General features: G+C 63.3%; 53 protein-coding genes and 2 pseudogenes. 23 read left to right on the top strand and 32 right to left on the bottom strand.

Annotation, left to right across the window (positions count from 1 at the left end; all coding sequences use genetic code 11):
- Both FJ980_RS12925 and FJ980_RS12920 read left to right on the top strand, forming a co-directional pair.
- Positions 1 to 303: pseudogene (locus tag FJ980_RS12925) on the top strand (ABC transporter ATP-binding protein); the annotation flags it as partial.
- A gap of 9 nt (positions 304 to 312) precedes the next feature.
- Positions 313 to 624 carry a DUF6665 family protein gene (locus FJ980_RS12920; protein WP_140543256.1) on the top strand — a complete coding sequence of 104 codons (312 nt, stop codon included), beginning with the start codon at positions 313 to 315 and terminating at the stop codon, positions 622 to 624.
- Between the two features lie 4 nt (positions 625 to 628).
- Here the strand turns inward: FJ980_RS12920 and FJ980_RS12915 are convergent, their stop codons facing one another.
- The 3 genes from FJ980_RS12915 to FJ980_RS12905 are packed head-to-tail and all read right to left on the bottom strand — an operon-like array spanning position 629 to position 1,684.
- Positions 629 to 973: a cupin domain-containing protein gene (locus FJ980_RS12915; protein WP_140543255.1), complete on the bottom strand. Its 345-nt coding sequence runs from the start codon at positions 971 to 973 to the stop codon at positions 629 to 631.
- Positions 974 to 977: 4 nt separating this feature from the next.
- Entirely contained in the window at positions 978 to 1,394 is a 417-nt protein-coding gene (locus FJ980_RS12910) for a type II toxin-antitoxin system VapC family toxin (protein ID WP_140543254.1), read from the bottom strand.
- Complete coding sequence (locus tag FJ980_RS12905) at positions 1,394 to 1,684, bottom strand: type II toxin-antitoxin system Phd/YefM family antitoxin (protein ID WP_140543253.1); 291 nt, start codon at positions 1,682 to 1,684, stop codon at positions 1,394 to 1,396. The genes FJ980_RS12910 and FJ980_RS12905 overlap by 1 nt, the downstream gene beginning before the upstream one ends.
- A gap of 259 nt (positions 1,685 to 1,943) precedes the next feature.
- Between FJ980_RS12905 and petA the strand changes: the two genes are divergently transcribed.
- From petA to FJ980_RS12885, 4 genes are all read left to right on the top strand, one after another.
- Positions 1,944 to 2,504: a ubiquinol-cytochrome c reductase iron-sulfur subunit gene (petA, locus tag FJ980_RS12900; RefSeq protein WP_095766509.1), complete on the top strand. Its 561-nt coding sequence runs from the start codon at positions 1,944 to 1,946 to the stop codon at positions 2,502 to 2,504.
- A gap of 16 nt (positions 2,505 to 2,520) precedes the next feature.
- A complete protein-coding gene (locus tag FJ980_RS12895) occupies positions 2,521 to 3,822 on the top strand; it encodes a cytochrome b N-terminal domain-containing protein (protein ID WP_140543252.1) in 1,302 nt (433 codons plus the stop codon).
- A 21-nt stretch (positions 3,823 to 3,843) separates the two neighbouring features.
- Complete coding sequence (locus tag FJ980_RS12890; protein ID WP_095766511.1) at positions 3,844 to 4,701, top strand: cytochrome c1; 858 nt, start codon at positions 3,844 to 3,846, stop codon at positions 4,699 to 4,701.
- Between the two features lie 96 nt (positions 4,702 to 4,797).
- Positions 4,798 to 5,343: an adenine phosphoribosyltransferase gene (locus FJ980_RS12885; RefSeq protein WP_095766724.1), complete on the top strand. Its 546-nt coding sequence runs from the start codon at positions 4,798 to 4,800 to the stop codon at positions 5,341 to 5,343.
- A gap of 161 nt (positions 5,344 to 5,504) precedes the next feature.
- Here the strand turns inward: FJ980_RS12885 and FJ980_RS12875 are convergent, their stop codons facing one another.
- The 6 genes from FJ980_RS12875 to FJ980_RS12850 all read right to left on the bottom strand — a co-directional run bounded on the left by FJ980_RS12875 (position 5,505) and on the right by FJ980_RS12850 (position 10,325).
- Complete coding sequence (locus FJ980_RS12875) at positions 5,505 to 5,975, bottom strand: MaoC family dehydratase (protein ID WP_140543251.1); 471 nt, start codon at positions 5,973 to 5,975, stop codon at positions 5,505 to 5,507.
- Complete coding sequence (locus tag FJ980_RS12870) at positions 5,972 to 6,442, bottom strand: MaoC family dehydratase (protein WP_140543250.1); 471 nt, start codon at positions 6,440 to 6,442, stop codon at positions 5,972 to 5,974. The genes FJ980_RS12875 and FJ980_RS12870 overlap by 4 nt, the downstream gene beginning before the upstream one ends.
- Positions 6,443 to 6,554: 112 nt before the next feature.
- The gene (gene corA, locus FJ980_RS12865) at positions 6,555 to 7,529 is read right to left on the bottom strand and encodes a magnesium/cobalt transporter CorA (protein WP_140543249.1); all 975 of its coding nucleotides are present in this window, start codon (positions 7,527 to 7,529) and stop codon (positions 6,555 to 6,557) included.
- An 18-nt stretch (positions 7,530 to 7,547) separates the two neighbouring features.
- Positions 7,548 to 8,651 carry a redox-regulated ATPase YchF gene (gene ychF / locus FJ980_RS12860; RefSeq protein WP_140543248.1) on the bottom strand — a complete coding sequence of 368 codons (1,104 nt, stop codon included), beginning with the start codon at positions 8,649 to 8,651 and terminating at the stop codon, positions 7,548 to 7,550.
- Between the two features lie 198 nt (positions 8,652 to 8,849).
- Positions 8,850 to 9,572: an aminoacyl-tRNA hydrolase gene (pth, locus tag FJ980_RS12855; protein WP_140543247.1), complete on the bottom strand. Its 723-nt coding sequence runs from the start codon at positions 9,570 to 9,572 to the stop codon at positions 8,850 to 8,852.
- Between the two features lie 111 nt (positions 9,573 to 9,683).
- Positions 9,684 to 10,325, bottom strand: coding sequence for a 50S ribosomal protein L25/general stress protein Ctc (locus FJ980_RS12850; RefSeq protein ID WP_095766518.1), 642 nt, complete (start codon positions 10,323 to 10,325; stop codon positions 9,684 to 9,686).
- Positions 10,326 to 10,672: 347 nt separating this feature from the next.
- Between FJ980_RS12850 and FJ980_RS12845 the strand changes: the two genes are divergently transcribed.
- Complete coding sequence (locus tag FJ980_RS12845) at positions 10,673 to 11,308, top strand: glutathione S-transferase family protein (protein WP_140543246.1); 636 nt, start codon at positions 10,673 to 10,675, stop codon at positions 11,306 to 11,308.
- A 23-nt stretch (positions 11,309 to 11,331) separates the two neighbouring features.
- Here the strand turns inward: FJ980_RS12845 and FJ980_RS12840 are convergent, their stop codons facing one another.
- Positions 11,332 to 11,826, bottom strand: coding sequence for a cupin domain-containing protein (locus FJ980_RS12840; RefSeq protein WP_210241650.1), 495 nt, complete (start codon positions 11,824 to 11,826; stop codon positions 11,332 to 11,334).
- A gap of 96 nt (positions 11,827 to 11,922) precedes the next feature.
- Between FJ980_RS12840 and FJ980_RS12835 the strand changes: the two genes are divergently transcribed.
- Together FJ980_RS12835 and FJ980_RS12830 are read left to right on the top strand one after the other, a co-directional pair.
- A complete protein-coding gene (locus tag FJ980_RS12835) occupies positions 11,923 to 12,513 on the top strand; it encodes a TetR/AcrR family transcriptional regulator (protein ID WP_181181185.1) in 591 nt (196 codons plus the stop codon).
- A gap of 101 nt (positions 12,514 to 12,614) precedes the next feature.
- A pseudogene (locus FJ980_RS12830) lies at positions 12,615 to 12,841 on the top strand (ATP-binding cassette domain-containing protein); the annotation flags it as partial.
- 61 nt (positions 12,842 to 12,902) lie between these two features.
- Here FJ980_RS12830 and FJ980_RS12825 read toward each other — a convergent pair.
- The gene (locus FJ980_RS12825; RefSeq protein WP_140543244.1) at positions 12,903 to 13,346 is read right to left on the bottom strand and encodes a MarR family transcriptional regulator; all 444 of its coding nucleotides are present in this window, start codon (positions 13,344 to 13,346) and stop codon (positions 12,903 to 12,905) included.
- 143 nt (positions 13,347 to 13,489) lie between these two features.
- Here FJ980_RS12825 and FJ980_RS12820 point away from each other — a divergent pair, with 143 nt between their 5' ends.
- Both FJ980_RS12820 and FJ980_RS12815 read left to right on the top strand, forming a co-directional pair.
- A complete protein-coding gene (locus FJ980_RS12820) occupies positions 13,490 to 14,347 on the top strand; it encodes an alpha/beta hydrolase (RefSeq protein WP_140543243.1) in 858 nt (285 codons plus the stop codon).
- A gap of 267 nt (positions 14,348 to 14,614) precedes the next feature.
- The gene (locus tag FJ980_RS12815; RefSeq protein WP_140543242.1) at positions 14,615 to 15,901 is read left to right on the top strand and encodes a glycosyltransferase; all 1,287 of its coding nucleotides are present in this window, start codon (positions 14,615 to 14,617) and stop codon (positions 15,899 to 15,901) included.
- A gap of 148 nt (positions 15,902 to 16,049) precedes the next feature.
- Here the strand turns inward: FJ980_RS12815 and FJ980_RS12810 are convergent, their stop codons facing one another.
- Positions 16,050 to 17,276 (bottom strand): MFS transporter, encoded by a 1,227-nt coding sequence (locus FJ980_RS12810; protein WP_181181184.1) that lies wholly within the window; start codon positions 17,274 to 17,276, stop codon positions 16,050 to 16,052.
- A 163-nt stretch (positions 17,277 to 17,439) separates the two neighbouring features.
- On the opposite strand from FJ980_RS12810, the gene FJ980_RS12805 reads away from it, so the two are divergent.
- The 3 genes from FJ980_RS12805 (at position 17,440) to FJ980_RS12795 (ending at position 19,936) form a co-directional block, all read left to right on the top strand.
- Positions 17,440 to 18,309 carry a helix-turn-helix transcriptional regulator gene (locus tag FJ980_RS12805; RefSeq protein WP_140543240.1) on the top strand — a complete coding sequence of 290 codons (870 nt, stop codon included), beginning with the start codon at positions 17,440 to 17,442 and terminating at the stop codon, positions 18,307 to 18,309.
- 124 nt (positions 18,310 to 18,433) lie between these two features.
- Positions 18,434 to 19,003, top strand: coding sequence for a dihydrofolate reductase family protein (locus FJ980_RS12800; protein ID WP_140543239.1), 570 nt, complete (start codon positions 18,434 to 18,436; stop codon positions 19,001 to 19,003).
- A 126-nt stretch (positions 19,004 to 19,129) separates the two neighbouring features.
- A complete protein-coding gene (locus FJ980_RS12795) occupies positions 19,130 to 19,936 on the top strand; it encodes a hypothetical protein (RefSeq protein WP_140543238.1) in 807 nt (268 codons plus the stop codon).
- Between the two features lie 75 nt (positions 19,937 to 20,011).
- Here FJ980_RS12795 and FJ980_RS12790 read toward each other — a convergent pair whose 3' ends face one another.
- The 7 genes from FJ980_RS12790 to FJ980_RS12760 all read right to left on the bottom strand — a co-directional run bounded on the left by FJ980_RS12790 (position 20,012) and on the right by FJ980_RS12760 (position 26,109).
- The gene (locus FJ980_RS12790) at positions 20,012 to 20,947 is read right to left on the bottom strand and encodes a ribose-phosphate pyrophosphokinase (protein ID WP_095766529.1); all 936 of its coding nucleotides are present in this window, start codon (positions 20,945 to 20,947) and stop codon (positions 20,012 to 20,014) included.
- 189 nt (positions 20,948 to 21,136) lie between these two features.
- Positions 21,137 to 21,763, bottom strand: a complete 627-nt coding sequence (locus tag FJ980_RS12785; protein WP_140543237.1) for a hypothetical protein — start codon at positions 21,761 to 21,763, stop codon at positions 21,137 to 21,139.
- A 56-nt stretch (positions 21,764 to 21,819) separates the two neighbouring features.
- Positions 21,820 to 22,971, bottom strand: coding sequence for a Xaa-Pro peptidase family protein (locus tag FJ980_RS12780; protein WP_140543236.1), 1,152 nt, complete (start codon positions 22,969 to 22,971; stop codon positions 21,820 to 21,822).
- Complete coding sequence (pgeF, locus tag FJ980_RS12775) at positions 22,971 to 23,759, bottom strand: peptidoglycan editing factor PgeF (RefSeq protein WP_140543235.1); 789 nt, start codon at positions 23,757 to 23,759, stop codon at positions 22,971 to 22,973. Before pgeF ends, FJ980_RS12780 begins: the two co-directional genes overlap by 1 nt.
- Positions 23,760 to 23,846: 87 nt before the next feature.
- A complete protein-coding gene (locus tag FJ980_RS12770) occupies positions 23,847 to 24,914 on the bottom strand; it encodes a class I SAM-dependent methyltransferase (RefSeq protein ID WP_140543234.1) in 1,068 nt (355 codons plus the stop codon).
- Positions 24,911 to 25,765 carry a prolipoprotein diacylglyceryl transferase gene (gene lgt, locus FJ980_RS12765; RefSeq protein WP_140543233.1) on the bottom strand — a complete coding sequence of 285 codons (855 nt, stop codon included), beginning with the start codon at positions 25,763 to 25,765 and terminating at the stop codon, positions 24,911 to 24,913. The genes FJ980_RS12770 and lgt overlap by 4 nt, the downstream gene beginning before the upstream one ends.
- 104 nt (positions 25,766 to 25,869) lie before the next feature.
- Entirely contained in the window at positions 25,870 to 26,109 is a 240-nt protein-coding gene (locus FJ980_RS12760; protein ID WP_140543232.1) for a BrnA antitoxin family protein, read from the bottom strand.
- Positions 26,110 to 26,315: 206 nt separating this feature from the next.
- Between FJ980_RS12760 and FJ980_RS12755 the strand changes: the two genes are divergently transcribed.
- From FJ980_RS12755 to FJ980_RS12745, 3 genes are all read left to right on the top strand, one after another.
- Positions 26,316 to 26,618 carry an accessory factor UbiK family protein gene (locus FJ980_RS12755; RefSeq protein WP_140543231.1) on the top strand — a complete coding sequence of 101 codons (303 nt, stop codon included), beginning with the start codon at positions 26,316 to 26,318 and terminating at the stop codon, positions 26,616 to 26,618.
- Between the two features lie 313 nt (positions 26,619 to 26,931).
- Positions 26,932 to 27,432, top strand: a complete 501-nt coding sequence (locus FJ980_RS12750; RefSeq protein WP_112098904.1) for a YbjN domain-containing protein — start codon at positions 26,932 to 26,934, stop codon at positions 27,430 to 27,432.
- A gap of 18 nt (positions 27,433 to 27,450) precedes the next feature.
- Positions 27,451 to 27,810, top strand: coding sequence for a tRNA-binding protein (locus FJ980_RS12745; RefSeq protein ID WP_140543230.1), 360 nt, complete (start codon positions 27,451 to 27,453; stop codon positions 27,808 to 27,810).
- Here FJ980_RS12745 and FJ980_RS12740 read toward each other — a convergent pair.
- The 4 genes from FJ980_RS12740 to FJ980_RS12725 form a co-directional block, all read right to left on the bottom strand.
- Entirely contained in the window at positions 27,802 to 28,866 is a 1,065-nt protein-coding gene (locus FJ980_RS12740) for a glycosyltransferase family 1 protein (protein WP_246676405.1), read from the bottom strand. The two genes, FJ980_RS12745 and FJ980_RS12740, sit on opposite strands and share 9 nt — an antisense overlap.
- A gap of 243 nt (positions 28,867 to 29,109) precedes the next feature.
- On the bottom strand, positions 29,110 to 30,525 hold the full coding sequence (locus tag FJ980_RS12735; protein ID WP_140543229.1) for an ATP-binding protein: 1,416 nt from the start codon (positions 30,523 to 30,525) through the stop codon (positions 29,110 to 29,112).
- Between the two features lie 51 nt (positions 30,526 to 30,576).
- Complete coding sequence (locus tag FJ980_RS12730; protein WP_140543228.1) at positions 30,577 to 31,296, bottom strand: response regulator transcription factor; 720 nt, start codon at positions 31,294 to 31,296, stop codon at positions 30,577 to 30,579.
- On the bottom strand, positions 31,283 to 31,771 hold the full coding sequence (locus tag FJ980_RS12725; protein WP_246676404.1) for a MarR family transcriptional regulator: 489 nt from the start codon (positions 31,769 to 31,771) through the stop codon (positions 31,283 to 31,285). The genes FJ980_RS12730 and FJ980_RS12725 overlap by 14 nt, the downstream gene beginning before the upstream one ends.
- Before the next feature lie 298 nt (positions 31,772 to 32,069).
- On the opposite strand from FJ980_RS12725, the gene FJ980_RS12720 reads away from it, so the two are divergent.
- The 3 genes from FJ980_RS12720 (at position 32,070) to FJ980_RS12710 (ending at position 34,307) form a co-directional block, all read left to right on the top strand.
- Positions 32,070 to 32,963 (top strand): branched-chain amino acid aminotransferase, encoded by an 894-nt coding sequence (locus FJ980_RS12720; RefSeq protein WP_140543226.1) that lies wholly within the window; start codon positions 32,070 to 32,072, stop codon positions 32,961 to 32,963.
- Positions 32,964 to 33,109: 146 nt separating this feature from the next.
- The gene (locus FJ980_RS12715) at positions 33,110 to 33,418 is read left to right on the top strand and encodes a hypothetical protein (RefSeq protein WP_140543225.1); all 309 of its coding nucleotides are present in this window, start codon (positions 33,110 to 33,112) and stop codon (positions 33,416 to 33,418) included.
- Positions 33,419 to 33,665: 247 nt separating this feature from the next.
- A complete protein-coding gene (locus FJ980_RS12710; protein WP_140543224.1) occupies positions 33,666 to 34,307 on the top strand; it encodes an MBL fold metallo-hydrolase in 642 nt (213 codons plus the stop codon).
- 70 nt (positions 34,308 to 34,377) lie between these two features.
- Here FJ980_RS12710 and FJ980_RS12705 read toward each other — a convergent pair whose 3' ends face one another.
- The 3 genes from FJ980_RS12705 to FJ980_RS12695 form a co-directional block, all read right to left on the bottom strand.
- The gene (locus FJ980_RS12705) at positions 34,378 to 34,791 is read right to left on the bottom strand and encodes a BA14K family protein (RefSeq protein ID WP_140543223.1); all 414 of its coding nucleotides are present in this window, start codon (positions 34,789 to 34,791) and stop codon (positions 34,378 to 34,380) included.
- A gap of 250 nt (positions 34,792 to 35,041) precedes the next feature.
- Positions 35,042 to 35,254 (bottom strand): cold-shock protein, encoded by a 213-nt coding sequence (locus FJ980_RS12700; RefSeq protein ID WP_008877668.1) that lies wholly within the window; start codon positions 35,252 to 35,254, stop codon positions 35,042 to 35,044.
- 239 nt (positions 35,255 to 35,493) lie between these two features.
- A complete protein-coding gene (locus tag FJ980_RS12695) occupies positions 35,494 to 35,706 on the bottom strand; it encodes a cold-shock protein (protein ID WP_006202520.1) in 213 nt (70 codons plus the stop codon).
- 441 nt (positions 35,707 to 36,147) lie between these two features.
- Here FJ980_RS12695 and FJ980_RS12690 point away from each other — a divergent pair, with 441 nt between their 5' ends.
- Positions 36,148 to 36,549, top strand: a complete 402-nt coding sequence (locus tag FJ980_RS12690) for a Kazal-type serine protease inhibitor domain-containing protein (protein WP_140543222.1) — start codon at positions 36,148 to 36,150, stop codon at positions 36,547 to 36,549.
- Positions 36,550 to 36,741: 192 nt separating this feature from the next.
- On the top strand, positions 36,742 to 38,376 hold the full coding sequence (locus tag FJ980_RS12685; protein WP_140543221.1) for a tetratricopeptide repeat-containing sulfotransferase family protein: 1,635 nt from the start codon (positions 36,742 to 36,744) through the stop codon (positions 38,374 to 38,376).
- Between the two features lie 234 nt (positions 38,377 to 38,610).
- On the opposite strand, the gene FJ980_RS12680 is transcribed toward FJ980_RS12685, so the two are convergent.
- From FJ980_RS12680 to uvrB, 6 genes are all read right to left on the bottom strand, one after another.
- The gene (locus FJ980_RS12680; protein WP_140543220.1) at positions 38,611 to 38,964 is read right to left on the bottom strand and encodes a DUF1428 family protein; all 354 of its coding nucleotides are present in this window, start codon (positions 38,962 to 38,964) and stop codon (positions 38,611 to 38,613) included.
- 158 nt (positions 38,965 to 39,122) lie between these two features.
- Positions 39,123 to 39,539: a glyoxalase/bleomycin resistance/extradiol dioxygenase family protein gene (locus FJ980_RS12675; protein WP_140543219.1), complete on the bottom strand. Its 417-nt coding sequence runs from the start codon at positions 39,537 to 39,539 to the stop codon at positions 39,123 to 39,125.
- Between the two features lie 157 nt (positions 39,540 to 39,696).
- On the bottom strand, positions 39,697 to 39,879 hold the full coding sequence (locus FJ980_RS12670; protein WP_140543218.1) for a hypothetical protein: 183 nt from the start codon (positions 39,877 to 39,879) through the stop codon (positions 39,697 to 39,699).
- A 93-nt stretch (positions 39,880 to 39,972) separates the two neighbouring features.
- A complete protein-coding gene (locus FJ980_RS12665) occupies positions 39,973 to 40,362 on the bottom strand; it encodes a nuclear transport factor 2 family protein (protein WP_140543217.1) in 390 nt (129 codons plus the stop codon).
- 121 nt (positions 40,363 to 40,483) lie between these two features.
- The gene (locus FJ980_RS12660; protein WP_140543216.1) at positions 40,484 to 42,010 is read right to left on the bottom strand and encodes an ABC-F family ATP-binding cassette domain-containing protein; all 1,527 of its coding nucleotides are present in this window, start codon (positions 42,008 to 42,010) and stop codon (positions 40,484 to 40,486) included.
- Positions 42,011 to 42,440: 430 nt separating this feature from the next.
- A complete protein-coding gene (uvrB, locus tag FJ980_RS12655) occupies positions 42,441 to 45,551 on the bottom strand; it encodes an excinuclease ABC subunit UvrB (RefSeq protein WP_140543215.1) in 3,111 nt (1,036 codons plus the stop codon).
- 204 nt (positions 45,552 to 45,755) lie between these two features.
- Between uvrB and FJ980_RS12650 the strand changes: the two genes are divergently transcribed.
- Complete coding sequence (locus FJ980_RS12650; protein WP_140543214.1) at positions 45,756 to 46,004, top strand: hypothetical protein; 249 nt, start codon at positions 45,756 to 45,758, stop codon at positions 46,002 to 46,004.
- Positions 46,005 to 46,234 lie beyond the last annotated feature (230 nt).

The raw sequence follows: 46,234 nt of genomic DNA, 5'->3' as shown, positions 1-46,234 counted from the left end.
GCGCCGATCCTGATCCTCGACGAGGCGACCTCCGCGCTCGATTCCGACATAGAAGCGGCGATCCAGGAGAACCTGACCAGACTGATGGAGGAAAAGACCGTGATCGCCATCGCGCACCGGCTGTCGACGATCGCGGCGCTCGACCGGCTCGTGGTGCTGGACGGCGGCCGCATCGTCGAACAGGGCACGCATGACGAGCTGGTGGCGCTCGACGGGCTCTATGCGCGGCTCTGGAAGCGCCAGTCCGGCGGCTTCCTCTTCAACGAGGAAAGCGCGCTGGAAGAGACGCGGCCGGCGGAGTAGAACGGCATCATGTCTGTACGCATGCCCATGAATTTCGGACGGTCAGGCGCGCAGGAAAGCGCGCTCGATCTGCTCGGCCACGAAATCCTCGCCGAGAAGGCCGCAGCGCTCGGCCGCGCCGGCCGGCGTGTCGAGGAAAGCCTTGCCAGATTGCGCGAGAGCGGCGAGGGCGAGCACCGCAACAGGCTGCTCAAGGAAGCGGCCGCGGCCGTCCACGCCTACTTCATCCAGCGCGAGCTTTGCGGTCTGCGCAGGCATGACGCCGTGATCCGCGAATACGACATCCCGCGCGCGGTGCTGGTCAGGCTCGGCGCCGGCTAGCCAGCTATTCCAGCCATTCGGTGATGAACTGGCCGTTCTCGTGGATGTCGGTGCTTTCGAGCGGGCCGGGGCCGAGATTGGTGAATTTGTGCGGCGTGTCGGGCGGCACGATCAGGATCTGGCCGGCCGTGGCCTTGATCTCCTGGTCGCCGATCGTGAACAGGCCGGTGCCGGAACGGATGACGAAGATTTCCGCATAGGGATGCTTGTGCAGGCGCGGGCCGCCGCCGACCGTCTGCTGATAGTTGAAGATGAGGCAGGAATTGGCGCCGAACTGGCCGCATTGCAGCTCGCCCATCCAGAGGTCGGGGGCGTCGGCCCAGCTGTAGCGTTCAATGACATACGCCATGGCTCTACCCCTTCGGTATCCAGGGATTGAACAGCCTCACGCCGGTGTCTTCAAAATCCTTGGTATTGCGGGTCACGATCGTCATGTTGTTGACCAGCGCGGTGGCAGCGATATAGGAGTCGCGGTCAGGCTTGGGATCTGGGACGTGGAGCGGCGCGCAACGCAGCACTACGGCGAGATCCACCGGCAAGATGCGCTCCGCCATTTCGGCGACCAATCCGTCCACCCAGGCGCGCAGAATCACTCCTTTCTTCTCGTCTTTTCGCTCCGCTCTCAGGGCGCCGATCAGGGCCTCAAGAATACTGACGGCTGAAACATGAAACTCGCCTGGATTTCGGCTCTCGGCCCAGGCCCAAACGTTCGGGTCGCATCGGTCTTTCCGCCTCAGTTCGGAAATGACATTGGTATCGAGCAGATACATCAGTCCAACTCGGGCGGGCGCAGAGATAAGCCCTTGAGCTCCGGGATTTCGAAATCAAAATCGGCTTCCGGACGATCATCGGCAATCGCGTCTGCGAGGCTTCTATGTTTCTCCGGCTTGCCCAGGGCTCTCAGTTTCTCATATTCCTCCATCGACATCAGGACATGCGAGGACTTGCCGCGGTCGGTGATGATGACCGGCCCGTTCCTGGCTGCCCGCTTGGCGCGCGCCGTATCCTGGTTGAATTCACGGCTCGACATGAAGGTTGTCGTCTTGGTCGAGATGTTCATTTCAGCACCTCCATCCTGGAGATGTAGATATATTGCTACATCCGGCCGGTCCCGTCAAATTTCTGCCCATGCTGGACACCCGCGACAATCTGCCCTTGTGGTCTCACCCCGCTGGACAAAAACGGGCCGCACGCATAAACCGAACTCCAAATGCCGGAGGAATTCGCTAGCCTGTTCGCCATGCGCTGTCGGGCAGGTGCGATTGAGCGGGGACAAGGCTCGGCCTCCGGTTAGGAAGAGGCGAAAGGATCAGGCACCCGTGAGCGCAACCGACATCCACGATCCCAACCGTCGCGATTTTCTCTATGTAGCCACCGGCATGGCCGCCGTTGTCGGCGCTGGAGCCGTCGCGTGGCCGTTCATCGACCAGATGCGCCCCGATGCCTCGACCTTGGCGCTGGCCTCGGTGGAGGTCGATGTCTCCTCGCTGCAGCCCGGCAGCTCGCTGGTCGTCAAGTGGCGCGGCAAGCCCGTGGTGGTGCGCAACCGCACCGAAAAGGAAATGAAGGACGGCGCGGCCGTCAATCTCGCCGACCTCAAGGATCCGATCGCGCGCAACGCCAACCTGCCGTCCGACGCGCCGGCGACCGACGCCAACCGCACCACGCCCGGCAAGGAAGCCTGGATGGTGATGGTGCAGGTCTGCACGCATCTCGGCTGCATCCCGCTCGGCCAGGAAGGCGATTTCGGCGGCTGGTTCTGCCCGTGCCACGGTTCGCAATACGACACCGCCGGCCGCATCCGCAAAGGCCCGGCGCCGGAGAACATGGCGATCCCGGTATTCAAGTTCATTTCCGATACCAAGATCCTTATCGGTTGAGGCAGGGGACATTTCGATGAGCGAGGGACACTCGACCTATACGCCCAAGACCGGTATCGAGCGCTGGTTCGACGCCCGCATGCCGCTGCCGCGGCTGGTCCATGACAGCTTCGTCGCCTATCCGGTGCCGCGCAACCTCAACTACATGTGGACGTTCGGCGGTATCCTGTCGATCATGCTGGCCGCGCAGATCCTGACCGGCATCGTGCTGGCGATGCACTACACCTCCGACACCAATCTCGCCTTCGATTCGGTCGAGAAGATCATGCGCGACGTGAATTCGGGATGGCTCTTGCGCTATCTCCATTCCAATGGCGCCTCGTTCTTCTTCGTCGCCGTCTACATCCATATCTTCCGCGGCCTGTTCTACGGCTCGTACAAGGCGCCGCGCGAGCTCTTGTGGATCCTCGGCTGCATCATCTACCTTCTGATGATGGCCACCGGCTTCATGGGCTACGTGCTGCCTTGGGGCCAGATGAGCTTCTGGGGCGCTACCGTCATCACCGGCTTCTTCAGCGCCATTCCGCTGGTGGGGAACTGGATCCAGGAACTGCTGCTCGGCGGCTTCGCCGTCGACAATCCGACGCTGAACCGCTTCTTTGCGCTGCATTACCTGTTGCCGTTCATGATCGCCGGCGTCGTCGTGCTGCACATCTGGGCGCTGCATGTCGTGGGCCAGTCGAACCCGACCGGTATCGAGGTCAAGTCGAAGACCGACACCGTCGCCTTCACGCCCTACGCCACCATCAAGGACGCGTTCGGCATGATCGTGTTCCTGTTCGTCTTCGCCTATTTCGTCTTCTACCTGCCGAACTTTCTCGGCCACCCGGACAACTACACGGTCGCCAACCCGCTGAAAACGCCGGCCCACATCGTTCCGGAATGGTACTTCCTGCCGTTCTATGCGATCCTGCGCGCCATCACCTTCAACATCGGCCCGATCAACTCCAAGCTCGGCGGCGTGCTGTGCATGTTCGGCGCCATCGCCATGCTGTTCCTGGTGCCGTGGCTCGACACTTCCAAGGTGCGCTCGGCGGTCTATCGTCCATGGTACAAGCTGTTCTTCTGGCTGTTTGTAGCCGACGCCATCCTGCTCGGGTGGCTGGGCTCGCAGCCGGCGGAAGGCAGCTATGTGTTCATGGCGCAGATGGCGACGCTGTTCTACTTCGCCTTCTTCCTGGTCATCATGCCGGTGCTCGGCCTGATCGAGACGCCGCGCAGGCTGCCGAACTCGATCACCGAGGCCGTGCTTGAAAAGAAAAAGGGCGGCAGCGGACATCCGGCACGCGCTGCCGCCGCGCCGGAAACCACGGGCTGAGAATCTGAGGGGATTTTGGGTATGAAGAAGATTCTCACCTCGCTGGCGCTGCTTGGCCTGGTGGTCGCGGGCACCGCTGCCATCGCCGCCGAAGAGGAACACAACGCGGCCGCTCCGACACATTTCCCGATCAACGAACCGAAGGAAATGAGCTGGAGCTTCGCCGGTCCGTTCGGCACCTATGACAAGGCGCAGCTGCAGCGCGGCCTGAAGGTCTACAAGGAAGTTTGCTCGGCCTGCCACTCGATGAACCTGGTGGCCTTCCGCACGCTGGAAGGCCTCGGCTATTCGGAGGCGCAGATCAAGACTTTGGCCGCCGAATACACCATCCATGACGGCCCGAACGATGCCGGCGACATGTTCGATCGTCCCGGCAAGCCGTCGGATCACTTCCCGGCGCCGTTCCCGAACACAGAGGCCGCTGCTGCCGCCAATGGCGGCGCCGCGCCGCCCGACATGTCGCTGCTTGCCAAGGCGCGCGGCGTCGAGCGTGGCTTCCCGCGCTTCATCTTCGACATCTTCACCCAGTATGCGCAGGGCGGTCCCGACTACATCCACTCGCTGCTCACCGGCTACGACCAGACGCCGCCGGCCGGCATGGTGATCCCGGAAGGCACGCACTACAATCCGTACTTCCTGTCCGGCGTGTCGCTGAAGATGCCCAAGCCGCTCTCGGACGGCCAGGTGACCTATGACGACGGCTCGCCGCAGACCGTGGACCAGTATGCCCGCGACGTCTCGGCCTTCCTGATGTTCGCCGCCGAGCCGCACCTCGAGGATCGCAAGAAGACCGGCTTCCGTGTCATGATCTTTCTGCTGGTCTTCGGCGCATTGGTCTACATGACCAAGCGCAGGGTGTGGGCCGACGTCGCGCACTGAGGCGGCTTGCTCCAGAAAAATGCAAGGGCGCCGAATGGCGCCCTTTTCTTTTCAGCCGCTTGCCGGCAAAACTGTGCGGCAACGGATCAACCGCCCATGAAATCCTCCCTCGAAGACACGCTGCTTGCGGCCATCCGCACCATTCCGGATTACCCCAGGCCCGGCATCCTGTTTCGCGACATCACCACGCTGCTTGGCGACGCGCGCGCCTTCCGCCGCGCCATCGACGAGCTGGTCCATCCCTATGCCGGATTGAAGATCGACAAGATCGCCGGCATCGAGGCGCGGGGCTTCATCCTCGGCGGCGCCGTGGCGCACCAGCTTTCGGCAGGCTTCGTGCCGATCCGCAAGAAAGGCAAGCTGCCCTACGAGACGGTGCGCGTCGCCTACAGCCTCGAATACGGCCTGGACGAGATGGAGATGCACAAGGACGGCGTCTCGCCGGGCGAGAAGGTGATCGTGGTCGACGACCTGATCGCCACCGGCGGCACGGCGGAAGCCGCGGTGAAGCTGCTCAGGCAGATCGGCGCCGACATCGTCGCTGCCTGCTTCGTCATCGACCTGCCGGACCTCGGAGGCCGCCAGAAGCTGGAAGCGCTAGGCGTGCCGGTGAGGACGCTGATCGGGTTCGAGGGGCATTGAGCGATTTTCCCCTTCTCCCCTTGTGGGAGAAGGTGGATCGGCGCGCAGCGCCGAGACGGATGAGGGGTGTTCCAGCGGAGTGAGGCGCTGGCTTTCCCTGGAGCACCCCTCATCCGTCGCCTTCGGAGACACCTTCTCCCACAAGGGGAGAAGGAGAGGCGCTATCCCACCTTCACCAGAACGGCGCTGTCGAACTCGATCACCTTGTCGCCGGTCGAATCGAAACCTTCCGAGCGCAGCGTCAGCAGGCTCCAGCCTGGGCGCCCGGCGAGCGGGCGGTGCGCCTGCGCGGTGCGCGTGAAAGTCACGGTCTCGCCGGCGTAGACCGGCTTCAGCCACTTCAAATTGCGGAAGCCGGGCGAGGGGCCGAATTCGGGCTGCGGACCGGGGCCTGTCCAGCGCACGCCCTCGGTCTCCATGCGCTTTTCGAGGTTGTATTTCATCCAGGTGGCGGCAGTGTGCCAGCCCGAGGCGCAGAGCCCGCCAAGCACGCTCTTCCTCGCAGCCTCTTCATCGACGTGGAAGACCTGCGGATCGTATTTGTTGGCGAACGCCTTGATCTCGTCGGCTTCGAATTTATGCGAGCCGAGCGTGACGGTCTCGCCGATCAGGAAATACTCGTCCAGGGTCATGACAGGTCCCTTGCGGCATCACGCGCTAGGAACATCCCAGTGTTTTCGAGTTCGAAGACGCTTTCGCCGTGCTGGTTGACGAGCTCGCTGCGCATGGTGACCAAGCCGAGCTGCGGCCTCGATTTCGACTGGCGCTTGGAAAGTACGGTGAGCGTGCCGGTAAGCCTGTCGCCGGCCAGCACCGGCTTCTTCCATTTCACATGCTCGATGCCGGGCGAGCCCTGCGAGGTCGAATCGAGCAGGAAGGCATCGCACAGCATGCGCATGAACATCGCGCAGGTATGCCAGCCCGAAGCCGAAAGCCCGCCGAGGATGCTCGCCTTGCCGGCTTCCTCGTCGAGATGCATCGGCTGCGGATCGAACTCCGAGGCGAATTCGATGATCTCGGCGGCACTTACGTCCTTGCTGCCGAGGTCGAGCGAGGCGCCCTCGGCGAAATCCTCATAGGCCCAGGTCTTTCCGGTCATGATCGGCAATCCGGTTGACGAACGCGATCCCAAGGATCGGAAACCCGGATGCCGGCCCAAGTCGATTTGGTCAAGTGATTTCTGGTAAGCCAGCTGTCGCCGGCCAAGGCCCTCAGAGCCAGCCGCGGCGGCGGAAATACCAGAAGGGCAGGATCGCCGAGACCACCATCAGGGCGATCGCAAAGGGGTAGCCGAACTCCCATTTGAGCTCGGGGATGATGTCGAAGTTCATGCCGTAGATCGAGGCGACCAGCGTCGGCGGCAGGAAGATGACGGCGGCGACCGAGAAGATCTTGATGATGGCGTTCTGCTCGATCGAGATCATGCCGAGCGTGGCATCGAGCAGGAAGGAGATCTTCTGCGACAGGAAGGTGGCATGGTCGGCAAGCGAGAGCACGTCGCGCGACAGCGTCTTGATGCGGGCGCGCACATCCTTGCTCATCTTGGTCTGGTCAGCGACATGGGCGAGAAAGCCGGCCAGGCGCTGCAACGAGATCAGGCTGTCGCGGACCGAGGAAGCGATGTCCTCCTTGCGGCCGATACCTTTCAGGAGCTCCTGGAAATCGCGGTTGCGCTTCGAGGCCTTGGTCGAGCGCGCTTCGAAAATGTCGCGCGAGATCGTTTCGACCTCGCGGCCGGCGCGCTCGAGGATGTCGGCCAGGCGATCGACGATCGCCTCGAGGAGGCCGATCAGGATGGTGTCGCCGCTGGTGCAGCCGGTCGCCACCTTCTCGGCGCGCTGCGGGAAGGTCTTGAAGGCCTTGGGCTCGTGATAGCGGATGGTGATCAGCCTCTTGCCGGCGAGCGCGAAGGTCACCGGCGACATCAAGGGATCGTCGGCCTCGGTCTGCGCCGGCAGCACGGCGGTCATGAAGTAGCCGCCGTCCTCGATATAGAGCCGGCTCGAAATCTCGATCTCTTCCATCTCCTCGCGGGTCGGGATGGCAATGCCCAGCCAGCTCTCGATGCGCGCCTCTTCCTCCTTGGTCGGGTTGAAAAGATCGGCCCAGACGACCCTGTCGCCGTCCGCCGCAAGGTCCTCCGTGAGGCGCAGGCGATCATTGTCCACGACGAAGGTTTTTATCATCGCCGGGTCTCCTGGAGATCAGGTGTTGAACTTGAACAGCATGATGTCGCCGTCCTGGACGACGTATTCCTTGCCTTCGTCGCGCGCCTTGCCGGCTTCCTTGGCGGCCGCCTCGCCGCCCAGCGTGACGAAGTCGTTGTAGGCGATCGTCTGGGCGCGGATGAAGCCGCGCTCGAAATCGGTGTGGATGACGCCGGCCGCCTGCGGCGCCTTATCGCCCTTGTGGATCGTCCAGGCGCGCGTTTCCTTCGGCCCGACGGTGAAATAGGTGATCAGATGCAGGAGCTCGTAGCCGGCGCGGATCACCTTGTTGAGGCCCGGCTCATCGAGTCCGATCGAGGCAAGGAACTCCATTTCTTCCTCATCGGAAAGCTGGGCGACTTCCGCCTCGATCGCCGCCGAGATCACCACCGTGCCGGCGCCCTGCGCGGCCGCCATCTTCTCCACCGCCCTGGTGTGCTCGTTGCCGGTGGCGGCGTCCGCTTCGGCGACGTTGCAGACATAGAGAACGGGATGCGAGGTGAGCAGGTTCAGCCCCTGCAGGATGCGCAGGTCCTCCGTCGCGATGCCGTTGAGCAGGAAGCGCGTCGGCTTGCCGGCCTGCAGAAGCTCGAGCGCGGCCTCCATCATGGGCAGGACGGCCATGGCTTCCTTGTCCTTGCCGGCGGCGCGCTTGCGGATCTGGGCGATGCGGCGCTCGAGGCTTTCGAGGTCGGCGAGCATCAGCTCGGTCTCGACCGTCTCGGCGTCGGCGACAGGATCGATACGGCCTTCGACATGGGTGATGTCGTCATCCTCGAAGCAGCGCAGCACATGCACGATGGCGTCAACCTCGCGGATGTTGGCGAGGAACTGGTTGCCCAGCCCTTCGCCCTTGGAGGCGCCGCGCACCAGGCCGGCGATATCGACGAAGGAGATGCGGGTCGGGATGATCTCCTTCGACTTGCCGATCGCCGCGATCTTCTGCAGGCGCGGGTCGGGCACCGCCACCTCGCCGGTGTTCGGCTCGATGGTGCAGAAAGGATAGTTGGCGGCCTGCGCGGCAGCCGTCCTGGTCAGCGCGTTGAACAGCGTCGACTTGCCGACGTTGGGCAAGCCAACGATGCCACATTTGAAACCCATGTTCGTCCAATCCTGTCGGAAATTCGAATTTGGTGAGGGCTATGGGCGATAGGGGTGACGAACGTCAAGCCCCATGCCTTTATCGTGACAGGACCTAAAGCGCGTCGCGATCTTTTAGATTCGCTCCCTGCGCTTTAGGCTTTTGATTTTGCGCATGTCTTTACCCCGAAACCGGTTCCCACTTTCGGGAGACATGCTTTAGTCCTTGCCAAAGAGCTTCTTCAGCATGGCGGCCATCGGGCCGCTTTCTGGAAGCTTTGCCGCCGGCTGCTGCGGGCGCGCCTGGCGGACATGGCTTTGCTGCTTCGGCGCCTTGGGCGGCGGGCGGTCGTCGTCGCCAGTCGGCACAAGCTTGTCGCGCAAGGTGAGCGTGACGCGGTTCATGAACGAGCTGTCGTCGCCCTTGGCGAGCAAGCCGGCAGCGTCGGCGATTGCGTCCAGCAGGACATCGAGCCACTCGCGGTCGGCCTTGGCGAAATCGCCAAGCACATGGCCGTGCACCATCTCCTTGACGCCGGGATGGCCGACGCCGATGCGCACCCGGCGATAGGCGTTCCCGATATGCTGGTCGAGCGAGCGGATGCCGTTATGGCCGCCGGAGCCGCCGCCCACCTTGACCCGGAGCTTGCCGGCGGCAAGGTCGATCTCGTCGTAGAAGACGGTGAGGGCGGATGGTTCGAGCTTGTAGAAGCGCAGCGCTTCGCCGACCGACTGTCCGGAGAGATTCATGAAGGTTTGCGGCTTGATCAGCAGGATTTTTTCGCCGCCGAGCGTGCCTTCTGAGACCAGGCCCTGGAATTTTCTCGACCAGGGCGAAAAGGAATGGCGGCGGGCAATTGCGTCCGCCGCCATGAAGCCGACATTGTGCCGGTTGTTTTCGTATTTTGCGCCCGGATTGCCGAGGCCTGCAAAGACAAGCATCGCCGCCTCCGGACTTAGAGCACGTTGCCGAAAAGTGTGACGCGGCTTTCGGAAAACATCATGCTCTATTTCTTTGGTTTAGAGCCGGATGAAATCATCCGGCTCGGAGAATTACTTCTCTTCGGCCTCTGGGGCCGCCGTCTCTTCCACAGCTTCCGTGGTCGCTTCCGTCTCCGGCTTCATCGCCGACGAGCCGGCAACGGTCGCGATGGTGAAATCTCGATCGGAGATGACCGGCTTGACGCCGGCCGGCAGCTTGACCGCCGAGATATGGATCGAATCGCCGATGTCGGTGCCGGTGAGATCGACGGTGATGAATTCCGGGATCGCGTTGGCCGGGCAGTGGAACTCGACTTCATGACGAACGATGTTGAGCACGCCGCCGCGCTTGATGCCTGGCGACTTGTCTTCATTGATGAAGTGGACAGGCACGTCGACATTGACTTCGGTGTCCTTGCCGATGCGCAGGAAGTCGACATGGACAGGAAAATCCTTGACCGGGTCGAGCTGGAAATCCTTCGGCAGGACCTGGATCTTCTTGCCGTCGACATCGATCGTGGCGATCGTGGTCAGGAACCCGCCGCCATGGATCTTGTAGAAGATGTCCTTGTAGTTGAGCGCAATCGCCAGGGGAGGCTGCTTGTCGCCATAGATAACTGCAGGCACTTTACCGTCGCGACGAACTGCACGGGCGGACCCCTTACCGACCTGTTCGCGCGCTTCGGCTTTCAGCTCATAAGCATCGTGGCTCATGGCATTTCCTTTCGCGTGTTGTGGAGCGTTCGCGGCCGGCAAACCCGTCCGTAAACGTCGAAAGCCGTCGCGGCCTTGCACGATCTGTCGATGCGTTTGGCGATCCAAAAGCGTCTTGGGGATCATGCAGGCCTGGCCGGCCTTCCTCCGCGTTGCCTCCAAGGGTGTCTACGCGGGTGGCGGCTCTATAGCGGAAGGCGGGCAAGGGTGCAAGCGGTTGGCCGGAAGGGTTGCGGGCGGTTACCAAGCACCGAAAGCATAAACCGGAAATCCGATTTGCGGCAAATGTAGGAACGGGTGGTTCTCAGCCGTCCTGCGGCATCTGACCAGACCCAATGGGGACCGATATGAAGCTTCTGTTCAGCCGCAATCCCAATCCTCGCCTCGCGGTCGCCACGGCGCGCCATCTCAAGGCGGAGATCGCGTTCGAGTTCGCATCGCCCATGGCGCCGGGGCAGGCCGAACGCTATCGTGCGCTCAACCCCAATCTGACCTTGCCGATCCTGGTCGGGCCGGGATGGAGCCTTTGGGAGGCCGACGCCATCGCCTGCCGGCTTTCGCGCGAGACGCATTCGGATTTCTGGCGCAGCGGGGAGGACGAGCCGGACATGATCCGCTGGATCAGCTGGGGCAAGGAACGGTTCGCTTTCGCTTGCGACATGGTGCATTTCGAGCGTGGGACCAAGCAGCGCTATGGGCTCGGTCCTATCGATCGGGCGTTGGTCGAGGAGGGGTTGAGGCAGTTCCACGCCGCCGCCGCGATCCTCGAGCCAGAGCTTGCCGGACGCGATTGGCTGGTCGGCAATTCCGTCTCCTATGCCGATTTCCGCATGGCGACATTCCTGCCTTTCAACGATGCCGCCCGATTGCCGCTCGGCGACTACCCCTCTATTCGCCGCTGGTATGGCCGGCTCGAGGCGATCGATGACTGGCGCGACCCTTTCAACGGACTGGAAGCGCCGCAGCTGCCGCCGGTCGACTGAATGGTATGCGTCGCGGCGATGGCTTATCCCAGACGCAAGCCGTGCCGCTCGGCCAGCGCCGGAATGCTGGAGAAGTCGATATCGAGTTCATAGCGGGCGACGATCTCACCGATTGCGGCCTCGTCCACGGGCTGGACAGCCAGCAGCGGCGCCAATTCGCGAAAATAACCTTCAAATCCGGCCGGGGATATCAGCTCGAGCAGACGCGCCTCGTCGTCACCGGCGTTCCAGAACGCATGCGGCACGCCACGCGGCTTCATAACCAGGTCTCCCGGTCCGGCCACCAGGATCTGCTCACCAAGCTGCAATCCGATGCTCCCTTGGAGGATGTAGGAATATTCGTCTTCGTTGCGGTGGGTGTGCAATGGAGCGCCGAGCGCACGTGCAGGCAATCGATGTTCGACGAGGCTGAATGCCCGGTTGGTCGTATTGCCGTCGATCATGTAGCGGGCGCTAAGAGCAAAGAGATATACGAGTTGGCCCTCGTCGGGACCTAGCACGTTGCGGGCGGTTTCCATGACGCGTTTCCATTTCGGCTTACACATTGTAAGCTGATAATGTATGACCACATGGGAGCTGTCAAGTTTCATCTAACGCGATGTAAGGCGAAATTTGTGACCACGCGAAAATATGAGCAGAAGAAGCGTGCGGAGCGGGCAGCGGAGACGCGGCAATCGATTTTGGATGCGACCATCGAACTCCACCGCACTGTCGGGCCGGCAGCGACGCAAATCAGTGAAATCGCCAGCCGCGCCGGCGTGCAGCGAGTGACAGTCTACGACCACTTTCCCGACGAGCAGTCGCTGCTTGCCGCATGCTCATCCCACTGGCGGGAGCTTCATCCAGTGCCGGATCCGGCTGCCTGGCTCTCGATCGAAAGTCCGTCCAGGCGAATCCGTCGGGTTCTGTCGGATCTTTACGGCTGGTATCGCGAGACGGAACCGATGACCGCCAACGTGATGCGTGACGCAGAATTGCGACCAGCTCTCAAGCAAATCATAGAGAAAGGTCTGGGCCAGTACCTTGATGCCGTTCGCCGGGTCCTGATGGAGGCGGCACGGCCCGATAGTGAGCGGCGAATGCGCGTGGATGCCGCCGTGCAAGCTGCCATCAGTTTCCATATCTGGCGCGCGCTCAGTCCCCTGGGCGACAGCGAGGCCGCGGAACTTGCCGCCGGCCTGATCGAGTTGGCGGTGGCTCGCTGAGGGTTTCCCAGCATTGGCCGAAAGTGCCGGCGCCATCCAAGGACAGTTCCCGTTGCGATCCGCTTGTCGGCAGCCGAGCCTCGCCGTCAGCCGCCGCCCGCATGGGCCTTGCCGAATTCAGCGATGCATATCCCAGGCAGCTCTCCGGCGGCATGGCGCAGCGCGTCGGCATCGCCAGGGCACTGACGGTGCAGCCAGAAATCCTGCTGCTCGACGAGCCGCTCGGGGCGCTCGACGCCATGTCACCATGGTTATGGTGACCCATGACCTTGAAGAGGCGATCTATCTTGCCGACAGGGTGCTGATACTGCCCAGGGAGAAAGGCGGCGCGGCGCGACACTAAGGTGATATTCAGGTGATGCCGGCCCGACCTTGAATCTCAATTAGCCTTAGGCGGTGTCCACCGTCGGGCCGCGGCTTAAAGCATTGCGCAGCGATTGGATTTGCCGGTTCAGGGCATCGAGTTCAGCCAGCTTCATGCCTGAGCGCTCGATCAGGGTCTCGTTCAGGCAATTGCACCGGACGAGCAGAGCACGTCCGGCGGCGGTCAGGTCGACCTGCACCTGGCGCTCGTCCGTCTGGCTGCGCTGGCGGGTGACAAGGCCAGCCTGTTCCATGCGTTTCACCAGCGGCGTGATGGTGCTCGATTCGAGGGCCAGCCGATGCGCGATGCTGCCCACCGACATGCCGTCCGTCTCTCCCAGCGCATTGAGCACGAGATATTGCGGATAGGTGATCCCCATCTCGTCCAGCATTGGCTTGTAGGTGCGGTTGATCGCCATGCTGGTGGCGTAGAGGGTAAAGCAGAGCTGATTGTCCAACGGGAGAGGCACGGCGCATTCCTTTGCCGACTGAGCATCCTTTATGTACCACGGGAAATGGTATCGCGATACATATTTTCGTGGACAAGGCGCCCCATCTCCATTGTGAGATAATTATCGCGATATTGTTTATCGCGCTATATAAGGAGATTGAGATGACCTCGCAGACCAAGTCGGGTTCGGGCAGCGGCACGATCACCACGAAGGACGGAACACAGATCTTCTACAAGGACTGGGGGACTGGCCAGCCGGTCGTCTTCCACCATGGCTGGCCGCTGAGCAGCGACGACTGGGACGCCCAGATGCTGTTCTTCCTGGCACAGGGCTACCGCGTCATCGCCCATGACCGGCGCGGCCATGGCAGGTCCAGCCAGACCGATACCGGCAACGAGATGGACACCTATGCCGCGGATGTGGCAGCGCTCGCGGAGCATCTCGACCTCAAGGATGCCATCCACGTCGGTCATTCGACCGGCGGCGGCGAGGTCGCGCGCTATGTCGCGCAACATGGCGGCGGAGGCCGCGTCGCCAAGGCCGTGCTGATCGGTGCGGTGCCGCCGATCATGTTGAAGACGCCGGCAAATCCAGGTGGTCTGCCGATCGAGGTGTTTGACGGTTTCCGGGCGGCGCTGTCCGCCAACCGCGCCCAGTTCTTCCATGACGTGCCGGCCGGACCGTTCTACGGCTTCAACCGCCCGGGCGCCCAGGCTTCCGAAGGTGTCATCGACAATTGGTGGCGCCAGGGCATGATGGGCGGCGCCAAGGCGCATTACGACTGCATCAAGGCCTTCTCCGAGACAGACTTCACCGAGGACCTGAAGAAAATCGACGTGCCGGTGCTGGTCATGCATGGCGACGACGACCAGATCGTCCCGATCGCCGACTCCGCGCTCATCTCGATCAGGCTGCTCAAGAAGGGCGAGCTCAAGGTCTACAAGGGTTTCCCGCACGGCATGGCAACGACCCATGCGGATGTCATCAACGCCGATCTGCTGGCCTTCTTCAAGGCCTGAGCCTGCCTGCCAAAACGCGAAAGCACCCGCCCTCGGGCGGGTGCTGCAAGGACGAAGGACCATCGGTCGCGGTTGGGCAGGACGCCCGACATTGTCCCTTTGCCGTTCCTTTCGATCTCGACGAGAAGCCAGCACCCGGCCGCCGATATCATCTCCAGACTTGGCGTCGAAAAATGGTAGTGTCCCGTCTGGAGAAGGGGGCAAGAAAATGAGTGCCGTCGTAGGATCGCTGCTTGATGCCGGCGGTTGCAGCATCACGCCGATCCGATGAGATATGTTTCGCTGGGAACGTATCCGATCCGGCAGCCGGTCCATGGCGGCCAGCTGCGGGCGAATGCCATCCACAAGGTCCTGCGGGACTGTGGGTGGGAAACACGCCATGTCCTCGTTACTCCCAACCGCGGCGCCAGGCGGGAAATGGAGGCTGGCGATCTTTTCATCGAGATGCCGCGCCGGTTTCGCAAGCAGATGGCCAGGCGCAAATGGCGTTCCGATGTCGCCACCGCCGAATTCATCGCGCGGAGCAGCTCCCATCGTCGCGAGATCGCAATTTTTCTCGACGACTTCAGGCCGGATGTCGTCGCGGTGGAGCAATGCTGGCTCTGGCCGGCCTTGCGTGAGTATGTTGAAACGTGCTCGCCCGAGGCGCGTTTTTCAATCGTCTACAGCTCGCAAAACGTCGAACAGCAATTGCTGGCGCAAGAGGCCGAGATAGCCGGCGCGGGAACGAACCTTTGGAGCGCGCGACGCGCGGCGGACATCGAAGCTGATCTTGCCGCAAAGGCGGACCTGGTGGTCGCGGTCAGCGAGCAGGATGCAGCCTATTTTCGCAAGCTCAATCCAAACGTGGTGGTCGCCGCCAACGGCGTATGGCCGCGGGAAACGCCCGCCGGCCTCGATCGTTGGGCATCGCGGTTCGCCGGCCTGCGCACAGCGCTGTTCGTCGGATCGGGCCATCCACCCAACGCCCGCGGTTTTCTCCAGATGACGGATCCGGACCTTGGTTTTCTCTCAGCCTCGGAGCGGATCGTGGTGGTTGGCGGCGTTGCCGATCAGATCCGCGACGATCCCGGATTCCTGCGGCACCGTGGCGCCGACAATGCCCGGATCGAGCTGCTCGGCGTGCAGGACGGCGCGACCCTCAGCGCGCTGATCGAGCTTGCCGACGTCATGATGCTTCCGATCGTCGAAGGCGGCGGCACGAACATCAAGACCGCGGAAGCGCTGTACAGCCGCAAGCCGGTCGTGGCGACAACCTTCGCGTTGCGCGGCTACGAGCAATTCCAGAATTGGCCGGATGTCCGGCTGGCGGACCGGCCGGAAGACTTCCGGGATGTGCTTGCCCAGGCGCTCAGAAGCGAACCGGAAGCGCTGAAATCGGCGGACATCGCACAGCTCGACACGCTGCTTTGGAGTTCGACGCTGCGAAAGCTTCCCGAGCTGTTCGCAGCGCTGCCGAGGCGGCAACGCCAGCCGGCGGCGAGCCCGGCAGATGGCCGGGGCCGCTTTCTTCACGGCCTTTTGCAACGCCTGGGTTGGAGGGGAAGGAGCTGATCTCCGTGGCGAGGGAGGCGAGGGAAGAAGCTGCTTGTTGGGTAAAGCAAGCGTCGCGCCATGGGACGCCGCCGCCGGAACCTTCAAGGCTCCGAACCCCCCGGGCGATCTTTTGTTGAACGGCAGCTTGGCCGCCGACCCGATCGGCTCAGGCCTTCGCTTGCTTCATGTTGGGCAGGAACACCGTCAGCAGGCCAAGCAAGGGCAGGTACGAGCAGATCTGGTAGACGAAGTCGATGCCCTTCATGTCGGCGACGACGCCGAGCACCGCGGCGGCGATGCCGCCCATGCCGAAGGCGAAGCCGAAGAAGATGCCGGCGATCATGCCGACGCGGCCCGGAACCAGTTCCTGCGCGAAGACGACGATGTTGGAGAAGGCCGACGACAGGATCAGGCCGATCACCACGGTGAGCACCATCGTCCATTCCAGATTGGCGTAGGGCAGCGCCAGCGTGAAGGGCAGCACGCCGACGATCGAAAACCAGATCATCGCCTTCTGGCCGTAGCGGTCGCCGAAGGGGCCGCCGAGCAGGATGCCCAGCGCCGAGGCGCCAAGGAAGAGGAACAGCATCACCTGGCTCATCTGCACCGAAACGCCGAATTTATGCATGGCGTAGAAGGTGTAGTAGCTGGAGAGCGAGGCGATATAGGCGTTCTTGGTCAGCACCAGCAGCGTCAGCACGGCCAATGCCCACATGACCTTCTTGCGCGCGAAGGGCGAGACATGGGCAGCCTGCTTGCGGGTTGCCAGCGAGGCGCGCAGCCGGCTGTACCAGCCGCCGACCCGCCACAAAACGACGATGCCGATCAGCGAGCCGACGGCGAACCAGGAAATGCTGGTCTGGCCGAACGGCACGACGATGAAGGCGGCGAGCAACGGGCCCATGGCCTGGCCGAAATTGCCGCCCACCTGGAACAGCGATTGCGCCAGGCCGAAGCGGCCGCCCGAGGCGAAGCGGGCGATACGCGAGGATTCCGGATGGAAGATCGCCGAGCCGATGCCGATCAGCGAGGCGCCGATCAGCAGCAGCCAATAGTGGCCGGCATGAGCGAGCACCACCAGGCCGACCAGCGACGAGGCCATGCCCCAAGGCAAGGAGTAGGGCATCGGCTTCTTGTCGGTGATCATGCCGATCACCGGCTGCAGCAGCGAGGCCGTCACCTGGAAGGTGAAGGTCAGGAGGCCGATCTGCCAGAAATCGAGGCCGTAATTGTCCTTGAGCAGCGGATAGATCGCCGAAAGCAGCGACTGCATGATGTCGTTGACGCAGTGGCAGAAGCTCACCGCAAGAATGACGGTGAAGGCCGTCGCTTGCGCCGAGATGTTGCTTGCCGGCGCCGGTGCGGCGACGGAGGTGGCGGTCGTATCAGTCAAGGCAATGCTCCGTGGTCTTGTTGGAGCATGATCTTTTCCGAAAACCGGTTTCTACTTTTCGGGATCATGCTCTAGGCGGCGAACCGCAGGCGGCCTTATAGGCCCGTTGCCAAGCGACTTCTTTCGTGGTTTGGTCCAATAGTTTCGCAAGTGGGCCACATCGATGCCGCATGGCAAGGAGATATTCAAGGGCGACGCCGCCGAGCTCGGCCGGCTGCATGAAAGCCGCTGGCAATGGCTGGAACAGGCTGTCGGGCCGGCGGTCGCGCTGCCGACCGAATATCCGGATGGCTATCACGTGCCGCAGCACCGCCATAGCCGCAGCCAGCTGCTGCACGCGCTGGTCGGCGTGGTCCTGGTGACGACCAGGCGCGGGCGCTGGATGGTGCCGCCCGACCATGCGATGTGGATACCGGCCGGCATCGAGCATTCCGTCGAAATGTTGGGCGACGTATCGATGCGCTCGGTCTATGTGATGCCGGGCGCCATTGCCGGCCTGCCGGACAGCTTGCGCGTCGTCGGCATCACCGAGCTGATGCACAGCCTGATCGTCGAATCGGAGAAGCTGCCGCAGGGCGGCGAGCTCGAAGGGCGGGCGGCGCTCATCATGGGACTGCTGCTGCACGAGATCCCGAACCTGCCGGAACGGCCGCTCGGCTTGCCCTTCCCGTCCGATCCGAAGCTCGCGGCGCTTTGCCGGCGCTTCGTGGCGGCCCCTTCGCCGCATGCGACGATCGACGAATGGGCGGATGCCTCGGGCATGAGCCGGCGCTCGTTCACCCGTGCCTTCCATCGCCAGACCGGGCTGTCGCTGTCGACCTGGCGCCAGCAGGCCTGTCTTTTCGCGGCGTTGCCAAGGCTCGCCGACGGCGAGCCGATCACCAGGGTGGCGCTCGATCTCGGCTATGACAGCGTGCCGGCCTTTATCACCATGTTCAAGCGCATGCTCGGCGCTTCGCCGCGCGGCTATATGCGCGGGGCGCGCGATGCCGGTGAAAACCCGAGCCGCACAGGCGGTCCGATCGCCGCGTGAAACAGCGTCGTCAGCATTGAGTTGATGCGTCGGTTCTCAGTCTGGTTCCGTTTGCCGAATACTGGTTGCAAATTGCAATTGGTTATGCTTCCCTTTGTAAGGAGACAAAATCGGAGGAACGCTGGTGGCAACGATCGTCTATGCCATGCTGACATCGCTGGACGGCTACATCGCCGGGGCGAGCGGAGACATCGACCTGCCGATTCCCGAGGAAGAATTGCATCGGCATTTCAACGACGAGATGAGGCGGACGTCGATCGCGCTGTGCGGGCGCAGGATGTATGAAACCATGCGCTTCTGGGACAGCCCGGAACGCGATATCGCGGCTGAGCACGTCGAGCGGGATTTTGCCAGCGCGTGGCGGGAGACGCCGAAGGTCGTGTTTTCGACCACGCTTCAGGAGGTCGGGCCGAATGCCCGCCTGGTGAAGGCCGATGCGGAGGCGGTGGCAAGGACCCTCAAGGCGGATACAGATGGCGAGATCTCGGTCTCCGGCGCCGACCTTGCCGGGCACCTTGCGCGTGCCGGCCTGATCGACGAATACCGGCTTTACATGCATCCGGTCGTGCTAGGCGGCGGCAAGCCCTATTTCCAGTCCGGCCTGTCGCTGGCGTTGAGGCCGCTCGGTACGGAGCGCCTCGCGCAAGGGGTCACGCTGCTGCGCTATGCGTCGGCAGCCATTGGCCACAACTAGTCGAAACAGGCTCGACGGCTCTGCATTAGGTACCTCAAAAACAGAAATAATTTTTCGCTGAGGTGCCGCGACGACTATCGGTGCAAGGTATCCTCAATTGATATTCGGTCAATCATGAGGAACGCGATGCGTACTGCAAAGCCGGTTGAAATATGTGAGGAAATCCTTCGCGCAGGATTGAAATACAATACAGAGCGCCAAATTTTGCCTAGTGAAAATGCGGTTGCGGAGCACCTTCTTTCGCGGCGGGAGGAACTGATCGATGCCTATGATGAGTTATATGATAAACTGTACAATCGATCTCATGCGCTAGATTCGTTTTTTGGCGCGCTTTTGGGCGCGGCTGCCTTTTGGAGCCCAGAAAAACTAGCTGCAACACGGAAAAAGAAGGGCCGACTTGAGGCGATAAACCGAGAAATTGCAATCAAAGCCACAGATTTGGCCAACCTCCTTGATGAGAGAAGCACGCTCCACAATCACTCTCAATTTTACACCAATACACATTACGATGTGTGTGGCGTGATAGAGGCTGCGGCAAGGGGAAACTACCTTTTTCAATCTTGGGTGCGCGCAGAGTTTGCTAATTTAAGCGGCCGATTCGACCTGAAATACTGGCCAACTCTCGGGGATTTTGCACGAGAGCTGGCAGTTGATGCGGAGAATGCGAGCGCCCTAGCTACCGATCCCCTGACAGAAGCCGGAACTAAAGCCTCTCGCCCTTCGCTCTCTGATTTCTTCAAAGCATTTTTCGCTGCGATCCAAGAGAATAGTCGTCAGAACCACGGCGCGATACCGAACAACCTAAAGCTAACCGATGGCACCTACGCTTCGCTGGCGAATTGCGCTTTGGGCCTTTCTCCAAAGAAGCTTGTTGATTCGACATACGTCAAGCGACTGCGTCAACGTCAACGAGACACAGATGGAAAGAGCTAGCTAGTTGGTGAGCCTGCTGATCGCCTTGATAAGCGCAGGAGCCTTCGGTCGACGTCCGCTCGGGGCCGCCTTCGCCTAGTCGAACAAGCTCGAGACCGATTCCTCGGTCGCCGTGCGCGAGATCGCTTCGCCCAGCAGGTCGGCGATCGAAATGACACGGATGTTCGGGGCGTCGAGCACGCCCTGCGTCGGCTGAATGGAATCGGTGATCACCAGTTCCTGCAGCTTCGATCCGGCGATACGGGCAACGGCGCCGCCGGAGAGCACGCCATGGGTGATGTAGGCGGTGACGGAGGTCGCGCCATTGGCCAGCAGCGCGTCGGCCGCGTTGCAAAGCGTGCCGCCGGAATCGACGATGTCGTCGATCAGGAGGCAGTCCTTGCCGGCGACGGCGCCGATGATGTTCATGACTTCCGATTCGCCGGGACGCTCGCGACGCTTGTCGACGATGGCGAGTTGCGCGTCGAAGCGCTTGGCCAGCGCGCGCGCCCGCACCACGCCGCCAATGTCGGGCGACACGACGACGACATTGCCGAGCTGCTTGTACTTGGCCTTCACGTCGCGGGCCATCACCGGCACCGAGAACAGATTGTCGGTCGGGATGTCGAAGAAACCCTGGATCTGGCCGGCATGGAGATCAAGCGTCAGCACGCGGTCGGCTCCGGCGCGGGTGATCATGTTGGCGACCAGCTTGGCCGAAATCGGCGTGCGGCCCGAGGCGCGGCGGTCCTGCCTTGCATAGCCGAAATAGGGGATGACCGCCGTGATGCGCCGCGCCGAGGAGCGCATGAAGGCATCCATCATGATGAGCAGTTCCATCAGATGGTCGTTGGTCGGATAAGAGGTCGACTGCAGGATGAAGACATCCTCGCCGCGCACGTTTTCCTGGATCTCGACGAAGATTTCCTGGTCGGCGAAGCGCCTGACGCTGGCCTTGCCCAGCGGGACGTTGAGATAGCGAGCGACCGCCTCGGCCAGCACCCGATTGGAATTGCCCGCGAAAAGCTTCATGCACCGTTCCTGGTGAAGGATGGAGAGGCCGGAGAGACTCTCATGCGCCTTTTAAGCGGGCTTTTAGCGGCCCGGGCCGGTATTGCAAGCCTCGTCGTCGGGAATCCTTCCGGTGGCCGCAACAAACACGGAAAACATCGCAAGCCGGCAACAGTTTGGCCGGCAACAGTTCGGCCCGCGCCGGTCCGGTCAGCCGGCGCCGCCGCTGCCGAGCCAGGCGGCGAACTGGTCGATCGTCTGGTCGGCAATGGCTTGCATGGTCGCGGGCGCCACCGCGGGCCAGCCTTCGCCGCTGCCGGCCGCGGGCGCCTTCTGCTGGCCATTGATGCGGTGCAGGCGATTGCCGGAGGGGTCGTAGATGTCCCAGACATAGATGACGGTCGTGTCCTTGCCCTCGGACATCGTCGAAAAATAGCCCTTCAGCACATGCGTGGCCGTCTGGTCCGTGCTGCCGACAAGCGTCAGGCCGCGCTGACGGGCACGGGCCTGCAGTTCCGCCGTCAAGGGCGCCGCAGCCTCCACGGACGCGCCGACGATCGGCGCCACCTGCAGCCGCGTCTTGGCGACAGCCGCGGTCTGGGCCGGTGTCCTGGATGTCGCGGGCGACGCTGTGGCGGAAGGCGCGGGCGAAGGGGCGGGCGCGGTCGTGGTCGGGGTTGTGGCCGTCGTCGATGTGCCCTGCGAAGCGGCCGAAGACTGGGCCGAGCCCGCCGGCGGGGTGATCGCCGAAGGCTCCAGGACGTCCTTGGCGTTGGTGCAGGCGCCAAGCGCCAGCGCCGCAAGCAATGACACGGTCGTCACCTGCGATCGTCTCATTTGCCTGAAAACTCCCCTGCTGGCGAACGCCCCCGCGTGAACGAACGATTATGGATTCACTGCACGATCAAGTCGAGATCATGGCGCGACAGCGGCTTCGGCGCCGATTCCGTGGTGAGATAGGTGCGGCCAAGCGTCATCGCGGTCTCGGTCTCGGAGTCCATGATGATCATATGCGCGAACAGCGTCATGTTGGGCGCGATCGGTTCCATGTTGCCCTGGTAGAACATCGGCATGTCCATCCAGGACGGCGTGAAGCGCGCGCCGACCGAATAGCCGCAGGCGTTCAGCCGGTGCTTGGTCAGATTGTGCGCTTCGAGCGTGCGGGCATGCGCGTCGAAGACGTCGCCGAAAGTGTTGCCCGGCGTCATTGCCTTTTCGACCGCGAGCAGGGCGGCGCGGGACGCGTCGAACAATTCCTGATGACGTTTCGACGCCTTGCCGGTCAAAACGGTGCGCATCATGGGGGCATGATAGTGGTGGAAGACGCCAGCCCATTCGAGCGTCAGCTGGTCGTTCTTGGTGAGCTTGCGGCGGCCGGCCTTATAGCGGCAAAGCAAGGCATCGGCCCCGGAGCCAATGATATACTCATTGGCGGGATAGTCGCCGCCGCCGGCAAAGACCGCGCCCTGCATGGCGGCAAGGATCAGCCCTTCGTCGCCGCCTTGCTTGATCAGGGGCAGGGCGGCATCCAGCGCGTCGTCGGAAAGATTGGCGGCCTTTTCCGCCTTGGCGATCTCGGCCGGGCTCTTGAACAGGCGCAGCCGGCCGACGATGCCGGAAGCATCGGCGATCTGGCCGAAGGTCTGCAACTGCTCGTCCAGGCGGCGACCATTGTAGGCGGTCAGGCCATGGGTGTCGTATTCGACGCCGATGCGGGCGCCGAGCAGATCGAGGTCGTTGAGCAGGTTGCGCAGGTCGATCGCCGGATTGGCCCCCTGACGATCGGTCCAAAGCACGATGTTGTCGATGGTCGAGGTGTGGCGCGCCTGCCTCAGATCGGCCGAACGGGTGAGCAGCACCATCGAGCCGTCGGCCTTCACCACCAGGCACTGGAAGAAGCAGAAGCCGAACGTGTCGTAGCCGGTCAGCCAATACATGCTCTCCTGCGCGAACAGGAGCACGGCGTCGAGCTTCTTCTCGGCCATCTCGATCAGCAGCCGGTCGCGCCGCGCGTCGAATTCCGAACGTTCGAAATGCAGCGCCATTATTCTTTCTCCAGAACGATTGCCGAAACCTGGCGCCCGTAATCCGCTTCCTTGCGGTGTGTGGTACGCCGGTAGGAATAGAACAGGTCTTCTTCCGCATAGGTGCAGCGGCCAAGCCCCTCGGCGGTCACGCCGGCTTTGCGCAGCCGGTCGACCGTATATCGGTTGAGATCGAACATCGAGTGGCCGGCGGTCCTCGATGGCCTGAAATAGCGATGATTGCCGGCGTCGGCCTCGACGAAGCGGGCGACGAATTCCGGCCCGACCTCGTAATTGTCGGGGCCGATGGAAGGACCGAGCACGGCCACGATGCGCTCGCGGCTGGCGCCGAGGCTCTCCATCGCGGCGACGGTATTTTCCAGCACGCCGGTGAAGGCGCCCTTCCAGCCCGCATGGGCGGCACCGATGACGCGCGCCTCGGTGTCGGCGAACAGCACCGGCCCGCAATCGGCGGTCGAGGCGCCGATGGCGATGCCCGGACGGTCGGTGACGATGGCATCAGCTTTCGGGCGGGCCCCCGCAAAGGGTTCCCTGGCGACAACGACATCCGGCGAATGGACCTGGTGCGCCGTCAACAGATGATCCGGCGGCACGCCCATCCAGGCGGCAACGCGCCGCCGGTTCTCGGCGACCAGTGTCTGATCGTCGCTGGAGCCCGTGCCGATGTTGAGACCCCGATAGATACCGTCGGAGACGCCGCCGATGCGCGTGAAATAGCCGTGGCGCATGCCTTGCGCCTTTTCAAGGAGCGGCGAGCGCACTGGATCGGGTCTGGTCTGATTCAGCATGGTTGGGGTTGTCGTCCGTGCGGGGCGGTCTCGTCAAGGCGAAGTTCGGACGACGACGGGACCATGCGGCATAACCGCCCGTCGATTTCAGCCTGCCCTCGCCGCCGGCAGGACCTTCATCACCTTGAACAGCTCGCCCATCGCATCGGGGCCGGCCAGGCGTTCGACCGCGTCCGAAATCGCTTGACGTGTCTTGGCGTCGGCATCGGCGCCGAGCGTGCCGGCGCGCTCGAGCAGGCCCATCCCGAGCAGGAATTCGCCCTGGGTCGACAATTGCACATCGAGGCCGTGAGCGCGCGCCATATCGGCAAGGGGCGTGAAATCGACATGGGCGGTGAGATCGGCTTCACCTGGATTGGCCAGCACGTCTTCGCGCCGATGCCGGCGCAGCGCCTGGAAGGTGTCGCCGATCCCGGGCCGGAGGTGGCCGTAGTCCATGAAGAGGCCGGCGCCGCCCTGGCCGGCGATGCGTTCGGCGATTTGCGACATCAGCGCCGAACGGGCGGACGCCACTTCGACGACGGCGCCTTGCGGCGCATCGGCCGCGGCGGCCGGCAGCAGTGCCGGATCGACAGACCCCGCGCCGGCGAAGAAGCGCAGTTCATCGGCGCCATCGAGACCGACCACGCGCTCGCGCCAGCTTTCGCCGACAAGGACGAACTGCCGGATCGGCACCGCGTCGAACAGCTCATTGCCGACGATAAAGAGCGACTGCCCCGGCAGCGTGTCAATGGTCTGGTGCCAGGCAAGCGGCGCGCTTTCGCCGGCAAGCGTCTGCTTCTGGATCTCAGCCAGGCGCGGGCTGGTCTCGATCATGGCAAAAGAGGCGCCGGCCACGAGCGCCGGGTCGAGCCGCGACCAGGTGCGCAGCATGTCCTTCATCAAGGTGCCGCGGCCGGGACCGATTTCGGCGAAGGTCGCGGGCAACGGCCGGCCGGCACCTTGCCAGGCCTGGTAGAGCCAGACGGCGACGAGCTCGCCGAACATCTGGCTGATCTCTGGCGCGGTGACGAAGTCGCCGGCGGCGCCGAAGGGCTCGCGCGTCGTGTAATAGCCCTCGTCGGGATCGAACAGGCAGAGCGCCATGTATTCGCTGACCGGGATCGGCCCCGCCGCGCCGATCAGGCCTATGATGCGCTCCTTCAGCCGGGTCATGCCGCCCGCGGCTCGGCCGCCGGTCTTGCGGTGACCATGGCCCAGATGCCGGCGAGCACCATCGGCGTGGACAGGATCATGCCCATGGTCAGCCAGCCGGTGCCGAGCAGATAGCCGAGCTGCTGGTCGGGCTCGCGGAAGAACTCGACGAAGATGCGCGACAGGCCGTAGCCGCAGATGAAGGCGCCGCCGACGAAGCGCGGCATCTTCAGCTTCAGGCGCGAATGGGTGAGGAAGCGCAGCACCAGGAACAGCACCAGACCTTCGAGCAGCGCCTCGTAGAGCTGGCTGGGGTGGCGAGTGAACGGGCCGCCATTGGGGAATTCGATCGCCCAGGGCACGTCCGACGGCCGGCCCCAAAGCTCCGAATTGATGAAGTTGGCGACACGGACCAGGCCAAGCCCGACCGGCACGCCGGCCGACACCACATCGAACAATGTCCAGGTGGGAATGCGGCGCTTGAGCGAAAACAGCGTCATGGCGAGGATGACGCCGAGCAGGCCGCCGTGGAACGACATGCCGCCCTGCCAGACCGCGAAGATGTCGAGCGGATGCGCGATGTAGCGCGGCAGGTCGTAGAAGAGCACGTAGCCGGTGCGCCCGCCAAGTACGACGCCGATCGCCGCCCAGACGATGAAGTCGTCGAGGTCCTCGGGCTTCATCGGCAGATTGCCGTCGGGCCACAGGCGCGGATTGGTGATCAGGCGCTTGGCGTACCACCAGGCAAAGAGGATGCCGACGATGTAGCCGACGCCGTACCAATGCACCGCCAGCGGCCCGATATGGACGATGACCGGATCGATGTTGGGGAAGGGCAGGGAGGCCAGCGGCAGCAGGAAATATTCGCTCAAAACGGTTCCCCGATGACGGTCACGATTGGGCGCGGACCATGCGGCAGGGTTTTGGCGCGGTCAAGGCAAGGCGATTGACGTTCTGAACGCCAGGACGAGCGATTTCAAACTTCAGGTTTGCCGGCGACAATCTGTACTAGAGCTTCGTTGATCCTGTCCTGCCAGCCGGGGCCACCTTCCTGGAAGTGGTCGAGCACAGCGCGATCGACCCTTATCGAAACAAGCTCTCTGACATTTGGCACCGCCGCGGCCTCGCGAATTGGCGCCACGGGCTTTTTGACGGGCTTGAAGGCAGCTTCCGCGGCTGCGATCGGGTTTGTCGGTCGGCGCGGGGGCGTTGCCATTGGTCGATCCTAACTGAGTGCTGGAACAATACACAGCACAATAGGCGATTTGGCGGTTTCAAGTACAGGTCGGGCGATGTGATAGCTTTGTTCAGGCATGGCGCGCCGCCATGCGCCATAGCAACGCAGAGGCGGCATCAAACCCCAACGTTCTTGCATTCCGCGCCGCGCGCGACTACGTCAAAACGACAAAGCGAGGATCTGCCATGTCGACCGGACCGAACCGCATTCTCGACGAATTCGCAAAGATCATGACCGATGCTGCGGGTGCCGCGCAGGGCGTGCGGCGCGAAGTGGAGACGGCGTTCCGGGCCCAGGCCGAGCGCATGCTGAATTCCATGGATGTGGTGCAGCGCGAAGAGTTCGAGGCCATGCGCGAGATGGCGGTCAAGGCGCGGGAAGACAACATCCAGCTGGCGACGCGCGTCGAGGCGCTCGAGGCCAAGCTCGCCGAACTGACCGGACAGGCCGCACCAACGGGTGCCGCGAAGCCCCGCGCAAAAAAATAATCATTAAACTTTTCCACATAGCGCGATCCGAAAAATCGCTTTGCCGTGAATCGCTTACCGGCATTGCATGAATCTTCGTGACAGCCACCTTTCCACATGCGGATGACGCAGTGCGAAAAATTGGGCTGTTCACGCGACTCCCGATCAATAGACTGAATTTGTTGCATGATTCGAAGCAGGGTCATGCGCCGGGCGGTGGGGTCCGGTTGGGTCTTTGTGTTGGAAAGTCCTGACCGTCCGAGTTCTAGACAAGATTGTTCGTCGTGTGTGCCCCGCGGAGCGTGTGGCGCTCCCCTGAACACAGGAAGCATTCATGGAACTCCTCGAACTCGAATTCTCCCGCGAAATCCACCCGGTGGATGTCATCGAGCAGGTGGCCCACAACAACGACTGGTCCTTCGAACGCGCCGGCGACGACGAGATTTCGATTTCGGTGGCCGGCAGCTGGACCGACTATCACGTCTCCTTTTCCTGGATGGAGGATTTCGAGGCGCTGCATCTGGCCTGCGCCTTCGACATCAAGGTACCGGAGACGCGTACGCTGGAAGTGATGCGGCTGCTTTCGCTGATCAACGAGCAGATGCTGTTCGGGCATTTCGATCTGTGGGAACAGGAAGGCGCGATCATGTTCCGGCAGTCGCTGCTGCTTGCCGGCGGGGTCGAGCCGTCGAGCCAGCAGGTCGAGGTGCTGCTGTCCTCGGCGCTGGAGGCCTGCGAATGCTATTTCCAGGCCTTCCAGTTCGTCGTCTGGTCGGGTACATCGGCCAAGGACGCGCTGTCCAGCGTGCTCTTTGAGACCCATGGTAACGCCTGAACCAAGCCGATATCGCCGATGAGTTCCAGCAGCGAGCGAAAGCCCGAGATCAGCTTTGCCGATTTCGACCGTGTCGACATCCGTGCCGGCACGATCGTCGAGGCCGAGCCGTTTCCGGAGGCGCGCAAGCCTGCGATCAAGCTGAAGATCGATTTCGGCCCGACGATCGGGGTGAAGAAGTCATCGGCGCAGATCACCAAATACTACGCGCCGGAAACGCTGATCGGCCGCCAGGTCTTCGCGGTGGTTAATTTCCCGCCGCGCCAGATCGGCCCGTTCATGTCGGAGGTACTGACGCTGGGCTTTCCCGACGAAGAGGGCGCCGTGGTGCTCGGCGCCATCGAGCGCAAGGTGCCGGACGGCGGGCGCCTATTCTAGGGCGAGCCTGGGGCGAACTGGCGCCGCTCTGTCCTGATCGGCGCGCTTGCTTGGCATTCCCAGCGCTTCGTCGACGGCGTCGAGGAACATTTCGGCGCAGGCCTGCCAGCTGTAGCGCATCGCGCGCTGGCGCGCTTCGGCGCGATCGACTTCAAGCGCCTTCATCGCCGCCTCGCCCAGGTCGGTCGACACGGCCCCGCCGACGCCGTCGCCGACAATGTCGATCGGTCCGGTCACCGGATAGGCGGCAACGGGCGTTCCGCTGGCCAGCGCCTCGATGATGACGTTGCCGAAGGTGTCGGTGCGGCTCGGAAAGACGAAGACGTCGGCCGAGGCGTAGATCTCGGCCAGCTCGTCGTTCGGGCGGTGGCCGAGGAAATGCGCGTTGGGATAGCGCGCCTTGAGCTTTGCCAGTTCCGGTCCTTCGCCGACGATGACCTTGCTGCCGGGCAGGTCGAGATCGAGGAAGGCGGTCAGGTTCTTTTCGATCGCGACGCGGCCGACGCATAGAAAAACCGGACGCGGGAATCCGGTTTCCTTGCGCTTGTTGGGCCGGAAATGGTCGGTGTCGACGCCGCGCGTCCAGGGCCTCAGCCTGTTGAAGCCGCGCGCGGCGAGATCGTCCGCCAGCGATTGCGTGGCGACAAGCGTGCCCTGTCCGGAATTGTGGAAGTCGCGCAGCCAGTTGTAAGCCCAGCTCTCCGGCACCGGCAGGCGGGCGCTGAGATATTCGGGAAAGCGGGTGTGATAGCTGGTGGTGAAGGGGCGGCCAACCTTCCGGCAATGGCGGCGCGCCATGATGCCGAGCGGACCCTCGGTGACAATGTGGATGTGGTCGGCCTTGGCGGCCTCGATCATGCGCGCGACGCGGCCAGGCGTGGTCAGCGCCAAGCGGATGTCGGGATAGGTCGGCATCGGCAAGGTGCGAAACAGGTTCGGCGTCAGGAAATCGAGCTCGACGTCGAAGGATTTCAGCGCCTCGGTGAGGCGTTCCAACGTGTGCACCACGCCATTGACCTGAGGCCGCCACGCGTCGGTGACCATCAGGATACGCATGGCGATCCCGATACGCATGGCGATCCCGACACGGATGACGGGCCTTCGCCGCAATAAATCCTGAGCGCGCCGGCGCGGTGCCGGAACGGCAACCAGGCAGCCGCTCGCGCCTCGCTCCAGCGCACCCGGGCAGGGGCCGGATCGAAGCGATGCGGCAGGGCCGAATCAACAGAGGTCGCGCGCTTCATGCGCGCTCTTGACCATGATTTCATGACGGGCGGATGAAGCCTGTCTCGGCTGGACTTACGCAGGCACCTTGATCACTGCGCGCAGGCCGCCGAGCGGGCTGTCCTCGAGGCTGACGTCGCCGCCGTGGCTGCGGGCGATGTCGCGGGCGATCGACAAGCCAAGGCCGGTGCCGCTGGCATCGAGATTGCGGGCCTCGTCGAGCCGCAGGAAGGGCTTGAACACCTCTTCGCGCTTGTCGGGCGCGATGCCTGGCCCGTCGTCGTCGATGGTGACGGTGAGCGAGCCGCGGCCATGATTGGCGTGGACCTCGACGGTCTTGGCATAGCGGAAAGCATTGCCGATGACGTTCGACAGCAAACGGGCAAAGGCGTTCGGCCGCACATGCACGGTCGGATCCCCGGCCAGCGTCGTCGCGAGCTTGCAGCCGCGCAATTGCGCTTCCTCGCCGAGCTTCTGGAAATAGGTCTCAAGGTCGAAGCGGCCGGTGTCCTCCGCGGACTCGCCGCGGGCAAAAGAGAGATAGCCTTCCAGCATCGACTGCATGTCGTCGATGTCCTGGTTCAGCGCGGCCTTGGTCTCGGACTTGCCGCCGGCCAGCGCCAGCTGCAGCTTGAAGCGGGTGAGAATGGTCCTGAGGTCGTGGCTGACGCCGGTCAGCATCGCGGTGCGCTGCTCGATCTGGCGTTCGATGCGCTCTCGCATCTGGATGAAAGCGAAGCCGGCGCGACGGACTTCCTCGGCGCCGCGCGGGCGGAAATCGCGCGGCATCGGCCGACCCTTGCCGAAACTCTCGGCGGCCTCGGCGAGCGTCAGGATCGGCCTGATCTGATTGCGCAGGAAGGGGATGGCGATCATCAACAGCACCAGCGAGGTGCCGACCATCCAGATCAGGAAGATGTGGGTGTTCGAGGCATAAGCCTGGCTTCGCCGCACGAAGACGCGCAGCACCTTGCCTTCAAGCTGGACGCGAACCTCGACGACGTTGGAGTTGCCGACCGTGTCGATCCAGAACGGGCGGTTGATCTGCTTCGTGATCTCCGACGACAAGGCCTCGTCGAGGATCGAGAAGAACGGTTTGGGGCCGGGCGGCGGCAGCGGGTCCGGCGGCAGCAGATCCACCTTCAACTGCATGCGGTCCTGGGCGATGCGGATGATGTTGGCGTAGTCGGCGTCGTGCGGATAGGTCTCCATCATGTCGATGACCGCCGCTATGTCCGAGATGGTCGCCTGCGACAGGCGCTGCGTGACCGTCTGCCAGTGGCGCTCCATGAAGACGAAGGCGACCACCGACTGCAGCAGGATCATCGGCGCGATGACGATGATCAGCGAGCGGGCGTAAAGCCGCTTCGGCATGTAGAGCGCGACCAGGCGCCAGAACCGGTTCCAGGCACGCGGCATCGCCCTCAGCGTCCGCAATGCGAGATCGCCGGGACCGCTTCCTTTCGGCTTGTCCAGTTGCGTGGTCGCCATTCGCCCTTCCGCTCGTCGATGGCCGTTCAGCAAAGGGCCTTCGACGGTAACCTATTCGACGCTGAGCCGATACCCAATACCGCGCACCGTCTGCAGCCACACCGGATTGGACGGATCGCGCTCTATCTTGCGGCGCAGCCGGTTGATCTGCACGTCGATGGTGCGCTCGCCGACATCCGATTCATCGCCCACCAGCTCATGGCGCGGTATGGTCTCGCCCGCCCGCGCGGCGAAGATCGCGAGGATCTCCTGCTCGCGGTCGGTCAGCTTAAGCGCCTCGCCGCCGCGCTTCAATTCACGCTTGGCGATCTGGAACGTGTAGGGTCCGAACACCAGTTGCTCCACCTTCGGCGTCGCCGCCGGGCCGCCACGGCGCAGGATGTTGTTGATGCGCAGGATCAGCTCGCGCGGATCGAACGGTTTCGGCAGGTAGTCATCGGCGCCGGCTTCCAGGCCGGTGATGCGGCTGTCGGTCTCGGACAGCGCCGTCAGCATCAGGATCGGCACGTTCTTCTCGGCCCGCAGCGCCCTGGTGAGGTCGACGCCGGTCTCGCCCGGCATCATCACATCGAGCACCAGAAGGTCGAAGTCGAGGCCGGCGAGCTTGCGCCTGGCCTCGCCGGAATTGCCGGCCACGGTGACGCGAAAACCGTTCTCGGACAGATACTGCTTGAGCAGGTTGCGGATACGCGTGTCGTCGTCGACGACCAGAAGATGCGGCGCGTCATCGTCGGGCGCTGACGGATGATCGACCTTCTCAATGGTCTCCATGGTTCTTCCCCGATGTTTGCGCAGGCACAATGTCGATCTGCGCTCTTAGTTCCGGATTGACCATCGCTTCCAGAAAGCGCTCGATCGTGGCGCGTTCGGTGGTTCCGGAATCCTCCAATGCCGCACGGATGCGGCGCGACTGTGGCCGCGCCAGCGCCAGGGCCAGGGCGCGACCCTTGGCGGTCGGGTAGAGCTCGCGCTGCCGGCGGTCGCGCGGACCCTGCACCTGGACGATGTGATCGGTGTCGATCAACTGCTTCAGAACCCGCGCCAGGCTCTGCTTGGTGATCTTCAGCACATCGAGCAGCTCGGCGACGGTGAGGCCCGGCCTGCGGTTGACGAAGTGCAGCACGCGATGATGGGCGCGGCCGAAGCCGTAATCGGCGAGGATCTGGTCCGGGTCGGAGGTGAAATCGCGATAGGCGAAGAAAAACAGTTCGATCACGGCGAAGTCGATGCCGTCCTCATCGGCCATGGCCGTCCTGATCGGTTTTCCGGCTGCGGGGCTCGTCATCGTTTCTCCATGCGAGGCGGGAATTATGTCAGTACTATTGACGTAATTTCCGGGCAATGATAATTTTTGACAAGCTTTTCGGCGGATTGCGAACAAAAAGGCAAGAGGAAGCCGTTTTTCCGGAACTTCCTGAGTTTGCCATGGATTGAATATCCGCCTACGCTTTCAAGCATTGGCCAGCGTTTCGGATCCTGCGCGGGGCTGGTTCGAAAGGTCATAAACACAACGATTTGCGGGCGCCTGCCCGCGGGAGGTTTCCATGGCATCCGTTCCCTTCGATCAATTGGAAGGCTTCATCTGGATGAACGGCGAGTTCGTCAAATGGGCCGACGCCAAGATCCATGTGCTGACCCATGGCCTGCACTATGCCAGTGCCGTCTTCGAGGGCGAGCGCGCCTATGGCGGACAGATCTTCAAGCTGACCGAGCACAATGAGCGCCTGCATGAATCGGCGCGCCTGCTCGGCTTCAAGATTCCCTATCCGGTCGCCGAGATCGACGAGGCCTGCCGCACGCTGTTGAAGAAGCAGGGTTTCCAGGACGCCTATGTGCGTCCGATCGCCTGGCGCGGCAGCGAGCAGATGGGCGTTTCGGCGCAGAACAACCGCATCAACTGCGCCATCGCCATCTGGCAGTGGCCGAGCTATTTCGATCCCGCGCAGAAGCTCAAGGGCATTCGCCTCGACGTCGCCGAATGGCGCCGGCCCGATCCGCGCACCGCGCCGTCCAAGTCGAAGGCCGCCGGCCTCTACATGATCTGCACGCTGTCCAAGCACGCCGCCGAGGCCAAGGGCTACGCCGATGCCATGATGCTCGATTGGCGCGGCCAGGTGGCGGAAGCCACGGGCGCCAACATCTTCTTCGTCAAGGACGGCAAGATCCATACGCCGACGCCCGACTGCTTCCTCGACGGCATAACCCGCCGCACGGTGATCGGCCTGGCGAAGGACCGCGGTTTCGAGGTGATCGAGCGCGTCATCAAGCCGGAGGAACTCAAAGATTTCGAGCAGTGCTTCCTCACCGGCACCGCCGCCGAGGTCACGCCGGTTTCCGAGATCGGTCCATACCGATTCGAGGTCGGCGAGATCGCCAAGACATTGATGAATGACTATTCCGCCGCGGTGCAGCCAAAGCACGCAATCGCTGCAGAATAGAGATAGTCACAGCTTTTTTGTGCAATAGGGGCGGTTTTCGAGCCGCCCCTTTTATTTAAGCGCGCGCGCATTTGACTTTCGAACAATTCGGCGTCTCATGATGGCGTCGGCCCGAGGAGGCTGGCGGCTATGGAGGGACTAGTTACATGGACAGCAACACGATTATTCAGATCGTTGTACAGGTAATTGCCGGCGTTATCGGTGGCCAGGCGGTTGGCGCGGCGTTCAAGCAGGCGGCGATGGGCCAACTTACCAAAATCCTCGGCGGTGCGATCGGCGGCGTCGGCGGCGCGGCCATTCTCGGCAGTCTGCTCGGCGGCGGCGGCGTTGACGCGGCAGCGGCGGCGGGCGGCATCGGCAGCGCGCTCGACCTGAAGAACCTCCTCGGCGGCGTTGGCGGTGGCGCGATCCTGACCGGCATCATCGGCGCGGTCATGAATGCAATGAAGAAATAGGTCCGGTTCTCTCGGACTTTGCCATGGGCGGCCTCGGCCGCCCATTCCTTTTTTGGAACACGGCCGGCGGCCTCGGCCGCCCATTCCTTTTTTGGAACACGGCCGGCGGCCTCGGCCGCCCATTCCTTTTGGAAACATGGCGGCGGCCTAGGCCGCGCATTTCCTCCCGAAGTTCGGACAATGGTGGACGAGGTTCGCCGGGCTGTCTACATCAGGGCGACACTTCGAAGGAAGGGAAAGGAAAGCCATGGGTCAGCTCAATGCCGGTATCGTGCCGGTCACGCCCTTCCAGCAGAACTGCACCATTCTCTTCGATATGGACGACAAGTCGGGCGTCGTCGTCGATCCCGGCGGCGATATCGACAACATACTTTCAGCGCTGAAGGACAATGCCATCACCGCCGGCGCAATCTGGATTACGCATGGCCATATCGACCATGCCGGCGGCGCCATGGACCTGAAGGATGCGCTGGGCATCGACATTGTCGGCCCACATGAGGCCGACAAGCCGCTGCTTGCCAATCTCGAGAACCAGGCCAAACGTTTCGGCCTCACCGATCCGGTGCGCAATTGCGTGCCGGACCGCTTTCTCACCGAAGGCGAAACGGTGTCGTTCGGCAACCATGTGTTCGAAGTGCTGCATTGCCCGGGGCATGCGCCGGGCCATGTCGTCTACTACAACCGGGCGGCCAAATTCGCGCATGTCGGCGACGTGCTGTTCCGCGGCTCGATCGGGCGCACCGACCTGCCCGGCGGCGACCACGCCGCGCTGATCGCCTCGATCAAGGACAAGCTTCTACCGCTTGGCGACGACATAGGTTTCATCTGCGGCCATGGCCCGGGCAGCCGCCTTGGCGACGAGCGGCGGACCAATCCGTTTCTGACCTGACCTTCAAAAGAAAAGCGCCGCTGCGGGCGGCGCTTGTCTTGGGCAGGGAACCCAGGCGATGTTCGATCGGTCAGTTGGCCACGCAGAAATGCTGGGCGCCGTCACTGCCGGTGAAAGTGCCGGTGCGCGAATTGAAGCTGCGGTAGCGGTCCGAACAATACTCGTACCAGCCGCGGGTCCACGGTTCGGCGTAGCGGTCGGCGTAGACGACGCGCGGCTCCTGCACGTAGTAGCGGCGCACCGGCCGGTCGACATAATAATCGTCACCATAGGCCGGTTCGTAATAGCGCGGCCCGGGGTTGCTGAGCGCGCTGCCGATCAGGGCGCCTGCCGCGAGGCCGACAACGCCGGCGGCGAGGGCGTCACCGCCATGATGACGATGATGGTGCCAGCGCCAGTCGTCGGCATTGGCCGCCGAGTAGGTGGCCAAGGTGGTCGCGGCGATGCCAGCACTGAGGATGGCGGTCTTGAGAAAACGGTTCATTTTCGGTCTCCTTCGCGTCGGCCCGCGCATTTTTTCGGGGATACGGACCGGCTTTAGCAAAGGTTAATAGAAGACCGTGGCTGAACGGAGGCTGAACGGAAATCGGCGTAAACGATTTTTCGTGGCTTGGCGATTTTTCGAAGCTCGGCGATTTTCGAAGCCGGCGACCTTTCCGGACCTGGGCACAACCCGTTCCGGGGCGGGAGCGGTCCCGCCTGAAAAGCTTCCGTCGGATCCGTCGCGAGCCGGCTTAGCCGACCGACAGATTGACGGCCTTCGGACCCTTGCCGCGCTTGTCCGGCTCGGTGTCGAATGTCACTTTCTGCCCATCCTCAAGACCGGGAAGGCCCGACGCCTGCACAGCCGAGATGTGGACGAAGACATCCTTCGCGCCATCATCGGGCGTGATGAAGCCGAAGCCCTTGGCATGGTTGAAGAATTTGACGGTGCCGGTCTGCGGCATGGGAAACTCCTTTGATCCCATCAAGTCAAGTCTCGGGCCGGCAAACTGCCCGAGAGGAAATTTGTCCTTTATTTTAGCGCTATCGGCAAGAGAAAGTTTTCGCCTGCCGATCCAAGCATTTGCGCGCAAAAAAGGCGCGACCGTTTCGGTCGCGCCTTCGCAATTTCAGGCCTGTCCTGAAGCCGCTTCATGATCCTGCCGCACCATTGCATCCGCAAAGGACAGGCTGTTCCGGCGGATCAGGCGGCGCGCAGGTTGACCGCCTTCGGGCCCTTGCCCATGCGGTCCGGCTCGACGTCGAAGGTGACCTTCTGGCCGTCGACCAGCGTGCGCAGGCCAGAGGCCTCAATCGCGGAAATGTGGACGAAGACGTCCTTGGCGCCGCCATCCGGCGTGATAAAGCCGAAGCCTTTGGTGGCATTGAAGAACTTTACAGTACCGGTCTGGGCCATTGGGGAAAACTCCTTCACCCGTGTCAGTCTTGTGGTTTGCCCGCTGCCTCGCGCCTTGGGCAAATCCCGGTGGTTGCTTCGGCGGTCATGCATTCGCGCATGGTCAAACCCCCCGCCGAAAAACGGGGTTGTCAGAGATTCACACTTATCGGGGAAAGGTCGTCCAAAACGTTCCGCTCTCCGGGTCGCAAATGCCCGAACATGATTTTTATTACACGGAAACGTGATGGTTGCAAGACGACGCTCGCGGGCGGCCAGCGGCGCGTCCAACGCTGGGCCTCGATAGATCTGGCCCCATCACCGGTCATCGGCCAGAGGCGGGCCAAGCATGGGCCAAGGCGACAACCGGTTCCGCGGCTCCACAAACGACGGTTGCGTTTAGCGCGCAGGATGCGAGGATACCGCGAGCCGGCATCGCGCGCCGGGAGGAAGGAGGAGTATATGCGGTTAGTTGCGGTGTCGCGACAGGGCGTTGTCGTTTTCATGCTGTCGGCGCTGCTGGCGGCCTGCACCGTCGTCGTCGACGATGGCCCGCGACCGCTCAGGCCGCATCCGCAGCTATGCACCATGCAATACCAACCGGTCTGCGCCCGGCGCGACGGCGACCGGCAGACCTTCGCCAATGCCTGCCTGGCCGAACGGGAAGGCTACCGCATCGTGCGGGACGGTCCTTGCCGCGACGGTGGCGGTAGTGGCGGTGGCGGTGGCGGTGGAGAACAAGCCTTCTGCACGCGCGAATACGCGCCGGTCTGCGCCAGACGCCATGGGCAAGTGCGGACCTTCCCGAACGCATGTGAAGCGCGCGCGGCGGACTATCGCATCGTCGGCGACGGACCGTGCTGAGAAGAGCGCGGTGTCCATTCGCGCAGATAGACACCGCGACGCGCGCTGACGCTTTGTCTTGAATCTCTTGCCCGCATGGCTTAGGTCCGGCGGACCAACAAATACGGCAGGTTTCCCATTAAAAAAGATCACAGAAGAGCGGCAAATGCCGGCGGCAGGCCAGGTGGTTCGGCGAGCCCGCTCGATCCCTATGTGCAAAAGGCGCTGCAGCTGCATCAGGCCGGCCGGCGCCAGGAGGCCGAGGGCCTCTACCGGCAGGTATTGGGGCAGCAGCCGAACCATGCCGCTGCGCTGCATTTCCTCGGGCTGCTGCTGCACCAGACCGGCAGGAGCGAGGAAGGGCTCGATCTCATCGAGCAGTCGGTGACCTTGCAGCCCGAAAATGCCGACTTCCTCAACAATATGGGCACGGTCATGCGCGATCTCGGGCGCGTCGCCGCCGCGATCGATTTCTTCCGCGGCGCGGTGGATATCCGGCCGGACCAGCTGGCCGCGCGCGACAATCTCGGCTCGTCGCTGAAGCAGCTCGGACAGCTCGACGCGGCCGAGGAGATCTATCGCGGCACCATCGGCCGCAATCCGTTCCATGTCCGCGCGCGCATCGGTCTTGCCGAGACGATGCAGGAGGCCGGGCGGCTGGATGAGGCGATCAAGCTATTTGGCGAGGCGCTGTCGATCCGGCCGAAGGACGCCGAGCTTCTCTACGGGCTTGGCGTCGCGATGATGGAGAAGGGCAAGCTCGGCGAGGCGGCCGATCTCGCCCGCCAGGCGCTGGCGATCGCCCCGAACATGTCGAAAGCCTGGCTGCTGCTCACGCAGGTCAAGCGCCAGACCGAGCGCGACAAGGAGCTTTCCGGCATGGAGGCCGAGCACGCCAAGGCGCCGCAAGGCAGCCTCGCGCGCATGCAGCTCTCCTTCGGACTGGGCAAGGTCAATGACGACCTCAAGGATTATGGCCGCGCCTTCGACTATTTCGCCGAGGGCAATGCCATCCGCCGCAAGGTCATCGACTACGATCCCGCGCGCACGCGCGGCGAATTCGAGGCGATGAAGTCGGTCTTCGACACAGCCTTCTTCGAGAAGCGCAGGCCAAGCGGCATTTCCGACGACACGCCGATCTTCGTCGTCGGCATGCCGCGTTCCGGCACCACGCTGGTCGAGCAGATCATCGCCAGCCATCCGCAGGTTTTCGGTGCGGGCGAGTTGAACATCCTGAAGACGGCCGTCGGCAAGCAGTTTCCGATGAGCATGCCGGGCGGCTTCCCCGCCGGTATCGCCGACATGCCCGACAAGGCCTTCGCCGAAGCCGGCCAGGCCTATCTCGACATGCTGCATAGCCGCTATCCGGGCTACCGCCATGTCACCGACAAAATGCCGGGCAACTTCCTTCTGGTCGGCTTCCTGCACATGATGCTGCCGAAGGCCAAGATCGTCCATTGCGCGCGCGATGCGGCGGCCACGTGCCTGTCGATCTTCAAGGTGCATTTCCGCGGCGACAGCCACCGCTACGGCTACGACCTCGGCGAGCTCGCCGATTTCCATAACCTCTACACCGACATCATGGCGCATTGGCACAAGGTGCTGCCGGGCGTCGTGCACGATGTGCGCTATGAGGATTTCGTCGCCGACCAGGACGGGCAGTCACGGAAGCTGATGGCGTATCTCGGCCTGCCCTGGGACGACAAGGTGCTGTCCTTCCACGAGACGGACCGGCCGGTGCGCACCGCATCGGCCGCGCAAGTGCGCCAGCCGATGTATCAGGGCTCGGTCGATCTGTGGAAGCGGTATGGGGAGCGGCTGAAGCCGCTGCTCGACAAGCTAGCGTAGCGGATTGGCGAAGCCTCTCAGCTTCGTCATCCACGGGCGGAGCAGCCGCGAAGCGGCGTCGCGAAGACCCGAGGATCCATTCCGTGACCTCACGCGAAGGGTAAAGGCGGCGCAGAACGGAGATTGTTCCGCACCGCTGCAACGCTCATAGGTCACGGAATGGATCCTATGGTCTGCGCTGCGTCGCTTCGCTCCTTGCTTCGCCATAGGATGACGAAGCAAGGGCCGAGTTCCTCAAAGCTGGATGAATGGCTGGAAGCCGCCGAAGATCATGCGCTTGCCGTCGAACGGCATGGCGGACCAGTCCATCTTGAGACGCTCGTCGGCCATCACCTTGGCCATGACCGCGTCGCGGCTCTGTCTGGACTCGTAGACGACCCAGGAGAAGATGACGAGCTCATCGTCCTTCGCCTGCACGGCGCGCGGGAACGAGGTCAGCTCGCCATAGGGCACGTCGTCGCCGACGCATTCGACATAGGCGAGCGCGCCGTGCTCCATCCAGACGGTGCCGGCGTTCTCGGCCATCTTCTTGTACGCATCGAGATTTGCCTTCGGCACGGCGAGCACGAAGCCATCGACATAAGACATGGCGGTTCTCCTCTTTGGTGGCGTTTTTTCTCTCCCTTGTGGGAGAAGGTGGATCGGCGCGCAGCGCCGAGACGGATGAGGGGTGCTCCAGCTTGGCGATTTGCGAAGGGCAAATCCGGGCAATCCGACCTCTCCCACAGGGGGAGAGGTGGGCGGGCTCACTTCACCGGCGCATTCATAGCCCAGGCGACGCCGAAGGGGTCTTTCACCTGGCCCCAGCGGTCGCCCCAGAACATCACCTGCAGCGGCGTGACGATCTCGCAGCCGGCATCCACCGCGCGCTGCCACCAGGCATCGATGTCGTCGCTGCCGAGATGCAGCTGCAGCGTATAACCCTGCGCCGCCTGGTGCGGATGGCCGTGTTCGGGATAGGCATCGCCCAGCATCAGCGTCGAGCCGTTGACGTAGAGATGGATGTGCATGGTGCGGCCCTTGTCGTCAGGCGGATAGGCGAACACTTCCTCCGCGCCGAAAGCCTTCTTGTAGAACTCGGCGGCCTTGATGGCGCCGTCGACCTGCAGGTAGGGGGTCAATCCGCCAAGGACCTTGGCGCGGGGCGGGGTCTGGTCGTTCATTCTCGTGTTCCTCTTCACGGGTTGATCCGGTTTTGCGACCCCAGGACGGACGAAGCGGCGGCGATCCTACATGGCCCGCGAATTATTTTTAAAGTAGCTGGTCCAGACAGCTCGAGCGACAAGCACGGCTGCAAAACAATCGCATCAAAAGCGCGGCTTATATGACCTTCGCCGAGAAGGTGGCGGCGCGGCGGCTTTCGCGCGTTTCGAAAATCTCCGGAAAGCCGATGTCCTTGCGCAGCTCGGCCGGCAGCGAAAGCAAGATGCGCTCGCTGCGGTGACAGGCGCGCGCCTGGGCATAGCGGTTGGCAAGACGGCCGATGGATGACAGTACCGACATGATGTCTCTCCCTGGTTGATGCCGGCATCATCGTGTCGGCATCCCAAGGACGAGGCGGCAATCGGCGATCCGACAGATCGCCTCGATTTTTTTTCAGAACACTGACGCCGCCAGCGCGGTGTCGTAATATTCCACCATCTCGATGATCTCGCCGTCGCGGACCGTCCAGAAATTGGCGGTGCGCATGATGAGCTCCTCGCCGGTGGCGCGGCGCGTCATGTGGATCTCGACCTGCGCGGCCACCTTGTCGCCGCCGTCGATGAGCTCGACCGGGACAAAGTGCCGGTATTCGAAGTCGTCGTCGAGCGCCAGGAGCCTGGCGAGGAATTCCTGCTTGCCGTGCGCGGTGCCGGCATGACGCGATTGCCGGGGATCGGCAATCCAGCGGAACACGACATCTTCGGCGCACCGAGACAAGGCGCCCTCGATGTCGCGGTCCGCATAGGCCTGATAGAGATTGCTGATGATTTCCACTGCACGCATGGCCCATTCCCTCCATGGCTAAGCAGTTCAGCATGCGCTTTTTTTAGCAGCTGGAAAAGTATCGCCGAGCCGGCAGCAACGCCTGTCGGGCCGGCAGTGCCGGCCCGACAGAGGTATCGTCTCAGTTCGGCATCTCGGCGACCGAGCGGAAGAACGCCTCAGGGTCGTCGACCTCGGTCAGCCGCCGCTTGTCGATCAGCCAGAAGCGATTGCCGACGGCACGGATGAAGGAGCGGTCATGCGAGGCAAGCAGGCAGCTCGCCTGATGCTTCAACAATTCGTCCTCCAATGCCTCCTGGCCGTCGATATCGAGATGGTTGGTCGGCTCGTCGAGCAGATAGAAATTGGGATGGATGAGCCTGAGCACCAGCATCATCAGCCTCGATCTCTGTCCGCCGGACAGAGCGCCGATCTTCCTCTCCTGCATCTCGATCGCGACGCCGGCGCCGGCGAGCAGGGAGCGGGCGCGCTGCTCGCCGATCTCGAAGCGGCGCGAGACCATCGCCAGCGGCGTGTCGCCGCCATCGATGCCCGACAGCGCCTGGTCGCTGTAACCGAGCACGGTCGACGGCGTCACCTTGATGTTCGCGACCGATCCCGGCTCGGCGACGGCGTCGCGGATCATCGCGATGAAGCGCGTCTTGCCGACGCCGTTGCGGCCAAGCAGCACGATGCGATCGCCTTGGCAGATGTGGCGCTTGCCGCTCCTGAACAACGGCGTGCCGTCAGGGGTTTCGACCGCCGCGTCCTCCAGCGTGATCAGTACCTTGGCGTGGGTGCCGCGGTTGGCCAGCTTGATCGCGCCGGCCGAGCGCTCGCGATGCGCTTGTACGGCGGCATCCTCCAGCTTCTCGGCCCGTTCCTTGAGCTGCTTGGTCTTCACCGTCAAAAGGTCGCTGCCGGAATTGATGCCGATATTGTTCAACTTGGCGGCCTGCTTGCGCAACTGCTGGGCGATCTTCATGTCGCGCTCGAACTTGCGCGCCGTCGAGGCGTCGAGCTCGTCGAGCGCCTGCCTGGCGCGCGAATAGGGCAGCGCGAACACCGGCGAGCCTTCCGGGCGCAGGAACAGCGTGCGGTTGGTGGCGGCGTCGAGAAAGGCGCGATCGTGGCTGGCGATAATGACCGGCACGTCGCGCGGCAGCGCATTGAGCCATGTTTCCAGCTGGCTGATCCTGGCGAGGTCGAGATGATTGGTCGGCTCGTCGAGCAGAAGCACGTCGGGATCGGTGACCCAGACGCGGGCGATCAGCGCCAGACGCTGCCAGCCGCCGCTCAGCGCGCGTATAGGCCGGCCGCGCATGTCTTCCGGCACCTCGAGCGAATCCAGCACGACGTCGACGCGCCAGAACTCGCTGTCGCGCTGTTCGGGCGGCAAGGCATCGGCGACGACGTCATGGAAGCTGCGGCCGAGGAATGCGTCAGGGATGGATTGCTCGACATGGCCGACGCGCAGGCCGCGCGACCGGGTGATGTCGCCGGTGGTGGCTTCGAATTCGCCGGCCAGGCATTTGAGAAGTGTGGATTTGCCACGGCCATTGGCCGCGACGATGCCGAGCCGGTCGCCGGCGCCGATGACGAGGTCGAGGTTGGAGAAGAGCGGCGCACTCATGCTGACGCCGAGGGATTTGAGGCTGATCAGGGCCATGTCGATTTCTCTGGTCTGTCCGGAAAATCCGGCTCAATGCACTTTGACGGTGCGCCCACAGGCCATCAGGCCAGGTTCGGCGGCACCACGAAGGGCAGACCAAAAATCGAAGCGGGAAAACCCGGACCGTCCTGGTCAGCCCTGCAAGCAAGCTCGCAGGGCACAGACAGGGCCGCGCCGACGGTGGTGACAGTGGTTCACGCAGCCCTCCTTCCAGATGCTCGAGTTGGAAATTGGGTACACCGGGGGAGGGGCGGAGGCAAGGTGCGTCTTTCCCTTCTCCCCTTGTGGGAGAAGGTGGCCGAGCGAAGCTCGGTCGGATGAGGGGTGTTCCAGGGAAAGCCAGCGTCTCACTCCGCTGGAACACCCCTCATCCGTCTCGGCGCTACGCGCCGATCCACCTTCTCCCACAAGGGGAGAAGGGAAAGCGCTACTGCCCCGGCCGTCCGGTCTTGCCCGGCCGGCGTTTTTGACGGCGCTCGTCGCCTGGATCTTCGTATGAGCCGATCCCGGCGCGCTGGCGGACGATCGGCTTCTCGTCGCGCGCTTCAGTTCTGGCGGCATTCACCTCCGGCGAGACCGGCTGCGGCTTCGGCGGCTTCGTTCCCTCAACCGGCTTTTCGGTGCGGCGCACGGTCATCTCGTCGAGCGAGTTCTTCCTGAACAGCGGCTTGGCCTGGTCGCCGGGAATGCCGAAATCGGAACCGTGCGCTTCCTGCGCGCTCTGCTTCTTGAACAGCGAACGCGACACCGCGCCGGCCGGAGTCGCCATGTCCGTGCCGGGCCCCATGTCGTCGATCGACGGCTTGGCGAAGAGCGGCTTCTTGACGGGCACGGCGCCGTCGGCGCCCATCTCGTCCAAATGCGGCTTGCGGAACAGGTTGGGCCGGGCAGCCTTTGCCGCCTCTTCGGCGGCGCGTGCCTCATCGAGCTTGCGGAAGCGCTCCTGTTCCTCGACTGTGCGATGCTTGGCCACGCCCTTGTTGTGCTTGCCCTTTTCGCGGCCTGATGCGGGACTTTGCCCTTCCACCTCGCGTGCCAGCGGGTCGTCGGAGATGGCAAGCTCCATCTCGCGCAGCCGCTTGATCTCGTCGCGGACGCGCGCCGCCTTCTCGAAGTCGAGATTGGCGGCGGCGTCGCGCATCTGCTTGTCGAGCGCCTCGAGATGCGTCTTCAGATTGTTGCCGATCATCGCCCCGGCATCGTCGGTGAACCGCGAGATGTCGGCGCGGACGTGGTCCTTCTCGTAGACCGAATCGAGGATGTCGGCGATGCGCGACTTGACCGATTCCGGCGTGATGCCGTTGGCCGCGTTCCACTCCATCTGCTTCTCGCGGCGGCGGTTGGTCTCGGCCATCGCCCGTTCCATCGAGCCGGTGATCTGGTCGGCGTAGAGGATGACCTTGCCGTCGACGTTGCGGGCGGCGCGGCCGATGGTCTGGATCAGCGAGGTTTCCGAACGCAGGAAACCTTCCTTGTCGGCATCGAGAATGGCGACGAAGCCGCATTCGGGAATGTCGAGGCCTTCGCGCAGCAGGTTGATGCCGACCAGCACGTCGAAGGCGCCGAGGCGCAAATCGCGCAGGATCTCGATGCGCTCCAGCGTGTCGATGTCGGAATGCATGTAGCGGACGCGAATGCCGTTCTCGTGCAAATATTCGGTGAGGTCCTCGGCCATGCGCTTGGTCAGCACGGTGACCAGCGTGCGATAGCCGGCCCGGGTTGTGTCGCGGATCTCGCCGACGACGTCGTCGACCTGGCTCTTGGCCGGACGCACCTCGACCGGCGGATCGATCAGGCCGGTCGGGCGGATGACCTGCTCGGCGAAGACGCCGCCGGACTGCTCCATTTCCCAACCGCCCGGCGTCGCCGAAACCGCCACCGACAGCGGGCGCATGGCGTCCCATTCCTCGAAGCGAAGCGGCCTGTTGTCCATGCAGGAGGGCAGGCGAAAACCGTACTCGGCCAGCGTCGCCTTGCGGCGGAAGTCGCCGCGATACATGCCGCCGATCTGCGGCACGGTGACGTGGCTTTCGTCGATGAAGATCAGCGCGTTATCGGGCACATATTCGAACAAGGTCGGCGGCGGATCGCCCGGCTGGCGTCCGGTGAGGTAACGCGAATAGTTCTCGATGCCGGCGCAGGAGCCGGTCGCCTCCAACATCTCCAGATCGAAGCGCGTGCGCTGTTCCAGCCGTTGCGCTTCCAGCAGACGGCCAGCCTTTTCAAGCTCTTGCAGGCGATGCTTGAGCTCCTCCTTGATCGACTTGATGGCTTGGTTCAAGGTCGGGCGCGGCGTCACATAGTGCGAGTTGGCGTAGATCTTGACGCTCTTCAGCTCGCCGGTCTTCTGGCCCGTGAGCGGATCGAACTCGGTGATCTGTTCGATCTCGTCGCCGAACATCGAGATGCGCCAGGCGCGGTCTTCCAGGTGGGCGGGGAAGATCTCGATGGTGTCGCCGCGCACCCGAAACGAGCCGCGCACGAAGTTGATGTCCTGGCGCTTGTATTGCTGCGCGACGAGGTCGGCGAGAAGCGAGCGCTGGTCGAGCCGGTCGCCGACCTGCATCTGGAAGGTCATCGCCGTATAGGTCTCGACCGAGCCGATACCGTAGATGCAGGACACGGAGGCGACGATGATGACGTCGTCGCGCTCGAGCAGCGAGCGCGTCGCCGAATGGCGCATGCGGTCGATCTGTTCGTTGATCGAGGATTCCTTCTCGATATAGGTGTCGGTGCGCGGGACGTAGGCTTCCGGCTGGTAATAGTCGTAGTAGGAGACGAAATACTCGACCGCGTTTTCGGGGAAAAATTTCTTGAACTCGGCATAGAGCTGCGCCGCAAGCGTCTTGTTCGGCGCCAGGATCAAAGCAGGGCGCTGCGTCTCCTCGATCACCTTGGCCATGGTGAAGGTCTTGCCCGAGCCGGTGACGCCGAGCAGCACCTGGGTGCGGTCGTTCCGCTCGACGCCTTCGACGAGGTCCTTGATGGCGGTCGGCTGATCGCCGGCGGGCTCGAAATCCGACACCATCTTGATGGCGATGCCGCCCTCAGACTTTTCCGGGCGGGCCGGACGGTGCGGCGTCCACAGCTGGCCGTCCTTGTGCAGCGGATTGCCGGATTCGATCAGCGCCGAGAGCGCCGCGACCGTTGCGGTGACGCCGCCGGACGAAACCGACTCGGCATCCTCCAGGCTGATGTCGAGGCCGGCCACCGGGTTGAGGCCGGCGGCCGCGCGCTCTTTCGCCGACGCAGCACCGCCCATCGAGGTGCCGCGCGCGGTGCGCCCAGGCGCCGACGAGCGCTCGGGGATCTTCTTCGGGGTTTTCGCCTTCGGCTGCTTTTCCGCCTCGCGCTCGATCTGCCCGGCCCAATCGGAGATCGAGCCGGTCAGCGCCGCGCCGGCAAAGTCGGCCTGCGGCGCTTCCGCGAAGCCGCCGGGCTCCAGCGGCTCGGCGGCATCGAGGAATTCGGTCAGCGGGCTGCGCCGCTTCGACGCGCCATCTTGCGAAGGCGTCTTCTTGTCAGGATGTCTGGCCATGGCCCGAATATGGGAGGACTCGGCCGAAATGGAAAGAGCCGAGTGAAAGGGCTCCGGCGGAGCGCGGACGCTGCTGACAGAAGGCTGTCAGGAGAGGCGTCATGATCCGACCGACCGGGGAGCGTCTGCGATTGCGGCAAGCGCCGCGGCGACGACGGCGGCGCGGCGGGCCTTCCGTCCACCGACCAGACCAGGCGGCGCTTGATGGTCAATGCCGGAACCTCACGGGCAATCTCGACGAGCTGGCCGGAGCGGAAATGCTCCCTCAGCACCAGTTCGCTGGCGAGCAGCGCGCCCATGCCGGAGATCGCGGCCTGCATGGGCGCACCGAATTCGATCCGACGCTGGCCGCGCCTGGACCGCGACGGCGTCCACAGCGCCTTCCGCACGCTAGCCCGGCGCTTCGCGCCGGAAGAGGCGGAAGCGGTGCTTTATCAGGGGGCAATTCTCTGACGATAGCCAGGGGAATGGCGTCGACCTCGAAGGTACGGTTCCTCGCCCCGCAAGAGGCGGGGAGAGGTGTCCGCGAAGCGGACGGAGAGGGGGTTTCGTAAGGCGGAAGCCCTTCTCTTCGAAGCGCTTTCGCCGCCCGGACCGGCGCCCCCTCTCCGTCTCGGCTTTACCGAGCCACCTCTCCCCCATTTCATCTAGGGGACGCACACATTTCCAAGCGGCTGGCCTTT

The sequence above is a fragment of the Mesorhizobium sp. B1-1-5 genome (genome assembly GCF_006443065.1).
Lineage (GTDB): Bacteria > Pseudomonadota > Alphaproteobacteria > Rhizobiales > Rhizobiaceae > Mesorhizobium.
The sequence above is the reverse complement of the archived record's forward strand: the minus strand, read 5'-3'. Positions and strand labels throughout refer to the sequence as shown.

Bases quoted from the DNA above. Each gene is read 5' to 3' on its own strand.
- FJ980_RS12715 (WP_140543225.1), top strand. From the start codon at position 33,110: ATGGACAGCAACACGATTATTCAGATCGTTGTACAGGTAATTGCCGGC.
- FJ980_RS12760 (WP_140543232.1), bottom strand. From the start codon at position 26,109: ATGGCAACGCCCCCGCGCCGACCGACAAACCCGATCGCAGCCGCGGAA.
- ychF (WP_140543248.1), bottom strand. From the start codon at position 8,651: ATGGGTTTCAAATGTGGCATCGTTGGCTTGCCCAACGTCGGCAAGTCG.
- FJ980_RS12905 (WP_140543253.1), bottom strand. From the start codon at position 1,684: ATGAACATCTCGACCAAGACGACAACCTTCATGTCGAGCCGTGAATTC.
- FJ980_RS12805 (WP_140543240.1), top strand. From the start codon at position 17,440: ATGCCGCATGGCAAGGAGATATTCAAGGGCGACGCCGCCGAGCTCGGC.
- FJ980_RS12840 (WP_210241650.1), bottom strand. From the start codon at position 11,826: ATGGAAACCGCCCGCAACGTGCTAGGTCCCGACGAGGGCCAACTCGTA.
- FJ980_RS12670 (WP_140543218.1), bottom strand. From the start codon at position 39,879: ATGTCGGTACTGTCATCCATCGGCCGTCTTGCCAACCGCTATGCCCAG.
- uvrB (WP_140543215.1), bottom strand. From the start codon at position 45,551: ATGGCCAGACATCCTGACAAGAAGACGCCTTCGCAAGATGGCGCGTCG.
- FJ980_RS12675 (WP_140543219.1), bottom strand. From the start codon at position 39,539: ATGAACGACCAGACCCCGCCCCGCGCCAAGGTCCTTGGCGGATTGACC.
- FJ980_RS12910 (WP_140543254.1), bottom strand. From the start codon at position 1,394: ATGTATCTGCTCGATACCAATGTCATTTCCGAACTGAGGCGGAAAGAC.
- FJ980_RS12695 (WP_006202520.1), bottom strand. From the start codon at position 35,706: ATGGCCCAGACCGGTACTGTAAAGTTCTTCAATGCCACCAAAGGCTTC.
- FJ980_RS12895 (WP_140543252.1), top strand. From the start codon at position 2,521: ATGAGCGAGGGACACTCGACCTATACGCCCAAGACCGGTATCGAGCGC.
- FJ980_RS12915 (WP_140543255.1), bottom strand. From the start codon at position 973: ATGGCGTATGTCATTGAACGCTACAGCTGGGCCGACGCCCCCGACCTC.
- FJ980_RS12690 (WP_140543222.1), top strand. From the start codon at position 36,148: ATGCGGTTAGTTGCGGTGTCGCGACAGGGCGTTGTCGTTTTCATGCTG.
- FJ980_RS12750 (WP_112098904.1), top strand. From the start codon at position 26,932: ATGGAACTCCTCGAACTCGAATTCTCCCGCGAAATCCACCCGGTGGAT.
- FJ980_RS12885 (WP_095766724.1), top strand. From the start codon at position 4,798: ATGAAATCCTCCCTCGAAGACACGCTGCTTGCGGCCATCCGCACCATT.
- FJ980_RS12665 (WP_140543217.1), bottom strand. From the start codon at position 40,362: ATGCGTGCAGTGGAAATCATCAGCAATCTCTATCAGGCCTATGCGGAC.
- FJ980_RS12660 (WP_140543216.1), bottom strand. From the start codon at position 42,010: ATGGCCCTGATCAGCCTCAAATCCCTCGGCGTCAGCATGAGTGCGCCG.
- FJ980_RS12790 (WP_095766529.1), bottom strand. From the start codon at position 20,947: ATGAAGCTTTTCGCGGGCAATTCCAATCGGGTGCTGGCCGAGGCGGTC.
- pgeF (WP_140543235.1), bottom strand. From the start codon at position 23,759: ATGCTGAATCAGACCAGACCCGATCCAGTGCGCTCGCCGCTCCTTGAA.
- FJ980_RS12730 (WP_140543228.1), bottom strand. From the start codon at position 31,296: ATGGAGACCATTGAGAAGGTCGATCATCCGTCAGCGCCCGACGATGAC.
- FJ980_RS12705 (WP_140543223.1), bottom strand. From the start codon at position 34,791: ATGAACCGTTTTCTCAAGACCGCCATCCTCAGTGCTGGCATCGCCGCG.
- FJ980_RS12710 (WP_140543224.1), top strand. From the start codon at position 33,666: ATGGGTCAGCTCAATGCCGGTATCGTGCCGGTCACGCCCTTCCAGCAG.
- FJ980_RS12845 (WP_140543246.1), top strand. From the start codon at position 10,673: ATGAAGCTTCTGTTCAGCCGCAATCCCAATCCTCGCCTCGCGGTCGCC.
- FJ980_RS12920 (WP_140543256.1), top strand. From the start codon at position 313: ATGTCTGTACGCATGCCCATGAATTTCGGACGGTCAGGCGCGCAGGAA.
- FJ980_RS12890 (WP_095766511.1), top strand. From the start codon at position 3,844: ATGAAGAAGATTCTCACCTCGCTGGCGCTGCTTGGCCTGGTGGTCGCG.
- FJ980_RS12870 (WP_140543250.1), bottom strand. From the start codon at position 6,442: ATGACCGGAAAGACCTGGGCCTATGAGGATTTCGCCGAGGGCGCCTCG.
- FJ980_RS12815 (WP_140543242.1), top strand. From the start codon at position 14,615: ATGAGATATGTTTCGCTGGGAACGTATCCGATCCGGCAGCCGGTCCAT.
- FJ980_RS12780 (WP_140543236.1), bottom strand. From the start codon at position 22,971: ATGGCGCTGCATTTCGAACGTTCGGAATTCGACGCGCGGCGCGACCGG.
- FJ980_RS12770 (WP_140543234.1), bottom strand. From the start codon at position 24,914: ATGACCCGGCTGAAGGAGCGCATCATAGGCCTGATCGGCGCGGCGGGG.
- FJ980_RS12735 (WP_140543229.1), bottom strand. From the start codon at position 30,525: ATGGCGACCACGCAACTGGACAAGCCGAAAGGAAGCGGTCCCGGCGAT.
- FJ980_RS12875 (WP_140543251.1), bottom strand. From the start codon at position 5,975: ATGACCCTGGACGAGTATTTCCTGATCGGCGAGACCGTCACGCTCGGC.
- FJ980_RS12745 (WP_140543230.1), top strand. From the start codon at position 27,451: ATGAGTTCCAGCAGCGAGCGAAAGCCCGAGATCAGCTTTGCCGATTTC.
- pth (WP_140543247.1), bottom strand. From the start codon at position 9,572: ATGCTTGTCTTTGCAGGCCTCGGCAATCCGGGCGCAAAATACGAAAAC.
- FJ980_RS12850 (WP_095766518.1), bottom strand. From the start codon at position 10,325: ATGAGCCACGATGCTTATGAGCTGAAAGCCGAAGCGCGCGAACAGGTC.
- FJ980_RS12680 (WP_140543220.1), bottom strand. From the start codon at position 38,964: ATGTCTTATGTCGATGGCTTCGTGCTCGCCGTGCCGAAGGCAAATCTC.
- FJ980_RS12700 (WP_008877668.1), bottom strand. From the start codon at position 35,254: ATGCCGCAGACCGGCACCGTCAAATTCTTCAACCATGCCAAGGGCTTC.
- FJ980_RS12740 (WP_246676405.1), bottom strand. From the start codon at position 28,866: ATGCGTATCCTGATGGTCACCGACGCGTGGCGGCCTCAGGTCAATGGC.
- FJ980_RS12755 (WP_140543231.1), top strand. From the start codon at position 26,316: ATGTCGACCGGACCGAACCGCATTCTCGACGAATTCGCAAAGATCATG.
- FJ980_RS12820 (WP_140543243.1), top strand. From the start codon at position 13,490: ATGACCTCGCAGACCAAGTCGGGTTCGGGCAGCGGCACGATCACCACG.
- corA (WP_140543249.1), bottom strand. From the start codon at position 7,529: ATGATAAAAACCTTCGTCGTGGACAATGATCGCCTGCGCCTCACGGAG.
- FJ980_RS12795 (WP_140543238.1), top strand. From the start codon at position 19,130: ATGCGTACTGCAAAGCCGGTTGAAATATGTGAGGAAATCCTTCGCGCA.
- FJ980_RS12785 (WP_140543237.1), bottom strand. From the start codon at position 21,763: ATGAGACGATCGCAGGTGACGACCGTGTCATTGCTTGCGGCGCTGGCG.
- FJ980_RS12720 (WP_140543226.1), top strand. From the start codon at position 32,070: ATGGCATCCGTTCCCTTCGATCAATTGGAAGGCTTCATCTGGATGAAC.
- FJ980_RS12725 (WP_246676404.1), bottom strand. From the start codon at position 31,771: ATGGCCGATGAGGACGGCATCGACTTCGCCGTGATCGAACTGTTTTTC.
- FJ980_RS12650 (WP_140543214.1), top strand. From the start codon at position 45,756: ATGGTCAATGCCGGAACCTCACGGGCAATCTCGACGAGCTGGCCGGAG.